We start from the raw sequence: 56,395 nt of genomic DNA, 5'->3' as shown, positions 1-56,395 counted from the left end.
GCCAGCGGCACGGTCATCCGCGTGAAGTACGGAGCGCCGACGCTGAGCCGGTCGCCGGTCACCGCCTCGACGGCGATCGGGAAGGTGGTGCCGAGCAGGATGGTGAACGCCAGGCCCGCCAGGAGGAGGTTGTTCGCCAGGAAGGACGTCTCCCGGGAGACCGTCGCCAGCAGTGGCTCGTCGTCGCCCAGGCGGTCCGAGCGCCACAGGAACAGGAGACCGGCACCCAGGACCACGGCCAGCAGGAACCCGAGCAGCACCGGACCGATCGCCGACCGGGTGAACGCGTGGACGCTCTCGACCACCCCGCTGCGGGTGAGGAACGTGCCGAACAGGACGAGGACGAAGGTGGCGATCGCCAGGGTGAGGTTCCACAGCCGCAAGGTCGGCCGCCGCCGCTGCACCATGACCGAGTGCAGCAGCGCGGTGGCGGTGAACCACGGCAGCACCGAGACGTTCTCCACCGGGTCCCACGCCCAGTAGCCGCCCCACCCGAGCACCTCGTAGGCCCACCACCCGCCCATGACGACGCCGGCGGTGAGGAACGCCCACGCGGTGAGCGTCCAGGCGCGGACCACGGCCACCCACGCCGGGCCGGTGCGCCCGGTGACGAGGGCCGCGATCGCGTAGGCGAACGGAACGGCCATGCCCACGTAGCCGAGGTAGAGCAGCGGCGGGTGGACCCCCATCAGGGGGTGGTCCTGCAGCAGCGGGTTCGGTCCCGGCCCGTCGGTGGGAACCGGGCTCACCCGGTCGAAGGCGTTCCCGGCGAACAGGGCCAGCGCGAAGAAGAAGGCGCCCAGCACGGACAGCACCGAGATCGCCCAGGGGTGCAGGTCCCCGGCTCGGGGATGGACGCGCACCATCGCCAGCGCGGTCAGCCCGGTCAGCACCAGCAGCCACAGCAGCAGCGACCCCTCCAGCGCCGCCCACAGGCTGATCACGGTGTAGTACAGCGGCACCGCCCGTCCGCCGTTCTCGGCGACGTATCGCACGGAGAAGTCGTGCTGGACGAGTGCGTCGACCATCACGACGACGGCGACGACGGCGCCGAGCAGGGCACCGTACGTGCCGATCCGCGCCCACCGGCCCGCCTCGCCGGCCTCCCGCCGCCGGGCCGCCACGGCCCACGCCATGGTGGCGGCCGTGGAGCACACCAGACCCAGCGTCAGCCCGAACGAGCCGAGCAGCTGCCTCATCCGCCGTCCTCCGCGGGGCGGCCGGTCCCGCCCGCCGGGGCACGGTACTCGTTGTCGTGCCTGACCAGGAGCACGTCCGAGCGGAAGACGCCGTCGGCGCCCAGGCTGCCCTCGACCACGGCACCCTGGCCCTCCTGGAAGACCCCGCGGGGCTGGCCGGCGTTGATCACTAGCACGTCCTGCACCCCGTCGGTCAGCTCGAACCGCACCCCCTCCGCCGTGGTCCCGACCGTCCCGGCCACCACGAGTCCGCCGAGGCGGACCCGCTGGCCCTGCAGCTCCGGATCGGCCACCAGCTCGCTGGTGGTCCGGTAGTAGACGAGGCTGCCCTGCAGTCCGGCGACCGCCAGCACGCCGACCGCGACGAGGACCACGCCCGCGACCAGCAGCAGCCGCACGGGCAGCTGCCGGCGGGCGGTCGCGACATCGGCCGCGGTCACCGCGGCTTCCGCCCCGGACGGGTCCAGGACCAGTACGCGGCCCAGGTGCCTCCCGTCAGCAGGTATCCCGCGGCCACCCACCCCCAACCGCTCACCGCTGGGCCCTCGGGACGACGGCGAGCGCCTCGGCCGGAGCATCCGCCGGGGGGCGCGCGGCTCCCGCCACGGGGGCGTCGGCCGAGGCCAGGTCCCGCAGCCGGCGCCGCACCACCAGCACCCCGGCCAGCGTGAACGCCGCGACCGCGGCCCCCAGGGCGGCCGCCATCCACGGGTCCATCGGTGCCGGGTCCGGCGACAGCACCGTGGCCGGCTGGTGCAGGGTGCGCCACCACACCACCGAGAAGTGCACGACGGGCACGTTGACGAACCCCAGGATGCCCACGGCCGCAGCACGGCGGGCCCCCGCCGCACGGTCGTCCCCGAGGCCACGGACCCCCAGGTAGCCCACGTACACGAGCAGCAGGACGGCGGTGGTGACCAGACGAGGGTCCCAGACCCACCACACGCCCCAGACCGGCCGGCCCCAGACGCTGCCGAGCGCGATCGCCAACGCGGTCATCCCGACCCCGAGCTCCGCGGCGGCCTGCGCCCGGCGGTCCCAGCGCAGGTCCCGGGTCAGGAGATGGGCCACGCTGGCGACGAGGACCGCCGCGAAGGCCAGGTAGGCCAGCCACGCGGCCGGCACGTGCACGTACATCAGCCGCTGCGGCTCGCCCTGCACGGCGTCGGTCGGCGCGGCGACGAGCGCGAGGGCCACCGCGACGCTCGCGACCACCGCCGTGGCTGCGCCCAGGAGGCGGTCCGCCGTGCAGGGAGAGGGGGACGTCATCCGATCACTCCTCCAGCAGGACGGGGAACACGGCCCAGGCGGCGGTCAGCACGGCCACGGCGTACAGGGTCATGAGGATGCCCCAGGGGAGCACGGCAACTCCGGGAGTCGCCAGCTGGGTGCCGGCGAGCAGGGCCGGGAGGCCCGCCGGCAGGATCAGGGCCGCCAGCAGCCCGCCTCGCCGGGCGCCGGAGGCCACGAGCACACCGAACGTCGTCGTCGCTGCCGCGAGCGCCAGCGTGCCCACCGCCCCGCCGTACAGCGCCCCGGGCAGGACCGGGACCTCGAACAGCACGGTGACCAGAGCAGCGGACAGCACCCAGGTCAGGGCCAGGGCCGCCCAGGTCGCCAGCAGCTTGCCGGCGAAGAGCGGGCCGGGGGCGACGAGCCCGCGCAGCGCGTCCCAGCTGTCCTCCGCCATCTCGGCGCCGGCCACGGCGCGGGCCAACGGCACCGTGGCGACCAGCACCGCCAGCCACGCCGTCCCACCGGCCGTGGCCGCCAGTTGCTGCGGGCCGGGCCCGAAGGCCAGACCGGCCAGCACCACGAAGGCGGATGCGAACGGCGCCGTGGTGACCAGCGCCTCGCGGCCGGCCAGCTCCACGGCCACCTCCCGGCGGAACACCGCCGCGGTCGCAGCGCCGGTGGTCGGCTCCGTCACCGCAGCACCACTCGTCCGTCGTCGATCTCCAGGTGCGCGTCCGCCGCGGTCAGGAGAGCGCCCGGCTGGTGGGTGGCGACCAGGACCGTCCGCCCGTCGGCGCGCAGCGCATCGAGGACCGCGGCGAGATCCTCCGTGCCTCGGGTGTCGAGTGCGGCCGTGGGCTCGTCCAGGCAGAGCAGCGCCGGACGGCAGGCGACCGCGGCGGCCATCGCGGCACGGACGCGCTCACCGGCCGACAGCGTGCCGACCCGGCGGTGCGCGAGGGCCCGGATGCCGAGCAGGTCCACCGCGGCATCGGCGGCCCCCCGCCGGCCGGCCAGCCCGGCGGTGGCCGCCACGGCGTCCACGACGGTCTGCGCACCGCGCAGGCCTCCCCCGCCGCGGACGTACAGGGCTCGGCCGGCGCACTCCCGGCTGCCGCTGCTCGGACGCAGCAGCCCGGACGCCATGCGCAGCAGCGTGCTCTTGCCCGACCCGTTGGGGCCGGTCACCACCGTCAGGGTCCCCGCGGCCAGGGAGAGATCGAGCGCTGCCCACACCGCGCGGCCGCCGTGGATCCGGCTGACCCCGGTCATCTGCAGCGCCCATGGGACAGCGGCGGGCGGCGATCCGGCCGGGAACCGCCGGTCGCCGTCGGTCGCAGGCTGCCCGAGCACGGCCCCAGCGTAGGGCGAGCGACACCAGCCGAGCCATCACCGGGAACTCGCGACGTCGACGCGGACGGCGATGCACCGCTCGCGCGGCACGTCCCCGCCCCGGCGGCCATCCTGCTCGACGTCCGATCAGCCGCGCAGCAGCACCGCGACGCCCACGCACGCGGCTGCCCACAGGGCGCTGGCCAGCGTGCCGACGATGAAGCGCTCGGCCGCGGCGGGGGCGCGGAGCTCGGAGAACCGGCCCAGCCCCTTGACGGCCAGGATGACCGCCAGCCCCTCGGGCCAGCCGACCAGCAGCGTGCCGGCGACCGCACCGCGCTCCAGGACCCCGATCCAGGCTCCGCCGCGGAGGATGTCGGGGTCCTGCGGTCCGCCGGACACTCCTGCGGCTGCGGGGTCGGCGGCGCGCAGCACTGCCGTCGCCACCGGACCGCCACCGGTCACGGCGGCGAGCGCCGCGAGCAGCGCGCCGACCTGCACCGGCCCCGGCGTGCCTTCGGCCGGCCACGCGAAGCCCGCCGCCACCGCCAGTGCGCCGACCAGCGCGATCGCGCTCGCGCCGGACGGTCCGGGGCGGTCGCCGCGGACGACGAGAGCCAGACCGGTCAGGGTCACCAGGCCGAGCAGGAGGAGGACGGCGACGGTCATCCGGCGGCCCGCCCGAGCAGCCGGACTGCCGTGGGCCGTAGATCCCGTTCCAGGTCCCAGGAGGCCGCGGCCAGCCGCTGGCCCACGGCCTGGCGGGAGATCCCGAGCTCGGCCGCGGCCTCGGCCTGGGTGCGCCCGTCCTCCACCAGGTCGATCGCCTCCCACGCCTGGAGGCTGCGGCGTCCCACCAGCACGGCCAGCGCGCTGAGCACCGCCTGCGCGTCGCCGGCATCGGGCGGCACCGCGCCGCGGACGGCGAGCCTCATGGGGCGCTGCTTCGCTGCGTCGACGGCCCGGCGGGCGCAGAGGAACGCCGGCCCGGTGCCGGCGCGCGTGCTACCCGGCAGCGGCGTCTGGACCGCCCCGGCGCCGATGCCGATGCTCCAGCCGCCCAGCCGGACCAGCCGCATCGCGACGTCGACGACGACCTCGGGCTCGCCGAGCACACCCTGGAACTCGTCACCCGCGGTCCGCTCGAACGCCAGCAGCGCATCCACGACGCCGTTCAGCTGCGTCAGCACGTCGGCCACCCGGTCGGGACCGCGCCGGCTCGCACGCTGGTCGACGGTCAGCACGAAAGGCATTACGCAAGCCTCTCACCTTTCCTCACCTTGGGCAAGGTTCAGAGCTTGTCAACGATGTCGGCCGGAAATCCGCCCGTGGCGATCGGGCCCCATCCGGTCACGGTGATCCGCAACAGCGACTTGCCCTGGCGCGTCATCGCCGTGCGGTACTCCGCCCAGTCGGGGTGCTCCCCGCTGATCGCGCGGTAGTAGTCCACCAGTGGCTCGAGCGCGTCGGGCAGGTCGAGCACCTCCGCTTCGCCGTCGAGCTGAACCCAGGGCCCGTCCCACTCGTCGGACAGGACGCACAGGGACACCGCGGCGTCCCGCCGGGCGTTGACCGCCTTCGCCCGCTGCGGATACGTCGAGACCACCACCCGCCCTTCGGCATCGACCCCGCACGTCACCGGGGACAGCTGGACGCCACCACCGCCGCGGCGGGTGAGCAGCACGGCCCGGTGCCGCGGGCGGAGGAACTCCAGGAGCGCATCCCGGTCGGCCCGGTCGGCGGTGGCGATCTTCGGCATGCCCCGAACGCTACGACGGAGGTGTGACGATCGTTTCTCGGCCGGTCGCCCATGGGCGACTGTGCTGAGATCAGGACATGAGGATCCGCTTGCCCGGTCGCACCGAGCCGCCACCGGACGAGACCGCCCACGATGTCGAACCCGACCAGCCGACGCCGGAGGCCGGCGTCGTGCCCGCGACGCATGCGCCCGCCCCGACCAACGAGCGCGGGCGACGCCTCCGACGGGCGAGCCGGTCGCTGGCCGTCGCCTCTGCCGAGCTGCTGCTGATCGTCGGCGGGCTGATCGTCCTGGGGTACGTCCTGGGCAAGCTCTGGGTCGTCCTGCTGCCCGTCGTCCTCGGGCTGCTCATCACCACCGTGCTGTGGCCGCCCACCCGGTTCCTCAGGAAGCACGGCTGGCCGGGTGCCCTGGCGGCGGCGACCGTGCTGATCGCCTTCCTCGCGACGTTCGGCGGCATCATCGCGCTGATCGCACCGCCGGTCGTGGGGCAGGTGGAGGAGCTCGGGGCAGGCGTCAGCGCGGGTCTGCAGCAGCTGCAGGCATGGCTGACGGGCCCACCGTTCAACCTGGGCGAGCAGCAGATCGGCGACGCCGTCGACGACGCGATCAACTCGATCCAGGGCAACGCGCAGAACATCGCCAGCTACGCCGTCACCGGCGCCGCGGCCATCGGCTCCGGACTGATCAACCTCGTCCTCGCCCTCCTCCTGACCTTCTTCTTCCTCAAGGACGGGCCGCGCTGGGTGCCGTGGCTGGCCGCGCAGACGGGCCCGCCCGCCGCACCGCACGTGGCCGCGCTGTCCTACAAGACGTGGGCGACGCTCTCCGAGTTCATCCGCCAGCAGGCCATCGTCGGGTTCGCCGACGCCTTCTTCATCGGCCTGGGCCTGTGGATCCTCGGTGTGCCGCTGGTCCTGCCACTGGCCGTGCTCACCTTCTTCGGCGCGTTCATCCCGATCATCGGCGCCTTCGTCGCCGGCGGGTTCGCGGTGCTGATCGCACTGGTCGACAGCGGCTTCACGACCGCGCTGATCGTGCTGGGCATCGTGCTCCTCGTGCAGCAGATCGAGGGCAACGTCCTCCAGCCGATCCTCCAGGGCCGCGGGCTGAACCTGCACGCCGCCGTGGTCATCCTGGCCGTCACCGCGGGCGCCAGCCTCGCGGGCATCATCGGCGCCTTCCTCGCCGTCCCGGTGACCGCGCTCATCGCCGTCTCCTACCGATACGCGCGGGACCAGCTCGACGGGAAGTCGCCGGAGGTCTTACCCGACGGGACGCGCGCGCAGATCACCGCTGACGCCACCGGCGCTCATCTGATCCGCGAGAAGGCGTCCGCGCCGACGGGCCCGCCGGAGGGCGACGGCCCGGAGGGGTCGGCGCGCTGAGCGACCCATCCGGGCGACGACGGGCCCGGAGGGAATGCCGCGAACCCAAGCGGGGCTGTACCGGCAGGCGTGGTCGCTCATCGCGTCGAACGAACCCTCAGGAGGTCAGACCGTGCTCCAGCAACCGGAGGACCTGGTCGAACTGCTCCCCGCGGCCGACCGTTTCCTCGCCCGCGAGTCGCCGGTTGCCGACCCGTCGCAGCGCCGCGGGCTGGTGCTGGTGCACGACCTCGCCGGCGATTTCGACGCCGCCTCCGCCGGCACCCTGGCCGGCGCGCACCTGCTCGCCGCGCTGCAGCACGAGGTGATCGCCCGCTTCGACGCCGACAGCCTCGTCGACTACCGGGCCCGCCGGCCGCGCATGACCTTCACCAGCGACCGGTACGAGTCGTTCAGCGCGCCGGAGATCCTGCTGCACGCGGTGGAGGACGACGCCGGCGAGCAGTTCCTGCTGCTGCACGGCGCCGAGCCGGACTACGCCTGGGAGCGGTTCGTCGCCGCCGTGGGCGGGCTCGTCGAGCGGCTCGGCGTGACCTCCGTCGTCGCCCTGCAGGCCATCCCGATGCCGGTGCCGCACACCCGGCCCGTCACCGTGACCGCGCACGCCACACGCCGCCAGCTGATCGAGCCGTATCCGGTGTACTGGGGCGAGATGCGCATCCCCGGCAGCGTCTCGGCGCTGCTCGAGCTGCGCATGGGCCAGGCCGGGGTGGACGCCCTCGGGGTCGCCGCGCACGTACCGCACTACCTCGCCCAGGCCACCTATCCCGCCGCGTCGGTGACGCTGATCGAGCACCTCGAGCGGCTGACCGGCCTGCACCTGCCCACGGAGGCGTTGCGGCAGGCCGCGGAGGCCAACCGCACCGAGATCGACGAGCAGATCGGGCGGTCGGACGAGAACGCGGCCGTCGTCGCGGCGCTGGAGCAGCAGTACGACTCGTTCACCGCCGCCCGTGAGGGCACCGACCTGCTGGGCAGCGCCGGCGAGGTGCCCAGCGCCGAGGAGATCGGCGCGGAGTTCGAGCGCTTCCTGGCCGACCAGGACAAGCGACCTCGAGACTGAACCGGGGCGCCCCGGACCGAGTCTCCCAGCAAGGTGCCCGTTCCGACCGCACCCATGACCGCCCCCATACGCACAGGGGCGGTCACGCGCCCCCGTCGACCGCCGTCGCAGGCATCCGGGCGGGAACGGGCAGCCATGACAGGAGCGGGCCGCGACCGGGAGACCCCGGTCGCGGCCCGTTGCCGTGCTGGTGGTGCGATCGATCAGGCGACGGCGTCATCCATCGCCTTCCGCGCCGCGATCCGCTCCTCGGTCGCCGGCGCTCCCTGCGATGCTCCCGCGGCTGTCAGGCGACGGTGACGTGCTCGTTCGGCACGCAGTGCGTCATGACGAGGCCCGTGACGTCGCGCCGGCCGTTCTTGCCGAGGTTGGCGGCGCGCTGCTGCTCCTCCTCGGACAGGGTCTGGCTCTGCAGCGGCGGCAGGCCGCGGACGTCGTCCGCGGTGATGCCGAGGGCGTCGCCGACGCGCTGGCCCCACTCGTCCTCGCACAGGAAGAAGTGCCAGACCATCCGCTCCTGGATCTCGCGGCGGCACTGCTGCAGCGCCCCGACCAGGTTGCTCACCAGGTCGTCCCTCTCCCACTGCTCCGACAGCAGGTAGCGCTCGCCGGCCTGCTTGTAATCGTTGGTGCGCGGGATCCGCTTGCGGGTGAGCCGGCCGGTGATGACCGGACCCTGCTCGTCCTGCGTCGGGTAGGTGGCCTCGCGCAGGCCGCCGGTGATCGACGGCTCGTAGTTGACGTGCGGATTGTCACCCACGACGTCGCGGCCGTAGGACATCGGGCCGCCCTGCTGGTTGGTGTTCACCTGCACCTTGGGGCGGTTGACCGGCAGCTGCAGGTAGTTCGGGCCCACCCGGTAGCGCTGGGTGTCGGAGTAGGAGAAGGTCCGGCCGACCAGCATCTTGTCGTCGGAGAAGTCCAATCCGTCGACCAGCACGCCGGTACCGAAGGCGATCTGCTCGTTCTCGGAGAAGAAGTCCTCCGGCATCCGGTTCAGCGTCATGGTGCCGATCTTGCGGAGCGGGAAGACCTCCTCCGGCCACACCTTGGTGTCGTCGAGCGGATCGAAGTCCAGCTCCGGGTGCTCGTCGTCGCTCATCAGCTGGACGTGCAGCTCCCAGGACGGGAAGTCACCGGCGGCGATCGAGTCGTAGAGGTCCTTGGTGTGGGACCCGGTGCTCTGCGCCTGGATCGCCGCGCCGTCGGCGGCGGTCAGGGACTTGACACCCTGCCGGGGCAGCCAGTGGTACTTGACCAGGACGGCCTCGCCCTGGGCGTTCACCCACTTGTAGGTGTTCACGCCGAAGCCCTGCATGTGCCGGTAGGTCGCCGGCAGGCCGCGGGGGCTGAAGACGAGCGAGACCATGTGCAGGGCCTCGGGGGCCTGGCTGAAGAAGTCGAACGCGCGCTCGGCGACGTTGGCCTCGAAGGTGACCGGGTCGGGCTTCTGCGAGTGGATGAAGTCGGGGAACTTGATGGCGTCCCGGATGAAGAAGACACCCAGGTTGTTGCCGACGAGGTCCCAGTTGCCGTCCTCGGTGTAGAACTTCACCGCGAAGCCACGCGGGTCGCGGGCCATCTCGGAGGAGTCGCGGCCACCGGCCACGGTGGAGAACCGCAGCGCGACGTCGGTGCGCTTGCCCTTCTCCTGGAACAGCTTGGCGCGGGTGTAGTTGCTGATCGGCTCGTCACCGACGGTGCCGTCGGCCTCGAAGTAGCCGTAGGCGGTGACCCCGCGGGCGTGCACGACGCGCTCCGGGATGCGCTCCCGGTCGAAGTGGCTGATCTTCTCGAGGAACTGGTAGTTCTCCAGCGTGGCTGGGCCCCGGGCGCCCACGGTGCGCTGGTTCTGGTTGTCGTAGACCGGGTGGCCCTGACGGTTGGTCAGGACCGGCTTGCCGGCCTGGCTGGGCGCGGTGCCCTGCGATGCGACGTCGGTCATGCTCCTGCTCCTCCTCGGATGTCGTGCTCGTGGATCTGCGCTGACTGAGCTGAGGTGTCTGCCCGGCAGATCCGGCAGAGACCCCAGAAGACGACCTCGGCCTCGTCGACGACGAAGCCGGCCGCGTCGGACGGGGTCAGACAGGGGGCTGCACCCAGGGTGCAGTCCACGTCGGCGACCGCGCCACACGAGCGGCAGACCAGGTGGTGGTGGTTGTCGTCCACCCGCAGCTCGAACAACGCCGGCGCGCCGGCCGGCTCGATGCGGCGGGCGAGCCCCGCGGCGACGAACGCCTTGAGCACCCCGTAGACGGCCTGGGGCGACAGCGACGGGTGCAGCTGCCGAGCTCCCGTCACGATCGTCTCGGCGTCCGCGTGCGGGTGGCCGGCCAGCACGCTGAGCACGGACAGGCGAGGCCGCGTCACCCGCAGCCCGGCATCCCGCAACTGCTGCGGCCAGGTCGTCTCCATCGGGGACCACTCAACCCCGTTGTTTTGATCTGGTCAATTCAAAGATTCGCGCCGGTGGCCTCCGTCACCGCCGCCCATCCCGCCATCGTCGCGGCCCTTCAGGCGAAGACGATCGTGCGGTCGCCTTCGACGATCACCCGGTCCTCCACGTGCCAGGTGACCGCCTGGGCGAGCACCTGCCGCTCCACGTACCGGCCCACCCGGCGCATGTCCTCCACCGTGGCGCGGTGGTCCACGCGCGCCACCTCCTGCTCGATGATCGGCCCGGCGTCGAGTTCCGCGGTCACGTAGTGCGCGGTGGCCCCGATCAGCTTCACCCCGCGGTCGTGCGCCGCCCGGTAGGGGTTCGCGCCCACGAACGCCGGCAGGAAGCTGTGGTGGATGTTGATCAGCCGCTCGGGGAACCGCGCGCAGAACTCCGGGGACACGATCTGCATGTACCGCGCGAGCACGACCAGGTCGGCATCGCCGACGATCTCCAGCGCGCGAGTCTCGGCCGCGGCCTTCGTGTCCGGCGCCACCGGCACCTGGTGGAACGGGATGCCCGCCGCCGCCGCGACCGGCTCGAGGTCGGGGTGGTTGGAGATGACGGCAACGATGTCGGCACGGAGGTCGCCGGCGCGCACCCGGTAGACGAGTTCCTGCAGGACGTGGTCGGTGCGGCTCACGAACACGGCGATCGTCGGCCGGTGACTGGCGTCGACCAGACGCCAGGTCAGCCGCCACTCCCCCGCCAGCCCGGCCAGCCGCCGCTCCAGCTCGGCCCGCCGCTCGGCCAGCCCCGCGAGCACGAACTCCAGCCGCAGGGTGAACGTCCCCCCGCTGGGGTCCGAGGAGTGCTGCTGGGAGTCGGTGATGTTCGCGCCGACGTCGGCCATCAGACCGCTGAGGACGGCGACGATCCCGGGCCGGTCCGGACATCGGACGACCAGCCGCCCGACGTCGGTGAAGCGGTCGTCCTGCGCAAGAGCCATACCGGAGATGATCTCACCGGCGCCGGGGCGGTCCTCAGACCTGTGGCAGCCGGGCCCTGCGCCGGTCGGCGATGTCGAACAGGTCGCCCCACTCCTCCACCCGGTCCAGCACCTCCGCGGTGCGGAAGCGCAGCGCGCCCGGGTCCGCGCCGTCGCGGACCGCGTCGACCTCGTCCCAGCCGATCGGGGTGGAGACGGTGGCATCGGGCCGGGCACGCAGCGAGTAGGGCGCCACCGTGGTCTTGGCCGTGTTGTTCTGGCTCCAGTCGACCAGGACCTTGCCTGGTCGCAGCGCCTTCTCCATCCGCCAGACGACCAGGTCCGGAGTCTCCGCGGTGAGCTTCTGGGCCAGCTTCTTGGCGTACCGGCTGGGGTGGTCGCGGTCGCTCACGCGGATGGGGGCGTACACCTGCATCCCCTTGGACCCCGACGTCTTGACCACCGGGTCCAGCCCGTCGTCGACCAGCCGGACGCGCAACCGCTCGGCGAGGTGGCAGCACTCGGTGATGCCGGTGCCCGGGCCCGGATCGAGGTCCAGCACCAGCAGGTCCGGCAGGGCCGGCTGCAGCTTGCTGCCCACCTGCCACTGCGGCACGTGCAGCTCCAGCGCCGCGAGGTTCGCCGCCCAGGCCAGGTCCGCCACCGTCTCGAGGATGACCATCTCCAGAGTCTCCCGGCCCTTGGAGCTGCCGGGGCTGGGCACCGTGACCTTGCGGACCCAGTCGGGCGCGTGCCGGGCGCTGTTCTTCTCGAAGAACGCCTGCCCCTCCACCCCGTCGGGCCACCGGGTGAAGGTCACCGGCCGGCCCGAGAGGTGCGGCAGGAGGGCCGGCGCGATCCGCACGTAGTAGTCGATCACCTGGGCCTTGGTGAACGACACCTCCGGGAACAGCACCTTGTCGAGGTTCGAGACCTCCAGCTGCCGCCCGTCGACCCGTACCCGTTGTCTCACGGCTCCACCACCACGTCGGCGACGTCGACGTCCTCGCGCAGGCCGCGCCACGACGGGTGGCGCAGCCGGCCTTCCGCCGTCCAGCCGGTGAACGCCACCTCCCCGACGAGCTCCGGCTCCACCCAGCGCGCGTCCCGGGTGACCTCCCGCGGCAGCGCACCGGCGAACGGGCTGGTGCGCCGGGGGGCGAGGCTGCCCTGCAGATCGCGCAGCGCCCGGTCGGTGAAGCCGGTGCCCACGTGCCCGGCGTAGACCAGGCGGCCGGCGTCGTCGTGCACCCCGAACAGCAGGGAGCCGATCGTGCCCGCCCGCCGGCCGGCACCGGGGCGCCATCCGCCGACGACGACCGACTGCGCGCGGACGTTCTTGACCTTCCGCCAGTCGGGGCTGCGCGCGCCCGGCCGGTAGGGCGAGTCCAGCCGCTTGGCGACGACGCCCTCGAGTTCGTTCGCCCGGCTGGCGGCGTGCACCCGCTCGCCCCCGCCGCGGAACCACGGAGTGGTCACCCAGCGGTGCCCGCCGGGCGTCAGCTCGTCCAGGAGGGACCGGCGCTCGGCGTAGGGCAGGCCGGTGAGGTCCTGGCCGTCGTGCGCGAGAAGGTCGAAGACGAGGTAGGTGACCGGGCGGGCGACCGCGAGCCGGACGACCTCCGGCCCCGTCCGGTGCATGCGGTTCTGCAGCGCGCCGAAGTCGGGCCGGCCCGCCTCGTCCATCGCGACGATCTCGCCGTCGACCACGGCGCTGGGGCCGTCGACTCCCGCGGGCAGCGCGGCGAGCTCGGGATAGCGGACGGTGATGTTCCCGCCCTTGCGGGACCGCAGCTCCAGCCGGCCGTCGCGCACGGCGGCGACGGCGCGGACGCCGTCCCACTTGAACTCGTAACCCCAGGCGGCGTCGTCGGCCGACGGCAGCTCCCCCGCGACCGCGAGCATCGGCAGCGGGAGCTCGCCCGGATCGGGGGCGGTCACGTCAGGCGCTGCGGCGGGTCCGCTTGGCCGGCGGCTTGCCACCGGCGGCCTTCTCCGCCGGAGCCGCGGTCTTCTTCGCCGCCGGAGCCTTCTTCGCTGTGCTGCGCTTCGTCGCCGGGGCCTCGTCGTCCGCGGCCGGTGCCGCCTTCTTCGCCGCCGCCTTCCTGGCGGGCGCGGCCTTCTTCACCGGAGCCGCCTTCTTCACCGGCGCGGCGGGCTCCTCCTCGCCGCCGCGGGCGCGCTCCACGCTGCGGCGCAGCGCGCTCATCAGGTCCACGACGGCGGCGCCGCTGTCGGCGACCTCGGGCACCGGCTGGACATCGCCGCCGGTCGCCTTCGCCTCGAGCAGGGCGGCCATCGCCTCGCGGTAGTCGTCGGTGAACTCACCGGGGTCGAAGTCGCCGGACATCGAGGAGATCAGCGCCTCGGCCATCTGCAGCTCCTGCGGCCGGACGGCGACGTCCTCGTCCAGGAAGGCGAAGTCCGGACGCCGGATCTCGTCGGGCCACCGCATCGTGTGCAGGACCAGCACGCCCTCCCGGACGCGCAGCGCGGCCAGGGATTCCCGCTGACGGATGGCGATCTTGGTGATGGCCACCTGGCCGGCGTTCTCCAGCGCGTCGCGCAGCAGCACGTAGGGGCGGGTGGCCGGGCCGTCGGGCTCCAGGTAGTACGTCTTCTCGAAGTGGATCGGGTCGATCTGGTCCTGGTCGACGAACTCCAGCACCTCGATCTCCCGCCGGGAGGAGAGCGGCAACTCCTCGAAGTCCGCGTCGGTGAGGATGACCAGCTGGCCGTCGGGCAGCTCGTACCCCTTGGCGATGTCGCCGTACTCGACTTCTTCGCCGTCGATCGAGCAGACCCGCTTGTACTTCACCCGGCCGCCGTCGGCGGCGTGCACCTGGTGGAACCGGATGTCGTGGTCCTCGGTGGCCGAGTACAGCTTCACCCCGATGCTGACCAGGCCGAACGACACGGCGCCGCGCCAGATCGAACGCATGCCGCTCCTCCCACGCACCCGGTGCCCCGGGCGCTCCCGGGTCAAGATCGCAGGATAGGTCCGGACCGGCGCCTGCGGCACTCCGAACGGCGCGCCCGATCCCTCCTCCGGAGGACGGGGGGCGCGCCGGCCGGAGGATCAGGACTGCTCGTCCCCCTGGCCCTGCGCGGGGGCCAGCGCGCCGTTCTGGATCGAGTCGTAGACGAACTGCAGGACGTCGGAGCCGGCGACGGTGGTCATGGTGAGGGCTGCGAGGCGGGTCGCCCGCGGGGCGGAGACGTAACCGAAGACGAACGCCGTCCCCACCCACTGTGCCAGGCAGAACGGGCAGGTGAGCAGCTCACCGACGGCATGTTTCACCCCGCCGTGCTCCCGCACCTCCTCCTCGATCTCCGCGGGACCCGAAGCGCCCTGGAAGGCGGTGAACGGCGCCCGGATCGGCGCGGTCACCGGGTCCTTGGCCAGCCGGCGGGCGAGCCGGAAGGTCGCGATGGTGAGCAGTGCGGCGTCGCCCAGCGGGATCCGCTCGGGCAGCTGACGGCCGGACGCGCGCACCGCCACCGCACCGGCCGCCACCAGGCTCGAGTACACCCCCATCGCGCCCAGGGAGCCGCCCAGCGGGCGCGCCTCCCCGTTGGTGTACTCGCGCTTCTGGACCCGCGCCCACCGGAAGAGCGGAGCCCCGACCCGCTGGACCTCGTCTGCGATCGCCATGCCCTCCCGGCTACCCCGCCGCGGGCCGGCCATGCGGCGCCCGTCGGGGAGTGGGCCGATGCACACCGGCGCATGGCGGCGCACGGCCCGGGTAGGGCGGTGGTCCGACGCCGGTCCCGGAACCGGCTCCGGCGCCCGGCGACGGACGCCACGAGAACGACGCGCGCACGCCGCGCAGAGACGGAGGCACCGCATGACCCAGCCCGAGGGCCAGACCGCGCGCGACATCTTCCCGGCGGACGACGGCATCCCCGAGGTGGCCCAGGACGACTCCCCCACGCAGGCGTGGAAGGAGGACCCCCAGTTCGCGCCGCTGCCCGGCGAACGGGCCGGCGCCAGCGCCGACTTCGGCACCACGGCGTTCGAGCAGTCCGAGGGCGAGTCCCTCTCCGGCCGGCTCGACCGGGAGATCTCCGACGACTCGCCGGACGTCCGGCCCGCCGAGGACCCGAACCGGGCCGAAGCCCAGCTGGAGCAGGACACCTCCACCAGCCCGGACACCGACTCGGGGACCAACCGCACGGCCGACGACGTCGAGGCCACCGCCGACGTCCCGGTGGGTGGAGAGGGGCCCGAGGAGGGGGCCGTCCACATCACCGGGGGCTGATCCCACACCGCCGCATCTCCGCCGACCCACCCTCCGGAGACACCCCCACGGGTGTCTCCCGGGGGGTGGGTTGGCGCGCGCGCGGTCGGTTGTCTACGTTGGGTCAGCGGTTCAGCAGCAAGCCGCCCGTGCCGGACCGGTGGTCCGGCACACACCGTGTTCGACACCGGTGGGACGGGGACGTCGAGTCCCCGGACCGCCCAGCGGTAGATTGTCCGGGCGGTCCGCCGTCCGGGTGCCGCCGAGAGGAGCAACAGTCCGTGACCACTTCCGACCTGCCCGCCGAGGGGCAGCCCGACGTGTCGACCGAAGGCACCGAGGCCCCCTTCGACGACGTGATCACGCTCTCGACCTCCACCGACGAGGACGGCACGGTCACGGTCACGGTCGTCGGGGAGGTGGACACCTTCACTGCCCCCGTGCTCCGTTCCACGCTGGACAGCCAGCTCGAGGCGCAGCCGCGTGAGCTCGTGATCGACCTCTCCGGCGTCCAGTTCCTGGGCTCCGCCGGCCTCGCCGTGCTCGTCGAGACCCAGAAGTCGGCCCGTAGCCGTGAGGTCGCCCTGCAGCTGATCGCCACCACGCGTGCCGTCACCCGGCCGCTCGAGGTCACCGGCCTCATCGACCTGTTCACGATCGCCGACAGCCCGGCACGCTGATCGACGCCGGGTCCGTCCCGGCACCCGAGGAAGGCCCCCACCGGATCACCGGCGGGGGCCTTCCTCGCGTTCAGGCCGACAGCAGCTGGCAGACCGCCTGCTCCAGGACCTTCTGGGTGTCCCGGTCGGCCTCCACCTGGTCGGCCACCTGGAGCGCCTGGGCCACCGTCTCACCGTGCTCGAAGCGGTCGACCACCCGCGGGTCGACGTAGCTGGCCTTGCAGACCGCCGGCGTGTTCCCCAGCTGCTCGCTGACCCGCTTGTAGGCGGCGCTGATCACCCGCTTGCGGGCAGTTTTCGAGGGCGGCGGCGGCGCCTCCGCCAGCGCGGCCGCCATCAGCACGGTCGCCGTCCAGGTCCGGAAGTCCTTCGCGGTGATCTCGGCTCCGCTGATCTCCTTGAGATAGGAGTTGACCTCCGCGCTGGTCACGTCCTGCCACTCGCCGTCCTCGGTCTGGTAGGCGAGCAGGTCCTCCCCGGCGTCGGCCGGGCGCTCCAGCAGCTGGCGGACCACGGTGGCCGTGGGCCGGTCGGTGATCTCGACCTCGCGTTCGATGCCACCCTTGGCGGTGTAGGAGTAGAAGGTCCGCTCGCCACGGACCGACACGTGCGCCCGCTTCAGGGTGGCCAGTCCGTAGGTCCCGTTCTCTTCCTCGTACTGCTCGCTGCCCACCCGGAAGGCACCGAGGTCGAGCATCCGGATGGCGGTGGCGAGCACCCGGTCGCGGTTCAGGCCGCGGGTCCGCAACCCGGCCTGGACCGCATCCCGGACATCGGGGAGCTCACGGGCGATCTCCAGGACCCGCTCGTGCTTCTCCGCGTCGCGCCGGGTCCGCCACTCGTCGTGGTAGCGGTACTGACGGCGGCCGGCGGCGTCGACGCCGGTCGCCTGGATGTGGCCGCCCGGCCAGGGGCAGATCCAGACGTCCTTCCAGGCCGGCGGGATGGCCAGCTGCCGGATCCGGTCCAGGCGGTCGTCCCTGATGAGGGCGCCGTCGGTGTCGTAGTAGGCGAAACCGCGCCCGGCCCGCCGGCGTCGGTACCCGGGGCCGTGCACGTCGCTACGCCGCAGTCTCACGGGCGGTGGGTGTGCACCGGAGCCGTTCCGCAAACGCTCCCGGACACAGCGTCACACCTCAGCGGAGGTCGACCAGACCGTCCAGCCCGCTGATCTCCAGGACGTGGCGGGTGACGCCGCCCTCGGGCGCGTGCACCACCAGCCGCCAGGACTCGTCCCGCGCGATGCGCGCCATCGCCAGGACCACCCGCACGGCGGCACTGCTGAACAGGCTCACCCCGGCGAGATCGAGCTCCGTCGGGCCGGCGCCGCCGTGGCTGGCCTCCAGCATGCGGATCCGTAGTTGCTCGGCGGCCGCGGCGTCGACCGCGCCCCTGGCCCGCACGACCGGCCGCTCGCCGCTCCGGTCGACCACGACGTCGGCGTTGTCGGGCAGGCGGTGCTCGTCGAGGTCCTCCTCCGGCGTGCGGCGTAGCCGGAAGCTCAACGTGACCGTGGTACCGCCGTCCTCCGCCAGCGTCACGCCGTCGACCAGCTGGCGCATGATCAGCAGGCCACGCCCGCGGTCGCCGGGGTCGCGGTCCGGCGGTCGCCAGGCCCCCTCGTCGCGCACGGTCACGGTCAGGACGCCGTCGACATCGACCTGCGCGGTCACCGACATCGGCCCGGGCTCGCTGCCGCGGTAGGCGTGCTCGGCGGAGTTCGCGCAGGCTTCCCCGACCGCCACCATCACGGCGACCCGGTCCTGTTCCCCCATGCCGAGCTCGCTCAGCCAGGCGCTGAGCCGGCGGCGCACCCCGGGCAACGCCGAGGGCACCGCGACCAGGTCCATCCGGAGCGACTGCTGCGCGGTGGCCCGGCGGTGGGCCACCAGGACGGCGACGTCGTCGAGCCAGCCGTGCGGCCGGCGCACCCCTTCGGCGACCGCTGCGGCGAGCCCGGCCGCGGCCTCGACGTCGAGGGCACCCGGCGCGTCCAGCACTTCCCGGGCGACCTCTCCCAGCCGGTCCAGCGCCTCCGCGGGGGCGATCCCGGTGCCGGCGAGGGCGCCGTTGGAGAACAGGACGAGGGTGGCGCCCTGGGGCAGGACCTCCTCGTGCACGGGGGCCTGGGTGCCGGGCATGCTTCCCAGCGGTGGCCGCGGGGTCATCGCGAGGAAGGACGTGCTCCCGTCCGGCAGCACCACCAGGGGCGCGGGATGGCCGGCCGCGCTGTACACGAGCCGCCCCGAGGCGGCGTCCAGGACGCCGTAGAACACCGACGTGCCCTCGACGTCGTCCATCTGGGCGGCGAAGGCATCGAGCGCCGCGACCACGCCCGCCGGCTCCGCGTCGCGCAGCAGCGTGGAGCGCATCGCCCCGCGCAAGCGGCTCATCGCGCCGGCTGCGGGCACCCCGTGCCCCACTGCGTCGCCGACCACGAGCGCGACCCGTCCGTTGCCGAGGGGGACGGCGTCGTACCAGTCACCGCCGGCGACGGAGAGGTCGGTGGCCTGGTGGTAGCTGCCGGACAGGCTGACGTCGGGCAGCATCGGCAACGACGGTGGCAGCAGCGACAGCTGCGCCCGGTGGACGTCGTCGGTCGCCAGCGCCTCGAGCAGGACCAGCGCCCCGGCGCGTCCGCCCACCGTCATGGGCCGGGCGGTCGCCGTCGTCATCGGGCCGTCGTTCCCCAGGCTCCCGTGCACGGTCTGGGCCTGGCCGGTGCGCAGCGCGGTGTCCACCAGGTCGGCCACCGGGCGCCCGGAGATCTCGGGCAGCCCGTTGCGGCGCGCCTCCAGCTGCCGCGCGCGGGCGTTCACCCAGAGCGGTTCCGCGGCATCGGCGACCAGGCAGAACATGGCGTCCGGCGCGTTCTCGAGGGCGGCGAGCAGCACAGCGGAGCCCTCGTCCGGAGGGACGTCGGGGCCGGGTGGCAGACTGTCGGAACTGGCGCTCATCTCCGGCCAGGAAACAGCAGGGGCCCGGCCGCGGCAACCGCGCTCGGGCAGTGCGAACCCCGTGTGGACGGCCACGTTTCTGCGGCTGTCCCGCCGGGGTACGCAGCCTCCTTGTGCAGCAGCCGGGATGCCGGTCCGCGCCCCACCTGTGGCCGGGTCGCCCGGCGCGAGGAACCGCCGCGACTCGAGGGCCGAGCGCGCCGGCAACGAAGGAGCGGACGACGGATGGTCGACTCGAGGGGCACCCTCGCGCAGGACGGACGACGCCCGGAGCGGCTGGAGCTGCGGGTGCCCACCACACCGACCCAGCTGCCCGCGGTGCGGGCGATGGCCGGTGACCTGGCGATACGCATGGACTACGACCTCGACGCGGTGGAGGATCTCCGCCTCGCCGTCGACGAGGCCTGCGCGACGCTGACGTCGATCGTCCTGGGCGACGCCCCGCTGACCGTGGTCTTCGAGATCACCCGGGTCGGGTTGCGCATCGACGCCTGGGTGCCCACCGCGACCGGCACGGAGGTGCCGACCGACGGCTTCGGCTGGGCGATCCTCGCCGCGCTCGTGGATGCGGTCGAGGGCCGCCGCGCCACCCAGCGGGAGGTTCCCGCCGGGAACGAATCCGACGCGCCGGTCGCCGTCATCTCCCTCGAGAAGCACCTCCCCGGTCACCACACGACCGGGGTGGGCAGCGACTCGGGGCAGAATCTCTCGGTGGCCCGGTGAGCCGGTCGGCTGCCACCGACTCCGTCGAGGAGGAGCCACTGGACGCCACCCACGAGGGGCTGGCCGGCCCCTCGGACGAGCCGGCCGTCGACACGCCCGACGCCACCGCCGCGGAGGCGGAAGAGGCGCCGACGGCCGTACCGGCCGCACCGGTGGTCGAGCCCGACGCGCCCCCGCTGTCGGAGAACCGGAAGCGGGCCGAGCGCACGGCACCGCTGTTCGCCGAGCTCGCGTCGCTGGAGAAGGACGACCCGCGCCGCGAGCGGCTGCGGGAGATCCTCGTCGAGGAGCACCTGCCCCTCGTCCGGCACTTCGCCCGCCGGTTCAGCAACCGCGGCGAGCCCTTCGACGACCTGCTGCAGGTCGGCACCCTCGGCCTGATCGCCGCGATCGACCGTTTCGACCCGACCCGCGGGGTCGAGTTCCTCTCCTTCGCGGTGCCGACGATCACCGGTGAGATCAAGCGGCACTTCCGCGATCAGGGCTGGTCGGTCCGCGTGCCGCGCCGGCTGCAGGAGCTGCACCTCTCGCTGAACGCCGCCGTCGGCGAGCTGGCGCAGAAGAACGGCCGGGCCCCCACGCCCAGCGAGCTGGCCGAGCACCTGGGCATCCCCCGCGCGGAGGTGCTGGAGGGCCTCGCCGTGGCCAACGCCTACCGCAGCAGCTCGCTGGACGAGCGGCTCTCGGGCGACGACGACTCCCCCACCCTGGCGGCCACGCTGGGCGAGGAGGACGCCGCCCTGGAAGGCGTGGAGTACCGCGAGTCGCTGCAGCCGCTGCTGGCGACGATCCCGGCCCGCGAGCGCCGCATCCTGATCCTGCGGTTCTTCGGCAACATGACGCAGTCGCAGATCGCAGCCGACATCGGCATCTCGCAGATGCACGTCTCCCGGCTGCTGAGCCAGACGCTGGCCAAGCTGCGCGAGGGCCTGCTCAAGGACTGACCTCGGCATAGGAGGCTGTGCATACGGCTTCGGCCGCCGATCCGTATGCACAGCCTCCTACGCCTGGCGAGGCGCGGGCTCCGGGGCTACTGCTGGCCGTCGCCGTTCGCGTTGAACTGCTCCCGCACCACCGGGTCGGCCGCGGGCCCGCTGTCCCGCACGTCCTCGGTGACCTGGGACAGCGGCGGCGGGGTGGGGATCGCCGGCGCGGAGTCGGTGATGCTGGACAGCTCGATCTTCGCCTCGGGCTGGTCGGCCGCCCGGGGCAGCTGCGACTCGAACCAGCTGCTGGTGTCCAGACCGCCGCCGTCCGGTGAGCCGGCACCGGAGGCGCCCCGGGACGGGTCGACGTCCATCCAGGACTTCCCCTCCTGGGCGCCCCCGAGGCTGGCCAGCCCCTCGAGCGCCTTGCTGAACTCGCTCGGGACGATCCACATCTTGTTCGCGTCACCCTGCGCGATCTGCGGCAGCGTCTGCAGGTACTGGTAGGCCAGCAGCCCCTGGTCGGGCTTGCCGTCGTGGATGGCCTGGAAGACCGTCTCGATCGACTTCGCCTGGCCCTGGGCCTGCAGGTACAGCGCCGCCCGCTCACCTTCGGCACGCAGGATCCGGCTCTGCCGCTCGGCCTCCGCCTCCAGGATCGCCGCCTGCTTCTTGCCCTCCGCGGACAGGATCGCGGCGGCCTTCTCACCCTCGGCCGACGTGATCGACGCCTGCCGCTGACCCTCGGCGGTGAGGATGATCGCGCGCTTGTCGCGGTCGGCGCGCATCTGCTTCTCCATGGAGTCCTGGATGGACAGCGGCGGGTCGATCGCCTTGATCTCCACCCGCGCCACCCGCAGGCCCCAGGGGCCGGTGGTGCCGTCGAGGACCGAGCGCAGCTGGCTGTTGATGCCGTCGCGACCGGTGAGCGCGCCCTCGAGGTTCAGCCCGCCGACGACGTTGCGCAGCGTCGTCGTCGTCAGCTGCTCCATGCCGGTGATGTAGTTCGCGATGCCGTAGACCGCCAGCCGCGGGTCGGTGACCTGGAAGTAGACGACGGTGTCGATGCCGACCTGCAGGTTGTCGGCGGTGATGACCGGCTGCGGCGGGAAGGAGACGACCTGCTCGCGCAGGTCGATCGTCGCCCGCACCCGGTCGATGAACGGCACCAGGATCGACAGGCCGGGCGAGAGCGTCCGGCTGTACCGGCCCAGCCGCTCGACGACCTTCGCCTGGGCTTGCGGAACGATGGTCACGCTCTTGGCGATCACGACGATCACCAGCAGGGCGACGACGATCAGTGCGATGAGTGCCGCGTCCACGGCGGGCTCCCTTCCTCGGGGGTCAGCGCTGATCCTGCCCCGTCGGGTCCGCTGCGGTCATCACCCCTGTGGATCGATCACTCCAGCGCGTCGCCGACGATGGCGGTGGCGCCGTCCACCTGGAGGATGCGCACCGTCTCCCCCACGGCGAAGGACTCGCCGCCGTGCTGGCTGCGGGCGGTCCACTCGTCGGCACCCAACCGGATGCGGCCGCCCGACGAGTCGACGTCCGCGGTCACCTTCGCCGTCTTCCCGATGAGCGTGTCGACGCCGTCGAGCTGGAGGGGCGTCCGGTTGGTCAGGTGCTTGGTGGCGATGGGCCGGACGAGGGCGAGCAGCACGCCGGAGACGACGATGAACGTGACGATCTGCAGGATGGCCGCCCCGCCCAGCAGGGCGACGGTCATGCCACCGAGCGCGCCGCCGGCCAGCATGAGCAGCATCAGATCGAGGGTCATCACCTCACCGACGGCGAGCAGTCCCGCGCCGATCAGCCACAGCAACCAGGCAGCCATGTCCGGAGTCTGGCAGAGGGAGCGCCTCGGAGGGGTGCCGCGGCCCCGACGTAGCCTCGATCGGTGCACGACTTCCCGGCCGGCCGGCTCGCCGTGTGGGCCACCGCCTGGCTCACCGGACGCACCTCCTTCGACGAGGCCCTCCACGCCGTCACCGGGGACGCCGCCCACCGGGTGAGCGGGCTGCCGGGCACCGACGGCGCGGTTCCCCTCGGCGAGGCGCTCAGCTCCCTGCGCGGGCTGGGCGAGACCCGGTTGCGCCTGGTGCTCCCCGCCCCCGGCGACGTCCGCGGCCTCCCTGCGGTGCCGGGCCTGGCGCCGCAGGCCCTGGAGGCCGGTCAGGCCGCCGTCGGCGATCGGGTGGTCCTCGTGCCCGAACCGATCGGACCGGAGGTTCTGCAGTGGACGGCGTTCGAGCTCCACTCCGTCGCCCCGCCTCCGGTCGAGGGGACGCTGCGTGCCGCGTCGGGCGGCCTGGACCTGGCGATCACCGACTCCGCCCGCACCCTGGCCGAGCTGGATCTGGCCCGCTGGCACCCCGAGGTACCGGAGCTGCTGGCCGGCCTCGCCCGCCCGAAGCCGGCCCCGGGGCTGCCGGACGACCACGACCCGCTCGCGCTGTCGATGCTCGGCCGGGCGCTGCGGGTGGCCGCCGTCCTGGACCTGGCGATGGCCGATGCCCCCGGCGCGGCGGTCAACCACGCCCAGGCCGCACGACGGGACGCCGCCCTGCGCCCGCTCGCCGCCGCCGTCCGCGAGGCGGTGACCGCCGCGTACAACGCGGTGCCGCGCTGAAGAACCGGACCCGCTTCTGCATGGTCATGCATCGTCATGAATACTTGTGCTCGTGTCCAAGGTGCTCACCTCCCTCCCGGCCGGCGAACGCGTCGGCATCGCGTTCTCCGGCGGTCTCGACACGTCGGTGGCGGTCGCGTGGATGCGCGACAAGGGGGCGGTTCCCTGCACGTACACGGCGGACATCGGGCAGTACGACGAGCCCGACATCGCCTCGGTCCCCGGCCGGGCCACCGCCTACGGCGCTGAGCTCGCCCGCCTGGTGGACTGCCGGGCGGCGCTCGTCGAGGAGGGGCTCGCGGCGCTGACCTGCGGCGCCTTCCACATCCGCTCGGGTGGGCGCAGCTACTTCAACACGACGCCGCTCGGCCGCGCGGTCACCGGCACGCTGCTGGTGCGGGCCATGCTCCAGGACGACGTCCAGATCTGGGGCGACGGCTCCACCTACAAGGGCAACGACATCGAGCGGTTCTACCGGTACGGCCTGCTGGCCAACCCGGGGCTGCGGATCTACAAGCCCTGGCTGGACGCCGACTTCGTCACCGAGCTCGGCGGCCGCAAGGAGATGTCGGAGTGGCTGGTCGCGCACGGCCTCCCCTACCGCGACAGCGCCGAGAAGGCGTACTCCACCGACGCCAACATCTGGGGCGCCACCCACGAGGCCAAGACCCTCGAGCACCTGGACACCGGCATCGAGACCGTGGAGCCCATCATGGGCGTGCGCTTCTGGGACCCGGAGGTATCGATCGCGCCGGAGACCGTGACGATCGGCTTCGAGCAGGGCCGGCCGGTGACCATCGACGGCCGCGAGTTCGACTCCGCCGTCGACCTGGTGATCGAAGCCAACGCCATCGGCGGCCGGCACGGCCTGGGCATGTCCGACCAGATCGAGAACCGGATCATCGAGGCCAAGAGCCGGGGCATCTACGAGGCGCCGGGCATGGCCCTGCTGCACATGGCCTACGAGCGGCTGGTGAACGCGATCCACAACGAGGACACGCTGGCCACCTACCACAGCGAGGGCCGGCGCCTGGGCCGGCTCATGTACGAGGGCCGCTGGCTGGACCCTCAGGCGCTCATGCTCAGGGAGTCCCTGCAGCGCTGGGTGGGGATGGCGGTGACCGGCGAGGTGACGCTTCGGCTGCGGCGGGGCGAGGACTACTCGATCCTCGACACCGCCGGCCCGGCGTTCAGCTACCACCCGGACAAGCTGTCGATGGAGCGCACCCAGGACTCGGCGTTCGGGCCGGTGGACCGGATCGGCCAGCTGACCATGCGCAACCTCGACATCGCCGACTCCCGCGCGCGGCTCGAGCAGTACGCGCGGATCGGCATGGTGGGCGGAGCCACCCACGCGTCGATCGGCGCCGCGCAGGCGGCGTCCACCGGGCTGATCGACGCGTCAGAGCAGGGCGGCGCCGAGGCCATCGCCTCCCGTGGCACGGTCTCCGAGCACGACGAGCTGCTCGACCGCGCGGCGATGGAGTCGGGCACCGACTGACGCCATCCGGCCGCCTTGTGGGTGTTGTTCGCGCTCTGCGGGTCCTGCAGGACCGGCAAGGCGCGAGGAACACCCACAAAGGCGCCGACCGGGCGGGACTCAGGCGGTCGGGCGGGCGGGACGCGCGACGAAACAGCAGGCGGCCGGGCAGTTCGTGCCCAGGCGAGGCAGGCCACCGGCGCGGCGCTCCTCCAGCAGGCCGCGCAACGACTCCACGAACGCCGGGTGGGTGCCCGCCGTGGCCGCGCGGGCGAAGACCAGGCCGACCTCCTCGGCGGTCTCCTTCGCCTCGTTGTCGAGGTCCCAGATCACCTCGAGGTGATCACTGACGAACCCGACCGGGAACAGGACGACGGCGGACTCGCCGGCCTGGGCGAGCGCGCGCAGGTGGTCGTTGACGTCTGGCTCGAGCCACGGCATCGACGGCGGACCGCTGCGGCTCTGCCACACCAGGTCGAACGGCCGGTCCGGCGCGACCTGGGCCACCACCCGCTCGGCGGCGGCCATCAGCTCCGCCTCGTAGGCGTGCCCGTCGGGCCCGGCGACGGCAGCCATGGTGTCCGGGATGCTGTGCGCCGTCGCGACCAGACGAGCGCCGTCGCGGAGCTCGGCGGGCAAGGTGGCCAGGGCCGCGGCCAGCGCGTCGGCGTTCGCCTGCACGAACCCCGGGGTGTCGTAGTAGTGCGGCAGCTTCTCCGCCGTCGGGCCGCCTGGGCGGGTCGGGGAGGTCGTAGCCACGCGGGCCCGGGCGATGTCCTCGTGGTACTGCCGGCAGCCGGAGAAAGAGGCGTAGGCCGACGTGGCCAGGACGTAGACGTGCTCGATGCCGTCGTCGGCCATCTGCGCCCAGACGTCCTCGACGTAGGGCGCCCAGTTCCTGTTCCCCCAGTACACCGGCAGGTCGATGCCGGCCGCGGTCAGCTCCTCCTCGAGCGCCGCGAGCAGTGCCTTGTTCTGGTCGTTGATCGGGCTCACGCCGCCGAAGTGGTGGTAGTGCTCGGCCACCTCCTCCAGGCGTTCCCGGGGGATGCCGCGGCCGCGGGTGACGTTCTCCAGGAACGGCAGAACGTCGTCGTGGCCCTCGGCACCCCCGAAGGACAGCAGCAGCAGCGCCTCGCGGCGCCCGGCCGGGGCCGGCTCCGTCGACGGCGGCGTACCGCCGTTGTTGCGGACGGCGAGCGAAGGGTCCTCGTCGGGTCGCTGTCCCTCGGGCGTGATGTCGACGGTTGCGCGTGGCACGCTGTTCTTCTCTCCCGGGATGCGCGACGGATGCATTCACACGCCGACGGCGTGGCTCTATGACCTCACACGCCTACGGCGTGGAATCCCCCGTCGACGTGCACGATCTCTCCGGTGGTTGCGGGGAACCAGTCCGAGAGCAGGGCGACGACGGCCTTGCCCGCGGGCTCGGTGTCGGTGACCGACCAGCCGAGCGGGGCGCGGCCCTCCCAGGCCTCCTCGAACTGCTTGCTGCCCGGGATGGACTTCATGGCCATGCTGCGCAGCGGGCCGGCCGCGACGATGTTGGACCGCACGCCGTCGGGGCCGAGCTCGCGGGCCACGTAGCGGGAGGTGGACTCCAGCGCCGCCTTCGCCGCGCCCATCCAGCCGTAGACCGGCCAGGCCACGGAGGCGTCGAAGGTCAGCCCGACGACCGAGGACGGGTTCGCCAGTAGCGGACGGCAGGCCTGGGTGAGCGAGGCGTAGGACCAGGCCGACACCTGGAAGGCCGTCGCGGCGTGCTCCCAGGCAACCTCGGGAAACCCCTCCCCCATCGCCTCCTGCGGCGCGAAGCCGATCGAGTGGACGACGCCGTCGAGGCGGTCGACGCCCTGCTCGCGCAGCCGGTCGGCCAGCGTGGCCAGGTGCTCGGTATCGGTGACGTCGAGCTCCACGACCGCGGCCTCCTGCGGCAGCCGCTTGGCGATCCGCTGGCAGAGCGACAGGGCGCGGCCGAAGTTGGACAGGACCACCGTGGCGCCCTGCTCCTGCGCGAGCCGCGCGGTGGCGAAGGCGATCGACGCCTCCGTCAGCACCCCGGTGATCAGGACCTTCTTGCCTTCGAGAATCCCCATCAGTGCCCCATCCCCAGTCCGCCGTCGACCGGGACGACCGCCCCGGTGATGTAGCCGGCCGCGTCACTGGCCAGGAAGCGCACGACGCCGGCGATCTCCTCCGCCGAGGCGTACCGGCCCAGCGGCACCTGCCCCAGGATCTCCTTCTGCCGGGCCTCCGGCAGCTCCGCGGTCATGTCCGTCGTCACGAAGCCGGGCGCCACCACGTTCGCCGTGATGTTCCGGCTGCCCAGCTCGCGGGCGATCGACCGCGCCAGGCCCACGAGCCCGGCCTTGCTCGCCGCGTAGTTGGTCTGGCCGGCCGAGCCCAGCAGGCCGACGACGGAGGACACGAAGATCATCCGGCCCGAGCGAGCGCGCACCATCTTCGCGGCAGCGCGCTTCGACACCCGGTACGCGGCGGTGAGGTTGGCATCGACGACGTCGGTGAAGTCCTCGTCCTTCATCCGCATCAACAGCCCGTCGCGCGTGATCCCGGCGTTGCTGACCAGGACCTCGACCGGGCCGTGGTGCTCCTCGATCGCGCCGAACGCGCGGTCGACGTCATCGCTGCTGGTGACGTCGCACTGCACACCGAACAGCCCGTCGGGGGCACCGCTGCCGCGGTGCGTGACCGCCACGGAGTCGCCCTGTTCCTGGAAGGCCCGGGCGATGGCCAGCCCGATCCCCCGGTTACCGCCGGTCACCAGCACCGACCTACCCACGCGCCACTCCCCTGCCGACGACCACTGTTCTGCGTCGAACCTAACCCGTGGTCGCAGGTCACACCCCCTACCGGCCGGTAGGGCCGCAGCCCGTGACCTGCGTCCGGGCCGGACCCCGGCCGCACCGGGACCGCCCGCACCCGACCGGGTGCTACCCGGGGACGAGCACCGACCAGGCGGCGGGGTCCACCCGCCACGTGCGCGCGACCTCGATCTCGTCCAGCTCTCCGTCGGCGTCGACGGCGACCGCGGCGCCCGAGACCCGGACCTCGCGGCCCCGCACGACCAGGACGTCGGGCCGGTCGCCGTGCCGACCGGCCGCCAGCGCCGCCCCGTACGCCACCCGGGCCACCGGCCCGATCGCGGTGCTGATGACGACGTCGAGAAGCCCGTCGTCGGGCTCCGCGTCGGGAGCCAGCGGGGTGCCGCCGCCGATGGTGGCGCCGTTGCAGACCCCGAGCATCAGGACGGCGCAGCTGCCGTCGGCCGCCCACTCCGCCGAGGTCGCGATGCGCCCGTCGATCTCCACGCGGAGGTTCCAGCCCGCACCCGACAACCCGGCGATCGCGGCACCGAGGGGATACGCCGCCGCACCCAGCCGCCCCTTCAGGCGGACCGCCTCGGCGGCGGCCTCGGCCCCGACACCGACGTGGACGGCGTTGACGACGACGCCGCCGGTGTCGTCGCGGAGCAGGTCGACGCTGCGTGCGGTTCCGGCGAGGACCGCCGCGGCTCCGTCCACCGGATCCAGCGGAAGCCCGAGAGAGCGGGCCAGGTCGTTGCCGGTCCCGCGGGCGACGATGCCGATCGGCTCCTCCGGGGTCAGCAGCCCCACGCGGTCCAGCGCCGCCACCACGGCGTGCACCGAGCCGTCGCCGCCCAGGACGACGACCCGGCGGCCGTCGTTGCGCTCCAGGACCTCGTCGAGCTCGGCGGCGTCACCCGTCGCGGCCACCGCCACGTCGGCGCCCGTGCGCAGCTCGGCCAACGCCGCCTCGACCGCGTCGTCCTGCGCCGTGCCCGCGGCGCGGTTCACGACCAGCAGCAGACGTGGGGTGTCGCGCACCGCGCCTCCTGCCTTCGTCGGGGACCGTCGTGACGCCACGCGCCGGCCACTGACTGCCCGGCATACCCGGCAGCCAACACCACTGTCACCCGACCGGGCGCCCCGGTCCCGCGCACCGGGGCGTCGGGCCACGTGCGGTGCGGCGTGGCCGTACGACGCCGTCCAGCACGCTGACGTCGTGCGGTCGCCGACCGACGGCGCGCAGGGGACGCTGGGCGCGTCATCGATGGTGGCCGGGTGCGGCCGGGAAGGAGCAGGCGTGGCACGGGTACATCTGCTGGCCACGGGAGGGACCATCGCCAGCCGGCAGGGCCCGGGCGGGCTCGCGGCCGTCACCCCCGCCGCGGAGCTGCTGGCGGCGGCCGGGCCGCTCGGTGGGCTGAGCGTGACGACGAGCGACCTCGGCACCGTCGGCAGTTTCGCGTTCACGACGACGGACCTGCGGGAACTGGTGGCCGAAGCCCGCCGGTGCCTGGCCGAGGGTGTGGACGGCGTCGTCGTCACGCAGGGCACCGACACCATGGAGGAGACGGTGTTCTTCACCGACCTCCTGCACGATGATCCGCGCCCGATCGTCTTCACCGGGGCGCAGCGCCCGTTCGACGCCGCGGCGCCGGACGGCCCGGCCAATCTCGCCGACGCGCTGCGCGTCGCCGCCTCCCCCGCCGCCCGGGACCTCGGCGTCCTGCTCTGCTTCGACGGCGTGGCCTTCGCCGCCCGCGGCGTGCGCAAGATCGACACCCTGCGCAGCGGGGCGTTCGGGGCGCCCGGGCGAGGCCCGGCGCTCCGGCTGGCCGGCGACTCGGCGCTGCCCCTGTGCAGGCCCGTCCGCCCGGTGCCGCTGCCGCTCGACCCGGCGGCCGACCTGCCACGGGTCGACGTCGTCGCCTGCTACCTGGGCGCGGACGCCGCCCTGCTGCACGCCGCGGTGGCTGCCGGGGCCGCCGGCGTGGTGCTCGAGGCGTTCGGCGCCGGCAACGTTCCCCCGGCGGTCGCCGAGGCCGTCGAGCAGCTCGTCGCCGACGGCGTCCCCGTGCTCATCTGCTCCCGGGTGCAGGCGGGTCCGGTCGTCCCCCTCTACGCCGCCGGGGGTGCTCGTCTGGCGCGGGTCGGCGCCGTCTTCGCCGGCGACCTCAGCCCCTGGCAGGGACGGCTGCTCCTGGCCGCGGCCCTCGCCGTCGCGCCGGAAGATCCGCAGCGCGTGCTGGCCCAGCAGCTCGCTCTCTGATGCCTCGCCGGACCCGGCCGGGGGATGCGGCCCACCACTGGAAGGAAGCGGAACGATGAGCAAGGAGATCCTCGTGGCCTTCGGCGTCGACATCGACGCCGTCGGCGGCTGGCTCGGTTCATACGGCGGGGCGGACTCCCCCGACGACATCTCCCGAGGCGTGTTCGCCGGCGAGGTCGGCGTTCCCCGCCTCCTCGAGCTGTTCCAGCGCAACGGCCTGACTCAGACGTTCTTCTGGCCGGGGCACTCGATCGAGACGTTCCCGGTGCAGTTCGACGAGTGCGTCGCGGCCGGCCACGAGATCGGCGTGCACGGCTACAGCCACGAGAACCCGATCGCGATGAGCCGGGAGCAGGAGCAGGCCGTGCTCGACCGCTGCATCGAGATCATCGAGACGAGGACCGGGCGGCGCCCCACCGGATACGTCGCCCCCTGGTGGGAGTTCAGCGGCGTCACCAACGAACTGCTGCTCGATCGCGGTATCAAGTACGACCACTCGCTCATGCACCGGGACTTCGAGCCGTACTACGTCCGGGTGGGCGACTCGTGGACGAAGATCGACTACGCCGAGCCGGCGGACAGCTGGATGAAGCCGCTCGTCCGCGGTGACGAGACCGACCTGGTCGAGATCCCGGCCAACTGGTACCTCGACGACCTGCCGCCGATGATGTTCATCAAGTCCAGCCCGAACAGCCACGGCTTCGTCAACCCACGGGACATCGAGCAGATGTGGCGGGACCAGTTCGACTGGGTGCACCGCGAGCTCGACTACGCGGCCTTCACGATGACCATCCACCCCGACGTCTCGGGACGCCCGCAGGTGCTGCTGATGCTCGAGCGGCTCATCGAGCACATCAACGGGCACGACGGCGTCCGCTGGGCCACGTTCGACGAGATCGCCGACGACTTCCTGCGCCGCTCCCCCCGCCCCGGGAGGCGGTGAGCAGCCGTAGGGATCAGAGGGACCGGTACGGCCCTGCCGGGCGCATCCCGTCGACCGGCCGGGGTGCCGTCGTCACGGTCGGTCGGCGGCGGGCCGGGCGGCGCGGTAGGCACCGCCACCGTCGAGGGGTGTTCCGGCGGGGCGGTGCGCCCGCGTTTGCTCCTGCTTCTCCAGGCGGCGCGCGAAGATCACCGTGCCGACCAGGAACAGTCCGGAGATGATCAGCACGACGGCGCTGACCGCGTTGACGAACGGCAGCTCCACCCCGATCAGGGCGAGGACGCCCAGCGCGACGAGCACGAGCGCGGCGACGACGGCACCGGCTGCCCGCCAGGGGCTCCTGCCGACCTCCTCGATGCCCTGCTCCGCCTTGTCCTTCGCGTAGTCGAGCGGCCTCCTGGCCCAGGAGAAGCGGGTGGCCAGCACGGCCAGTCCTGCCGCCACGAGCACGAAGCCGGGTCCGGGGAGGACGAGGAGGCCGATCCCGGCAAGGGTCAACAGGCCGCCCAGGACGGCGACGACAGCGGTCTTCACCGTTCGGTTGTGCCCCGCACAACTGGATTCCATGCAGCGGAGTCCGAGCGTCGCGCAGGTGCGCGTCGCGGCACGACCGCAGCGGTCACCGGGACGCCGGAGACCTCGGCCCCGCGCCGCGCCGGACCCGGCTGGCCTCGGCCAGCTCGGCCAGCATCTGCTCGGTCGTCGGAAGGTCGACGCAGGCGTCGGTGACGCTCTTGCCGTACTCCAGCGCGCCGGGATCCCGGCGGTCCAGGTCCTGCCGTCCCGCCACCAGGTTGCTCTCCACCATCACGCCGCGGATCGCCCGCTCGCCGGCGGCCACCTGCCCGGCCAGGTCGTGCACGACGTCGATCTGGCGCAGGTGGTTCTTCTGGCTGTTGCCGTGGGAGGCGTCGACCACGACCACCTCCGGCAGACCGCGCTCCGACAGCTGCCGCTTGGTGTCGGCGATGTGAGCAGCGGAGTAGTTGGGGCCGTCCTTGCTGCCACGCAGGATCACATGGCCGGTGTCGTTGCCGGTCGTCGACAGCTGGGCGCTGACCCCGTGGTGGTCGACGCCCAGGAACTCGTGCGGCGCCCGGGCCGTCCGGACCGCCTGGATCGCCGTCTCGATGCTGCCCTCGGGCGAGTTCTTGAAGCCGACGACGGAGGAGAAACCGGACACCCGTTCCCGGGCGGTCTGGTCGGTGACGTTGCGCGCGCCGACGCCGTTGTAGGTGACCAGCCCGTTGACGTACTGCGGCGTCAGCGCGTTCAACGGCTCGGCCGCCACCGGTACGCCCAGGCCGGTGATCCGGCACATGAGCATCCGCGTCGCCACGAGGCCGACGCTGATGCGGCTGGAACCGTCCAGGTACGGGTCGTAGGCGAAGCCCTTCCAGTCGACCTCCGTCCGCGGCTTCTCGGTGTAGGTGCGCATCAGGATCTCCAGGTCGTCGCCGTGCCGCTCCCGCATGCGGGCGAGGAACCCGGCGTACTCCAGCGCGGCGGCCGGGTCGTGGATGGAGCAGGGGCCGGCGATGACGGCCAGCCGGTCGTCGGCCCCCTCGACGACGGCGGTCACCGCCCGGCGTCCGGCCCGGGTCGTGGCCGCGGACGCCGCCGGCAGCGGGACGACCGTCGCGACCGCGGCCGGCGTCACGACGACGCTCAGGCCGGTGATCCGGGCGTTCACCAGGTCGGAGAGGTCGACGTCGTTCGCCGGCTCCACGCCCAGTCGCTGCTGGACCTCGGGCAGCAGCCGGGCCAGCGTGGCATCGATCTGCCCGTTGACCTGCGTCTGGACGGCCAGCAGCTGATCGGCGATCCGCGTCGCGACATCCAGGATCTGGTCAGCCGGAATGGGGTGCCTCCTCCGTCGTTCCACCTGCCCCCGAGCCAACCACAGCTCCCGTGCGACGTGGACGCCGACGAGCGGACCGCTGCCGGTCCCGCCGCGAGCAGGGGTCGCGGTGCGTGCCCTGTGCCACGCTGGCAGCGTGTTCTTCCTCTTCGGTTTCGGGACCAAGCGGCGCGATCTCGGTCCCGGGGAGGTCCGCACCTGCCCGCGCTGCGGCAACACCTCGCGGTTCACGCGGATCCGGCAGTTCCGCCAGTTCTCGGTGTTCTTCGTGCCGGTGCTGCGGTGGAAGCGACGGCAGCTGGAGGTCTGCGGGATCTGCGGCACCGCGGTCCCCGTCGGCGGCTGAGCCGCTCGAGCGGTCGTGCGCGCCACGGCCGGCGTCCGGTGCGCCGGACCGCCTCGCCGGGGCGTCCGACGGCGATGCTCCGGCCCACCCGCGTCGAGGGTCCCGGGACCCGTCGCCGCTGGGGCCGGTCAGGGCCGGACCGGCGTCAGGGTGAACGCGCGACCCGGCCGATAGGGCTCGCGGTCGAGCACCGCCGACCGGATGCCCGGGTCGACGGCGCGCATGGCGGCCAGCACCGCGGCGACGACGTCCGGGGTGACGCGTGGCCGTTCTGCGTTCCCGACCTCGATCCGTACGACGTCCTCCCGGACGCGGCAGCGCACGACGGCCGCACCGGTCCGCGCGGTGAGGACCGCCTCACCGACCTCGACGGCGTGCAGCCGGGCGGCGGTCACCACCGTGCCGGTGTACAGGCGGCTCGCCAGGCACGGGGAGGCCGGTAGGTCGGCATGCTCGAGCCCCAGGTCCCGCGCCATCGCCCGGACGTCGGCCTTGGCCGCGCCGATCTCGACGTAGGGGTGCCGCACCCCGTGCTCGGCCGCGGCGCGCAGGCCGGGCCGGTACTCGCCGAGGTCGTCGACGTTCGCCCCGCTGAGCAGCGTGTGCGTTCCGCCCACCGCCTCGACGGCGTCGGTCATGGCGTCGTAGAGATGGGACTTGCAGACGAAGCACCGGTCGAGCGGGTTGCTCAGGTAGCGGTCGTCCTCGAACTCGCGGGACCGCACGATGCGGAGGTCCCACGGCTCCGCTGCGGCCGCCTCCAGCACCCGTGCGGTCGCGGCCGCGGGTACCGCGGGCGTGATGCTGTGCACGACGAGCGTCGTGCCCGGGGCAGCGCGGTGGGCGGCCGTGGCGAGGGTCAGGCTGTCGATCCCGCCGCTGCAGGCGATCGCCCGCTGCGGCACTGCGGCCAGCCACGCCAGGAGCTGCGGCGTCATGCGGGCACCTCCCTCCGGCGGCCGAACGGATTCGGCATCCTCATCGCAACGCTCGGTCGCAGCCCGGCCGAGCGGTTGCCGCTAGTTTCCGCCCCCGCGCTCCGGTCGTCGGCCTGCCGAGCCGTGCGCGTCCACGACCATCGACAGCGCCGCGGCCGGGACGCCACGGCCGTCGGGCCGCGGCCAGTGCACGCTGACCTCGTCGATCCCGGCCTCGGTCAGCCGGCCCAGTGCGTCCGCGTACCGCTCCCGGCTCTCGAACGGCCAGTGCATCTCCAGGCCGAACTGGGCGCTGCGCCGGACGGCGTCCGCCGCCCGCCCCTCTGCCGCCAGCGCGCCGGTCAGCCGCCGCGACTGGTCGGCCACGGCGGCGAACCACTCCTCCGGCTCCACCGACGGACCGTAGGGCCCGTAGGTCACCCAGCCCTGTCCGTACCGGGCGGCCAGCTGCAGGGCGCGCGGCCCGGTGGCGGCGACGGTGAACGGCAGCCGTGGTTGCTGCACGCAGCCGGGCAGCTGATGGGCATCGACCGCGGTGTAGCGCGGTCCGTGCACCGTCGTCACCGGTTCGCGCAGCAGCTGGTCGAGGAGGCCCAGCCACTCGGCGAAGCGCTCGGCCCGCTCGGCACGGGACAGCGGCGGATCCCCCAGCACGAGCGCATCCGGGCCCTCCGTCCCGGCGCCGACCCCGACCTCCAGCCGCCCGCCGGTGAGCTGGTCGAGGGTCATCAGCTCCTTGGCGAACGGCACGGGGTGCCGGAAGTTCGGGGAGGCGACCTGCGTGCCCAGCCGCACCGTCTCCGTGCACATCGCCGCGGCGGCCAGCAGCGGGACGGCGCCGTACCAGGGGCCGTCGGCGAGCAGCGGCCAGGTGAGGTGGTCGTAGGTCCAGACCGCCCGGACGCCGGCCCGCTCGGCCTCCTGGACGTCGGCGAGGAAGCTGGCGACCGGATGCCGGTCGGGCAGCACCAGAGCCGCCAGGGTCGGCGTCATCGCCGTCCTGCGCAGGTGGGGAGTCGGCCGGATCGGCTTCCGCATCTCTCGTGGGAACGCACGCGGACATTCTCGCCCACCACCGTTCCCGCGGATGTGAGAAGTGCGGATCTCCGTTCTGGAAAGGTGGCACCGGCACACCGGCGGCTCGGGGGACGGAGCAACGGAACCACCCATGGAGACCACGGCGCTGGTGATCCTCGACCTCGGCGGCACCTTCGCCTTCGCCCTCAACGGCGCCCTGACCGCGCTGCGCGCGACCCGGCTGGACATCGTCGGTGTGGTGACCCTCGGCATGATCACCGCCCTGGGTGGCGGCACCATCCGGGACGTCTTCCTCGGCAGCCTGCCCCCGGCCACCTTCCTGGACGGGCGCTACCTGACCGTCGCCGCGGCCGGCGGCCTGATCGCCTTCTTCGCCGGCTCCCACCTCGAGCGGATCAACCGGACGATCAACGTCCTGGACGCCGCCGGGCTGAGCCTGTTCGCCGTCACCGGCGCGCTCAAGGCGATCGATCTGGGCTTCGGCCCGGCGCAGGCGGTGATCGTCGGCGTCCTCACCGCGGTGGGCGGCGGCACCCTCCGCGACGTGCTGATCCGGCGCGTCCCGTCGGTGCTCACCAGCGGGCTCTACGCCATCCCGGCGCTCGTCGGGGCCACCGCTGTCGTCGTCGTCGAGCTCCTGGATGCGCGGGGACCGATCGCGACCATCGGCGCCGCCGCACTGTGCTTCGTCATCCGCATGGTGGGAGTCCACTTCGACGTGAACGCGCCCGTCCCGCCGGGGAGCCCTCCGCCCGAGGACCCCTGACGTACCGCTCGGTGCGTCACCCGGACGCCCTCCTGTACGGCCGAGGATGCGGAGCCGGCCGGCCACCCGCTTCGGCAGCCCGCGTCGAACCCGCGAGCGGCTGACATCACTGCCGCAGGCGTCGACGACGCCGACACCCACTCTCGGGGGAAGAGCCAGGCCAGCAGGAGCGACCGGGCCCAGCCGCGCACGTCAGGTCAACTGGGCAGGGCGGCGCAGGGGGCCTCGCCCGGAGCGCCGTCCGAGTCCGCCGACGCAGGGCGCGCGTCGCGTGGGTGCAGCCGCACCGCGATCAGCGCGACGTCGTCGTCCACCTCGGCGGGCAGCATGCGGGCCAGCAACTGATCGCACAGTTCGTCGAGGTCCTGACCCGCGAACTGCGCCAGCGGGCGGTGGTGTCGTGGGCCACGCCGATGAGGCGGGCGGGATTGCCCTCCTCGCCGCCCACGACCCGCCCGCGGGCGGCCACCCAGCGGTGCCGGCCGTCGGCGAGCACGACCCGGTACTCGGTGTCGTAGGCACCGTGGGTGGCGATCGCGCGCTCCACCCGGCGACGACATCGGCCACGTCGTCGGGGAGTCACGAACTCCTCCGATAGCGGGGACACAGGGCGACGTCCCGAGACCGGTCGATCGTACGGGCACGCGCCCGCCCTCCGACCCGCGCAGCTGCCGGCTGCTCGCGGCTGTGAGCACTGCCGGATCGAGGATCGGCTGCCGCCGCCACGACCAGCCGGCCACGATCCGGTCGTCGGCCGGCCGTCCCTGTCGAGGACCACACTGCGCCACCTCGCCGGGCGGGCTCGGCACCCGGCGTGCGACCGTGTCGTCGAACGACTGGTGGACGGCGACCGGCGACGACGTCGCGCGGGTCGCGGTCCGCCTGCACCGCGGGGAGCAGCCCCGGTCGCCGAAGGCCGGTCCACGGACCTCACCCGCCCCTTCGGGGTGGGTCGGCGACCGGCCGGGACCATCCCCGGACCGCGTGGGAACGGACATGGCACAGGTCGAACAGAGGCCGCACACGGACCGCAGGAGCAGATGAGCACGGAGCCCTGGCAGCAGCTTCCGCCGCCGGATGTCAGTGACCGGGTCGACCGGGTGTGGCGCTGGACGATCGACCGCCCGGCTCAGCTCACTGCCGCGCGCGGGAGCCTCCGCGACGACCTGGCCGGCGACGGGCTGCCCGAAGGCGCAGACGTCGACGACGTCGACCGGCTGATGCTGGCCTTCGAGGAGCTCGCCTCCAACGGGCTGCGACACAGCGGTCAGCCGATCGTCGTCACGGTGACCGGGTGCTCCTCCGGCTGGCTCATCGACGTCAGCGACGCCCGTCCCGACCATCCGCCGATACCGGCGATCGACCGCGACCCCGCACTCGGCGGACTGGGCCTGTACCTGATCGCCCGGCTCGCCGCCGCCCACGGGTGGGCGGCCGCCGGGATGCGCAAGCACGTCTGGGCCTGCATCAGTCTTGCCTCCGACTGACCCACCCGGCGCCCGGGCAGGGCTGCGCGCCAGGTCCGGGGAGACGACCGGCCGCCAGCGACGGCGATGTCACGACGTGGCCCAGGCGGTCCGCGACATCCTCCACAATGAGCAGGCCGCCGCCCGACAAGGCGTGTGCGGCCGGGCTGCGGCCGCGGTGGACGTGGGGCGACGGAGAGCATGAGCGAGCACGGTGGCGACACGCCTGCGACACAGGTGCCCGAGCTGCCCGGGGAGCCGGATGCAGCACGCCGAGCCCTGCTGGACCTGGCGGTGACCGCGGCCGGCGTCGGCATGTTCGACTGGGTCCTCGCCGCCGACGACCTGGGCTGGGACGAGCGGCTGATCGAGCTGTTCGGCTACCACCCCGCCTCTTTCGACCGGAGCTTCGAGTCGTTCACCGCCCGGGTGCACCCGGAGGACATCGACCGGGTCACCGCCCTGCTGCAGCACGCGGTCGACACCGTCGGGGAGTACTCCGCGGAGTACCGGGTGGCCCTCCCCGACGGGGGCACCCGGTGGCTGGCCGCCCGCGGCCGCGCGCTGGCCGATGAGGCCGGGACCACCGTGCGGGTGATCGGCGCAGCCTGGGACATCACCGAACGGCGCGCCGAGCAGGAGCACATCGCCCAGATCGTCGACTCGATGGCGGTCGGGTTCGTCGCCATGGACCACGACTGGGTGATCACCCACGTCAACACCGAGGCCGAGCGCATCGCCGGCCGCCCACGCGACCAGCTGCTGGGCAGGACGCTGTGGGAGCAGTTCCCCGCCACCGTCGGCACCGAGTTCGAGGAGCACTACCGCCGCGCCGCGGCCACCGGCCGGACCCAGGCCCTGGATGCCTACTACCCCGAGCCGCTCGACGTCTGGCTCGAGGTGCGAGCCGTACCGGGCCCGGCCGGGATCGCGCTGCACTTCGTCGACATCACCGCCCGCGCCCTGGCCGCCCAGCAGGCCGAGCGGGCCGCCGCCCGCCAGCACCTGCTCAGCCGGATCACCGAGAACCTCGCCGGCACCCTGGACGCCGACGATGCCGCCACCCGGCTGGCGCGGCTGATCACCCCCGCGGTCGCCGACTGGTGCATCGTCACCCTGATCGACGACACCTCCGCCGCAGGCGACCGTCGCGGGTTGCGGGCCGCTGCCTCCTGGCACGCCGATCCCGCTCTGCGCGGCACCGCCGAGGCCTACGCGCAGTCCCGGCTGTCGGCCTTGGACGACGACGCGATCGTCATCCGCGCCCTGCGCACCGGGCATGCCCAGCACCTGCCCACCGGCGCGGCGGCTGCCGCGCAGGACATGCTGGCGACCCGGCCGGCGCGGGATCTGATGGCCGCTCTCTCCCCCGAGGCGCTCGCCGTCCTCCCGCTGCCCGGCCGCACCGGTCCGGTCGGCTTGCTGACCGTGTGCAACGGCGCCGGGCGGGGACCGTTCACCCCCGAGGACCTGGTCACGGTCCGGCACGTCGCCGACCGCGCCGGCCTCGTCCTGGACAACGCCCGCCTCTACCGGCAGCAGCGCGACCTGGCCGAGGGCTTCCAGCGGTCGCTGCTGACCGCCCCTCCCCAACCCGACCACGGGCAGATCGTGGTCCGTTACGTCCCGGCCGCCCAGGCCGCCGAGGTCGGCGGAGACTGGTACGACGCCTTCCTCCAACCCGGCGGGGCCACCGCGCTGGTCATCGGCGACGTCGTCGGGCACGACACCCAAGCGGCCGCGGCGATGGGTCAGATCCGCACCATCGTGCGCACGTTGGGCGCCCGCGACGACGACGGACCCGCCGCCGTCGTCGCCCAGGCCGACCGGGTCATGCAGACCCTCCGATCGGCGATCCTGGCCACGGCCGTCGTCGCCCGTCTCGAACAGACCGAGGGAGAGCGCGAGCAGGGGCTGACCCGGCTGCGCTGGTCGAACGCCGGGCATCCCCCGCCGATGATCCTGACCGCCGACGGACGGGTGGAGGTCCTCACCGCCGAGCGCGCCGACCTGCTGCTCGGCGTGGACCCCTCCGCCACCCGACGGGAGTCGGTGACCACCCTCGATCGTGACGCGGTGGTCCTGCTCTACACCGACGGTCTCGTCGAGCGCCGCGGCGAGGACCTCGACGACGGCTTGGCACGGCTGCAGGCGACCCTGGCCGGGCTGGTCGGCCGCGACCTCGACGAGCTCGTCGACGAGGTGCTGGCCCAGATGCTGCCGGCCATCCCCGACGACGACGTCGCGCTGATCGCCGTCCGGCTGCACCGCCAGGACCGGCCCCGGCCGGCCGAAGCGGGGCCGACCCGGGTGCCACCGAACGTGCCCGCGGACTGACACCGGCACCCATCACCGTCTGTCTCCCCACCGCCCCGCCGGAATCGCGGATCCGTGGTGCAGGCCACCATCCAGCCGGTTGGTGCTCCGGCGCCTGCCGCCTGTCACCTCGCGTCTCGCATCGACCTCGCCTGGCGCACGGTCAACACCTGACGAAGCGGACCGGTTCGTCTCGTCGCTGCTGTCCTCGCGCAGGCTCCCCCGCTCCCCTTACCGTCAGTTCTCACACGGATGCACACCGTCGCCGCCGGCCAGCCGGCCCCGCGTCCCGTGGACCGCCACCGAGAGGAACGACGTGTCCCTGCCCCAGCGCTCCCCCGCTCCCGCTCTTCCCCGTCAGGCCGCCTACGGCCAGCGCCCCTACGCCCGTCCCGCCGTGCCCGGACCTCGTTCGACAGCACGCCCCGCACCGGCGGGTGCCCGCCTGCAGCCCGGCGTCGGTCCGGTGGCTCAGCGCCAGGTGGCCATGCGGCCGGCGACGATGCACCCGATGGCGGCGGGCCCGGTGACCGAGCGGCCCGCTCCGCGCGCTGTGGTCGCATTCATGACCGTGGCCGAGGTCGCGGCGATCATGCGCGTGTCGAAGATGACCGTGTACCGCCTCGTGCACGGCGGGGAACTGGCCGCGGTGCGCGTCGGCCGCTCCTTCCGCGTTCCCGAGCCGGCGGTGCGAGAGTACCTGGCCGACGCCCGCACCGACGTCGCCTGACAGCCGGGCGCACACAGGCGCGCCGACGCCGGACGTCCACGCACTTCGGGCCCCCTGGACGACGGTGACCAGGGCACGACACCGCGGGCGAGGACGGAAGCGGCCGGACACGGATCCACGATGCCGCGCTCGCTGCCGAAACCCGTGGGACGCTCCCGTCCATGACCCCGCCAGAACTCCTGGGGCTACCGGTGCGATCGCTGTTCCAGCCGATCGTCGATCTGTACGACGGTTCCCTGGTAGCCGTGGAAGCGCTGTCCCGAGGAAAACCGGGCCCCCTGGAGTCGCCATCGCAGTTGTTCTCGGCCGCGGCCGCGGCCGGGACGACCGCGGCGCTGGACGAGGCGTGCCTGCGGTCCGCACTGCGCGGGGTGACAGGAGTCGCCGAGGTCACCACGCTGTTCGTGAACGTCGAACCGGCGACGCTCGCCACGCTCTCGCCCTCCGACCTGGCCGTGCTGGGTCAACTCACACCTCCCCTCGTGCAGGTCGTGCTCGAAGTGACCGAGCGCGACCTGCTGGAACGCCCCGCCGACCTCGTCCGCGGGATACGGGATGCGCGGGAGATCGGGTGGCGGGTGGCGGGTGGCGGGTGGCACTCGACGACGTCGGGGCCGAGCCCGCCGGACTCGCGCTCGTGTCGTTCCTCCGACCGGACGTCATCAAGCTGGACCTGGCCCTGGTGCGCGATCGCACGAGCCTGCAGGCCGCGGGCGTGGTCAACGCCGTGCGCGCCGAGGCGGAGCGCTCGGGTGCGGTCGTCCTGGCCGAGGGGATCGAGACCGAGCAGCACCTCGAGCGTGCCCTCGCGATGGGAGCGCGACTCGGTCAGGGATGGATGTTCGGGCGCCCGGATGCGCTGCTCCCGGCCGGTATGCGGCCGCTGCGCCTCCGGCCGGCCGCTCCCACCGTCGAGGCCGCTGCGACGGAGCCGGCGCGCACGCCGTTCGCGGTCCTCGCCGCCGCGTCGGGTGCGCGGCGCACCAGCGTGCCGCTCCTCGCCTCGATGACCCGCCAACTCGAGCGCCAGGCCCTGCTCCTGGACGAGCAGACCGTCGTCCTCGCGAACTGCCAGCACGCGAACCTCATGAACGCGCGCACCCGCCGCCGGTACGAGACGCTCGGCAGTGTCACCGCCCTGACAGCCGTGACCGGGGTGGGGATGCCCGATGAGCCCGCTCCGGGCGTGGTGGGCACCGCGCTCGATTCCGACGACCCGCTGGCCGACCAGTGGGTGGTCACGGTCGTCAGCCCGCACTTCGCTGCCGCGCTGGCCGCGCGCGAGGCCCCGGCGGACGGGCGAAGTGATGAGGTCGGTGTCAGGGGTCGTGCCGACCCCGCTGCGCGTCGGCTCGACTACGTGCTGACCTACGACCGGCAGCGCGTATTCGACGCGGCCGGCCCGTTGCTGGAGAAGGTGCGCCCCATGACCAACGGAACGGTCCCCTCGCCGGCGGCCGCCGACCACCGTGCCGACGGTGCGCTCCTACGCGTCGCCCACGACGACCTGCCCGATCTGATGCTCCGGGCGGTCGCCGTCGCCAGCAACGGCATCGTCATCGCCGACGCGCGCCTGCCCGATCTCCCGCTGGTCTACGTCAACGCGGCGTTCCTGCGCATCACCGGCTACGCCGAGGCAGAGGTCCTCGGTCGCAACTGCCGCTTTCTCCAGGGCTCGGACACCGACACGAGCCAGGTGCACCCGATCCGCCGACGGATCCTCGCCGGCCGCGACGTCCACGCCGTCCTGCTGAACTACCGGCGCGACGGCTCGGCCTTCTGGAACGAGGTGCGCATCAGCGCCGTCCGCAGTGCGGACGGCGAGATCACGCACTACATCGGCAACCAGCTCGACGTCACCGCACGCGTCGACCGGGAACGGCGGACGGCGTACCTCGCACACCACGACGGACTGACCGCACTGCCCAACCGGGCGCACCTCCTCGAGCACCTGGCGCTGGAGCTGCGACGAGCCCGGCGGAACGGCATGAGCGTGGCGGCGGTACTGCTGGACCTCAACGGGTTCAAGGCCGTCAACGACCGCTTCGGCCACGCCGTCGGCGATTCCGCGCTGGTCTGGGCAGCGACCCGGCTCCGTTCGGCCATCCGCGCCGGTGACCTCCTCGGCCGCCTCGGCGGCGACGAGTTCCTCGTCGTCCTCGCCGGCCTCCCGGCGACCGACGGAGCATGGCCGGCCGGCGGGGAATCCTCCACCGCGGACGAGACGGTCCGGCGGGTGCAGGAACACCTGCACTCCGCCCTCGCGGACCCGTTCGAGCAGGACGGCTCGGCGCTCCGGATCAGCGCCAGTTCCGGCGCGGCGCTCTTCCCCCGGGATGCCGACGACCCCGCGGCGCTGATCGCCCGGGCCGACGCAGCCATGTACCGGGCCAAGCTGAGGACCCGGTGACCGACGGGCGTCCGGATGGTCGCGGGCGACGATGCCGACTCCCGGCAACCACGAGCACGCGATCCACCCGGCTCGCTCGCCCAGCGACGGGGTCGGACGACCGGTCCGGGGCCGGCCGTAACGCCCGCATGACCTCACCGGCATCGCGCCTGTCGCGACAGCCCCGTCGGTGGTGACGTTGCGCCACACCGCCGGCGGCTGCGGAGGGATCAGGCCGGACGGGCGACGGCCAGTCCCGACGCGCCTGCAGCCGCGGCCAACTCCGAGCCGTAGGTGAGCATCTCGTCCACCCCGACCCGCAGGGCGACAGCCAGGTGTATTGCGTCGTTCGAGCGCAGCCGGCCGGGCAACGCCCCGGCCGTCAGTAGGTCACCGCGTGTCAGATCGACCAGCGTGACCGTATCCAGCACGACGCCGACCGCAGACAGGTCGATGTCGCCGGGATGACGGTTGGCCGCACGCGCCTGCCCCTGCGCCACCAGGTCCTCGATCGTGGCGCCGGCTGGCGGCACGATCACTGCGGCCGGCTGACCGTCGTTGGTCACCTGCACGGACTCCCCCGCCGCCACCGCCCGCAGGATGTCTCCGCTGTTGTTGCGCATCTCCCGGTGCGTCACCGACCTCATGTAGCGGACCGTAGCGTCGGAATGCGACCCGAGCTGCGTACGCCAGCGGTGCAACGGCTGCGCGAGAACGGAGCGGTGGCCGCACCTCATCCCGGCCACAGCTCCATAGGGTCACCGCCTGTCGCCGGACTTTCGTCGGCACCGGACCGCAGCCGAGCGGTGATTGCCCGAGTTCGGTGCTAAGAGCGCAGCGCGACGAGGCCGACACCTTCGGCTTCCTGCGCCAGTCGGCCGTCGAAGGCGGCGACGCGGGCAGCCGCATCCTGGGCCGCGAGCAGGACGCAGCAGTCCGGCATCCGCAGACCCGTGCCGGCGCGCAGCTGTGCGAGCCGGACAGCGGTGTCGAAGGGAAACGGCCGCTCCTGGACCTCGAGGTCTCGCAGGGCAGCGAGGGTGTCGTCGAGACGACCGATCCGGGCGGGCGCGACCAGCACCTCCGCGAGCGTCAGCGGGTTGACGGCGAACTCATCGTCGATCTCGCGGGCGAGCAGGGATACCGCCGCCTCGTGCTGGGCGTCCTCGGCGTCCAGGAAGGCGATGAGGACGCTGGCATCCAGCACGATCACGCAGGCCACTCTTCGCGCAGCCGCCCCAGATATCCGGAGCCGTAGACGCCGGTCAGATCACCGCTGTGCCTCCGCAGGGCCGAGAGCCGCCGCCGCCGCCGCTCGTCGTGCGCCTGCTGCGCGGCCCGGTGCCCGTCGAGTGCCAGCCTCGTGAGCAGTTGCGAACGACTGAGCCCTGGGCAACGCGCAGCGGCAGCATCCAGAGCAACGGCGAGCTCGTCGGTCTCGGTGACCATGTGACGCGGTCGGGCGGTGGGCACCCCGGAAGTGTAACACCTTTGCCCGACGGTGATGCACCACCGCTGCAGCCCGGGTCGACCGTCGTCCACGACACCGACGGTCTCGTGGAACGACGCGGCTCCTCCATCGACGACGGGACGGAGCTGCTGCGGACGGCGGCGACCACGCTCGCTCGTGCCGGGCTCACGTTGGACCAGCTCTGCGACGCGCTGCTGGCCGAGCTGGGCGCGGCGTTCGACGACGACGTCGCCCTGCTCGCCGCGCGGGCTCACCCGGGGAACCGCCCGCGGCCCCCGGAAGCCGGACCGTCGGTGGAGCCGGCCGACCTGCGGGGTCGCCGACTCATCAGGGCTCCGGCTGAGCGATCAGTTTCGACGTCGGGTGCTGACGCTCAGCTCTTTCCACTCATCGGCCTCGGCGACGGCCGCGCCGAGCACCTGCCGGTAGCTGGTCAGGGCATCGCTACCGCCTCCCCGGCCGCGTGGGCGCCGGTCGCGGGGCTCGGCGAGGATGGTCGTGCCATGGTCACAGCCCCGCAGTCCGCCCGACCCGGACCACACCCCGGACCGACCCGGACGCCGACCGTCCCACCCCTCGAGGAGCGCTCGTGATCGGCCGGTTGCTCCTGCTCGGTGCCACGGGCGACCTGGCCGGGCGGTTCCTGCTGCCCGCGCTCGCCCGGCTGTCGGCCGACGGCCGGATACCCGACGGCCTGCAGGTCGTGGGCAGCGCCCACCAGGACTGGGACGACCGGACCTTCCGGACCCACGTGGCCACCCGGCTGGAGCAGCACGCCGGGGACGTGTCGACCGAGGTGCGCACCGCGCTCGTCGATCGCCTCCGGTACCAGGCCGTCGACCCCGGGCAGCCGGGCACCGTCGCCGCCGCGGTGCGCGCCTTCGAGGACGGCGGCGATGCCCCCGACCGGGCTGCGGTAGCGGTCTACCTGGCCCTGCCCCCGGCACTGTTCCCGGCGATGCTGGGCGCGCTCGGCGGCGCGGAGCTACCGGCCGGCAGCCGCATCGCGGTGGAGAAGCCATTCGGTACCGATCTGGCGAGCGCGGTGGCACTGAACGAGCTGCTCGCCCGCGTGACCGGCGGCATCGAGGAGGCTGCGTTCCGCGTCGACCACTTCCTCGGGATGCCGACGGTGCAGGCGCTGCTCGACCTGCATGCGCCCGGCCACTCGCTGGCCCCCGTCTGGAACAGCGCCTCCATCGCGCAGGTCGACGTGCTGTGGGAGGAGACGCTGGGGCTCGAGGGCCGGGCGAACTTCTACGATCGGAACGGCGCCGTCCGGGACGTGATGCAGAACCACATGCTCCAAGCTCTGACTCTCCTCGCGATGGAGCTGCCGGCCCGGCAGACCGAGAGCGAGCTGCATGCAGCCAAGCTCGACCTGCTCCGGTCGGTCCGAGTGCTCTCCGCCGCGGAGGTCTCCCACCGGACCCGCCGGGCCCGCTACACCGCCGGGAGGCTGACGGGGGCGGGCGCGACCGGCGGTCGGGCCGTGCCCGGGTACACCGACGAGGACGGCGTCGACCCCGCTCGCGGCACCGAGACCTACGCCGAGCTGCTCCTGGAGGTGGCCACCCCTCGGTGGACCGGCACCCGGTTCGTCCTCCGCACCGGAAAGGCGATGGGCACGCTCCGCAAGGGGGTGGGCCTCCACTTCCGGACCGCCGCGCCGGCGTGCGACCCGCATGACGCCGAGCGGGTGGCGGCCGACCGGCTGTGGATCGAGCTCGATGCGCCGGAGGAGAACCGGCAGCCCGGTGTGCAGGTGACCGCCCCGGGCGAGCGCACCGCGTACGGCCGGGTGCTGACCGATCTGCTGTCCGGCGGCAGCCGACTCTCGGTGAGCGGCGAGGAGGCCGAGCAGGCCTGGCGGATCGTCGACCCGGTGCTGCAGGCGTGGGCGCAGGGCGCCGTGCCGCTGCTGGAATACCCCGCCGGCGCGGCCGGCCCTCCCCCGCTCGAGGCGACCCCCGACTCGACGCGGTGACGGGTTCCGATGCGGACCAGCATCAGCTGGTCCGCCGGGGCTGCTCGCACTGGACTGCCTCCTGCGCCGTCGGTTGTCAGCCCTGCAGCCCTTGCGTGCTACGACGTCTCGACGGCGGGGGTCGACGACGCCGACACCCACCGCCCGCTGTCCCCGATCCGGGTCAGATCAGCTCGTAGGCCTCGGTCAGGGTGGCGCGCAGGATCTGCTCCATCTCGTCGAACTCCGCCTGCCCGGTGATCAGCGGCGGGGCGACCTGGATCACGACGTCACCACGGTCGTCGGGTCGGCAGTACAGGCCGTTGCCGAACAAGGCGCTCGGCAGGAAGCCACGCACCAGGAGTTCCCGCTCGGCGGTATTGAAGGTCTCGCGGGTGGCCTTGTCCTTGACCAGTTCGACGGCCCAGAAGTAGCCGTCGCCGCGGACGTCGCCGACGATCGGCAGATCGAGCAGTTTCCGCAGCGTCGCCCCGAACGCCTCCTCGTTGTCCAGGACCCGCTGGTTGAGCCCCTCGCGCTCCATGATGTCGAGGTTGGCCAGCGACAGCGCCGCCGCGACCGGGTGGCCGCCGAAGGTGTACCCGTGCGGGAAGGCCACGCCGGGGCGCAGGAACGGCTCGATGACACGTTCCGAAGCGATCATCGCGCCGATGGGCCCGTAGCCGGAACTCATGCCTTTGGCGCAGGTGATCATGTCGGGCGTGTAACCGAACTTCTCGCAGGCGAACGTGGCCCCGTGCCGGCCGAAGGCGCAGATGACCTCATCGGAGACCAGCAGGACGTCGTACCGGTCGCAGATCTCCCGCACCCGGTCGAAGTAGCCGGGTGGGGGCGTGAGGCACCCACCGGAGTTCTGCACCGGCTCGAGGAAGACCGCCGCGACCGTGTCGGCACCCTCGAAGAGGATGGCCTCCTCGATCCGGTCGGCCGCCCACAGGCCGAAGGCCTTGGGGTCGTCCGCGAACTCGGGATGCCGGTAGAGGTTCGTGTTCGGCACCCGGAAACCGCCGGGGGCCAGCGGCTCGAAGTCCTTCTTCATCGCCGGGAGCCCGGTGATCGCCAGCGCCCCGTGGGGCGTGCCGTGATAAGCGATCGAGCGGCTGATGACCTTGTGCTTCTGCGGCTTTCCCGTCAGCTTGAAGTACTGCTTGGCCGCCTTCCACGCCGACTCGACGGCCTCTCCCCCACCGGAGGTGAAGAAGACCCTGTTGAGGTCGCCCGGCGCCATGCCGGCAAGACGCTCCGCGAGCTCGGCCTGGACGGGGGTCGTGTACCCCCACACCGGGAAGTACGCGAGCTCGCAGATCTGTTTGGCGGCCACCTCCGCCAGTTCCCGGCGGCCGTGCCCGATCTGGACGACGAACAGCCCGGACAGGCCGTCGAGGATGCGGCGTCCCTGGTTGTCCCACAGGTAGGCGCCCTCCCCTCGGGTGATCACCGGCACCGGGGTCTCCGGGTGCCGCCCCTGGCGCGCGAAGTGCATCCACAAGTGATCCGCAGCGCGCGCCGCCGTGCGATCGACAGGGCCGGACGGTGTCTCGATGGGGGTGGTCATGCGGGCTCCTGTGGGTGTCGCGGATTGGTCGAGACCAAGCCAGCGCCGCGGAGATCGGCACGGTGGATGTGCCGAGCGCCGCAACGACCGGTTCGCTGACCAGCTGACCGTCCCAGGTCGACAGCCCTTCGGCCAGTCCCTCGTCCTCCCGCAGCGCCCGCTGGCGGCGGGAAGCCCGCAGCTGCCGAGCCCTGGCCTCAACCCCGTGCGCGCTGTGCAGATAACCCGCTTCGGCGGTCCTGAGGTCCTTGACGTCGTCGACCTGCCCGACCCGACCCCGGGCGAGGGTCAGCAGCTCTACGAGGTGAGTGCCGCAGGCGTCAACTTCGCCGACACCCACCAGATCGAGAACTCCTACCTCGCCGAGCAGCGGCTGCCACTGGTCCCGGGCGCGGAGTTCGTCGGCACGCCGGTCGGCGGCGGGCAGCGGGTGGTCGGCCTGCTCGACGGCGGCGGCTACGCCGAGAAGGCCGTCGCCTCCCCGCGGCTGACCTGGCCGGTCCCGGACGGCGTCAGCGACGAGCAGGCGCTGTCCCTCGTGCTGCAGGGCACCACCGCCTGGCACCTGCTGCGCACCAGCGCGCACCTCGCCGAGGGCGAGTCGGTCGTCGTCATCGCCGGCGCCGGCGGCGTGGGCTCGCTGGCGGTGCAGCTGGCCCGCCGCTGGGGCGCCGGCCGGGTGATCGCCACCGCCTCCAGCCCGGAGAAGCGGAGGCTGACCGAGGACCTCGGCGCGCACGTCACCGTCGACCCCGCGCTGGCCGACGAGGACCCGAAGGCGTTCACCGCCGCGCTCCGCGAGGCCAACGGCGGCAAGCCCGTCGACATCGTGCTGGAGATGACCGGCGGCAACGTCTTCGCCGGCGCCCTGTCTGCGCTGGCGCCCTTCGGCCGGCTGGTCGCCTACGGCATGGCCTCCCGTGCCGAGACCAGGTCCGTACCGCCGGGTGCGCTGATGCAGCGCAGCCGCGCCGTCATCGGCTTCTGGCTGGCCCACTGCATGGCCCGCCCGGAGATGCTCGACGCCGCGATGACCGACCTGCTGCAGCAGGTCGCCGACGGCCGGCTGCACCCGGTCATCGGCGGCCGCTACCCGCTGTCGGACGTCCGCCAGGCGCACGAGGACCTGCTCGCCCGCCGCACCACCGGCAAGCTCGTCCTCGACCCCGCCAGGTAACGGGCTGGAACGGTCCCGCTGCAGGGGCCCGCCACGAGCGCAGCGAGTGGTGGGGGACAGCGGGGTCCTTCGTCAGACGAGGCGGTTGGTCCAGAGCAGGCTGAGCACGGCGCCGATGAGCACCACGACGACGCCACCGCGTACGAACCACGAGCTGATGTCCTTCGGCTCGGTCGTGTAGCCGATCTGGCTGCCCAGGTCGGCGTACACCTGCTCCAGCTCCTCGGCGCTCGCCGCCTCGCTGTAGCTGCCGCCGGTCTCCTGGGCCAGCTCCTCGAGGCTCGCCCGGTCGACCGGGACCGGCACCTGCTCGCCGTCGATGTCGAGGGTGCCGTAGTCGGTGCCGAACGCGATCGTGGACACCGGGACGCCGGCGGCCCGCGCCGCATCGATCGCCTGGGTCTCGTCGCGGCCCACGGTGTTGAAGCCGTCCGAGAGCAGCACGATGCGCGCCGGGGGCGCCTCCTCGCCGCTGCTCTCCAGCTGCGACTGGAAGTTCTCGATCGCCGACAGCGAGGTGAACACCGCCTCCCCGATGGCGGTCGCCTCGGCCAGGTCGAGGTTCTCGATGGCAACGGCCACCTGGGCCCGGTCGGTGGTCGGCGGCACCACGGTGGTCGCGGTACCGGCGAACGAGACCAGGCCGAGGTTGATCCGCTCGGGCAGCACGTCCACGAAGTCGACGGCCGCCCGCTGCATCGCCTGGAACCGGCTGGGCTCGACGTCCCTGGCCTCCATGGACAGCGACACGTCGACCGCCATCACCACGGTCGCCTTCTCCCGCGGCACCCGCACCTCCGTGCTGGGCACCGCCAGCGACACGACCAGCGTCGCCAGCCCCAGCGCGACGACGCCGAAGGCCAGGTGCCGTTTCCACCCGGGCCGCTTGGGCACCAGCGAGCCCAGCAGCGCCACGTTGGTGAACCGGGCGGCGTACGCCTTGCGCCGCAGCTGCAGCACCACGTACACCGCCACGAGCGCGGCGACCACCAGCAGGGCCAGCAGCCACCACGGGGACTGGAACGTCATCGGGAGGCACCTCCGTTGCCGGCGCGCCGGCGTTCGGCGACGAAGCGGACGACGTCCATGAGCCAGTCACGGTCGGTCCGCAGTTGCAGGTGGCCCGCACCGGCCCGGCGCAGCGCGGCGGCGACGGCGGCCCGCTGCGCGGCCGCGCCCTCGGCATAGCGGGCCCGGAACTCGGCGTTGCCGGTCGGCACCTCGAGGGTCTGCCCGGTCTCCGGGTCGACCACGGTGAGCAGGCCGACGTCGGGCAGCTCGAGCTCGCGCGGGTCGACCACCTCGATCGCCAGCAGCTCGTGCAGCGTCCCCAGCGCCCGCAGCGGGCGCTCCCAGTCGGCATCACCGAGGAAGTCGGAGATCACCACGACCAGGCCGCGTCGGCGCGGCGGCCGGCGCAGCGTCTCCAGCGCCGCGGCCAGGTCACCCCGGCGGCCGCTGGCCGCGCGCGGCGTGGCCACCACCGACCGGAGCAACCGCTCCGCCGCCAGCCGCCCGGGCATCGCCGGGAAGCGGTCGACCCGCTCGCCGGTGGTGACGACGGCGCCGAGCCGGTTGCCGCCGTGCACGGTGAGGTGACCGACGGCGGCCAGCCCGGCGATCGCGAGGTCGCGCTTCTGGCAGTTCGCGGTGCCGAAATCGAGGCTGGCCGACAGGTCGACGACGGCCCAGGTCTCCAGCTCGCGGTCGGCGATCGTCTCCCGGACGTGCGGCACCTGGGTTCGCGCGGTGACCGGCCAGTCCATCCGCCGGACGTCGTCCCCGGGGTGGTAGGTCCGCGAGTCGCCGGCCTCGCTGCCCGAGCCGGGCACCAGCCCGAGGTGGTCACCCTGCAGCAACCCGTCGAGCCGGCGCCGGACGGTGAGTTCCAGCCGCCGGAGCAGGACGTCGGCCGGGCCGTCGGTGAACCGCGGCGGCGTGCCGTCGTCGCCGCCCGGGCCGGCCGCCGATCCCGGCGTCGCCGGGTGCAGCAGCAGACCGGGGTGCTCGGGAGCCGGCGGGACCTCCTCCCGGCGACGGCGACCGATCACGCCTGCTGCGGTCCGGACGCGGTGCCGTTGTGCCGGCCCTCCCCGTCCGCCATGTGTGCGCCGCCGTTGGCGTGCGGTGCGTTGGCGTGGGGCGCGTGGCCCTGGGGACCGGGGCCGTACTGCGGACCACCCGGACCCTGCGGCCCGCCCTGACCCCAGGGCGCCCCGTGGGGCATGCCCTGCGGGGGGCCGTAGAAGGGCCCGGTCGGCACCGACGGTCCGCCAGGCTGCCCCGGGCCGCCGGAGGCGCCCTGACGGGGAGCGACCTGCGGAAGCGGCACCGTCTGGACGATCCGCTTCACGATGTGGTCGGCGGGCACGCCGTCGGCGAGCGCGTCGTAGGACAGCACCAGCCGGTGCCGGAGCACGTCGGCGGTGACGTCGAGGACGTCCTGCGGCAGCACGTAGTCCCGGCCGCGGACCAGCGCGAGCGCGCGGCTCGCGGCGATCAGCCCGAGCGAGGCACGCGGGCTGGCGCCGTAGGATACCCAGTTGGCGACGTCCTCCATGCCGTGCTCGCGCGGCGAGCGGGTGGCCACCACCAGGCGGACGACGTAGTCGACCAGAGCGTGGTGCACGAAGACCCGCGAGGCGGTCCGCTGCAGCCGGCGCAGCTCGTCGGGCCCCAGCACCGTCTCGGCCACCGGCCGCTCGGAGCCCATCCGGTAGATGATCTCCCGCTCCTCCTCGGCGGTCGGGTAGTCGACGAGCACCTTCATGAGGAAGCGGTCGCGCTGGGCCTCGGGCAGCGGGTAGACGCCCTCGGACTCGATCGGGTTCTGCGTCGCCAGCACGAGGAACGGGTCGGGCAGCGGGTGCGTGACGCCGCCGATGGAGACCTGCCGTTCGGCCATGACCTCGAGCAGGGCGGACTGCACCTTGGCCGGCGCGCGGTTGATCTCGTCGGTGAGGACGAAATTGGCGAAGACTGGCCCGAGCTCGGTGTCGAAGGCGTCCTGGCCGGCCTTGTAGATGCGGGTGCCGATGATGTCGGCCGGCACCAGATCGGGGGTGAACTGCAGGCGGGAGAACGAGCCTCCCACGACCGTCGCCAGCGTCTCGACCGCCAGGGTCTTGGCCACCCCGGGCACACCTTCGAGGAGCACGTGCCCGCGGGCCAGCAGCGCCACGAGCATCCGCTCGACCAGCCGGTCCTGGCCGACGATGACCCGCTTGATCTCGAAGAGGACCCGTTCCAGCCGGGCGGCGTCGACCGAGGGCGGGACCGGCGCCTGTGACGGGGCGGGCACGCTCTCGGTCGGGGTGCTGGCAGCGCTGGACACGTGACTCCCTGGTCGTGCCGGGCCGCGACCGCCCGGCACGGGCAGGTCTCGACGGGGCGGTGTCGTCCCGGCCCCTCGTCCAGTGTCCTACATCATCCGGTCGGGCCGCCGTCACCGACGGTGATCCGGCTCGCCGACTTGTGTCCACGACCCGGTGCGCGGACCCCTGCCGGGCGCGGGCGCGGACTGCTAGCCTCGGGCCTGCGTCGGGCAGCTCCCCCCGTGGCTGCCCGACGCCTTCCTCCTGCCCGTCGGTGGCCCCGATCAGGCGCTGCCCATGGCGCGACTCCGCGCCCCGGTCCGCTCCTCGCTCGTGCCTCGCTGCGATGCTCCCGGAGCTGTCGTCACGCGGAAGGTCGCACTGCGCCGACGTAGCCCTGCCACCACATGGGCGACACCTTCACGACGTCACCGCTCTGCGGCGCCTGCACCACCTGGTCGCCCCCCAGGTACAGGGCCACGTGGGTGATCGAGTTCGGGTTGTTGGTGTCCGTGCCCCAGAACACCAGGTCACCGGGGCGGAGATCGTCGCTGGACGCCTTGGGCAGCGCCGCGTACTGCGCCCGGCTGTTGCGCGGGATGGGGATGCCGGCGCGGGCGTAGGCGTACTGGGTCAGGCCGCTGCAGTCGAAGCCGACGATGCCCTCGTCGGGGTCCTGACCCTCGCCGGGTCCGCGGGTGCCGCCACCACCCCAGGCGTAGGGGGTGCCGAGGTAGGCCATGGCGGCGTCGATGGCCGTCTGGGCGGCGGAGGCACTGCCGGGACCGGCGGGTGCCGGCGCCGGGGTGGGCGCCGGTCGACCGCCACCCCCGGACGACGGGGGATCCGGGACCGGGGCCGGGGCCGGGCGCGGAGCCGGGGCGGGAGCGGCGATCACGGCCGCGGCCCGCTCGGCGGCGTCGCGGGCGCCGACGAGGGTCTCCAGTTCCTGCTGGGCCGCGCCCAGCTCCTGCTGCAGCTGCGCCTGCTGGGTGACGAGCGCGGCTGCCTGGGCCCGCGCGGAGATCTCGGCCGTCCGCGCGACCTCCAGCGTCGCGGCGGCCTCGGCCTGGAGGGCGTCGGCTTCGACCAGCGCGGTCTGCGCGACCACATCGGCGCGATCGGCCACCACCTTCAGCTCGGCGACCCGCTGCAGGACGTCGCTCCGGTGGCTGCCGGCCGCCTCGAGCAGCGCGGCCCGCTCGACCAGCTGACCGGGGTCGCCGGCGCTGATCAGCGCCGCGGCGCCGGCATACGTGCTGCCGTCCATGTAGCTGCGCCGGGCGAAGGAGGCGACGTCGCCCCGTGCCCCACCCAGCTCGGCGGCAGCCTGTGCGGAGGCGGCTGCGGCGCCGTCGGCATGGGCCCGGGCGGCCTCCGAGGCCTCCTGGGTGGCCTGGTACTGATCCAGCGCGATCGCCGACTCGGCGCGCGCATCGTCCACCGACCGCTGCGCGGCGGTCAGCCGCCCGCTGAGCCCGCGGATGCGGTCTTCGACGGCGCGGGCCTGCTCCTGCGCGGCCTGGATCTGGCTGTCACCGGGCCGCCGCGGCGCGGCTCCGGCAGCCGAGGGAGTGAGGCCGACGGCGACCGCGACCACGACGACCGTCCCGGCGATCCGCCGTGCGATCCGTCCTCCGGCCCGCTCGACCGCCCCGGCCGGGGAACCGGAACCGGTCCCCACCGTGCTGCTCCGCGTTCCGCTGCCCACGACCTGCCTCTTCCCGGCGACCACGGGACGCCCGGACGGGCGACCCGTGGTGGCATCGGTGGCTGGCCGGTGGCCGTTGAGCGCGCCTCACCCCTCGGGGGGAGACGGAGCCGCGGATCCTTCGCTCAGTTCACCTGGCGCTCGGATCCGGCCCAGAAGTCCTGACGGAGCTTGAACTTCTGGATCTTGCCGGTGGCGGTGCGCGCGAGCTCGTCGCGGAACTCGACCCGCTTGGGCGCCTTGTACCCGGCCAGGCGGGCCTTGCAGTGGGCGATGATGTCGGCCTCGCTCGCCTGCTCCCCCTCCGCGAGCACGACGATCGCGGTGACCATCTCCCCCCACTTCTCGTCGGGGATGCCTATGACGGCGACCTCGGCCACCGCCGGGTGGCTGAACACCACGTCCTCGACCTCGATCGAGGAGACGTTCTCGCCGCCGGTGATGATCACGTCCTTCTTGCGGTCGGAGATCGTGACGTAGCCCTCGTCGTCGATGCTGCCGCCGTCACCGGTGTGGAACCACCCGCCCTCCAGCGCCTCGGCCGAGGCGTCGGGATTCTCCCAGTAGCCGGCCAGCACGGTGTTGCTGCGGGCCAGCACCTCCCCGGAGTCGCTCACGGCCATCCGGGTGCCCAGCGACGGCACACCGGCGCGGGAGAGCCGCTTCGCGCGCTCGTCGGCGTCGAGCTGGTCGTACTCCGCGCGGGAGCGGTTGACGGTCAGCAGCGGCGCGGTCTCGGTGAGGCCGTAGATCTGGTTGAACTCCCAGCCGAGCTCGGCCTCGACCCGGGCGATGGTGCGGGAGGGCGGCGGTGCGCCGGCGACGATGATCCGCACCCGGTCCCGGCCGGGGATCACGCCGTCCCAGTCCGCGGCCGCCTCCAGCACGGCGTTCCAGACCGCCGGTGCCCCGGCCATGACGGTGACCCCGTGCTGCTCGACCCGGCGCAGGATCTCCGCGCCGTCGATCTTGCGGATCACCACCTGGCGGGCGCCGACGCCGGCCATGGCGTAGGGCAGCCCCCAGCCGTTGCAGTGGAACATCGGCAGCGTGTGCATGTAGACGTCGCGGTCGCTGATCTGCATGTGCATCCCGAACGTGACCGCGTTGACCCAGGTGTTGCGGTGGGTCATTCGCACGCCCTTGGGCCGGGCGGTCGTGCCGCTGGTGTAGTTGACCGTCGCCGTCGCGTCCTCGTCCGGCTCCGACCACGGGCGCGGCTCGGCGTCGAAGCGGAGCAGCTGCTCGTACTCCTCCCCCGTGCCGAACCGGTGCTCGGCGCGCACGCCCTTGAGCGAGGTCTCCAGCTCCGGGTCGACCAGCAGCACCCGCGCACCGGAGTGCCCGACGATGTACTCGACCTCCTCCGGCTGCAGCCGGAAGTTGATCGGCACCGCGACCCGGCCCGACGACGGCACCGAGAGCAGCAGCTCCAGCAGCCGGGCGGAGTTGTGGCTGACGATCGCCACCCGCTCCCCCTCGCCGATGCCGAGCGCATCCAGGCCCGCCTGCAGCGCCCGGCCGCGCCGGGCGACCTCGCGGTAGGAGACCTCGCCCAGCGAGGGGGCGGGCTGCGCCGGCTCGTCTACGACGCCGATGCGGTCGCCGTAGACCAGCTCGGCGCGGTCGAGGAAGTCGCGACTGGTGAGGGGCACGCGCATGCCGGCTCCCGAGGTGCAGGGCCGGAGCGGGCCGGCCGGTCGACGTGGTCCCCGTCACGCTATCGGGCACCGGGGACGACGACGAGCCGGTCAGGCCGGATCCCGGAACCAGCTGGAGGGGTCGACGCCACTCCCGGCGCCCGGCCGCGCGTGCTGGGTCCCGCGGATGTTGCCGCGGTGCTCCCGGTCTGACGGTCGGGTCAGAAGGGTGGCGGGTCGTCCGCCGGGTCCGGTTGTGGTGGCGGTGGTTCCGGTGGTCCGGTGAGCACGCGGAAGCCGGGCGGCCGGCTGATCCGGGTCACGCCGGAGGGTGTGATGACGGTGAGCACGCCGTCGTCGCTCATGGTGTGCTGCCAGCCCGGGGCGAAGGTCTTGAGCCGGTGGCGAGTCGCCGGGGGGAATTTCACCCCCCGGCGCTCTTAGAACCGTGCGTGACAGTCTCCCGTCACACGGCTCCCGTCGTTGAACCACTCGGGAGTGCTCCGTGCCGCCAGTGAACGAACAGGCCCGGGTTTGTGCTGGCGATCTGGGCGAGTCGCCTGCGGGCCTTGGCTTGGGCACGGTGCAATCGCTTGTATTTCCGGCACGCCCATTTGACCAGGTGCGGATTCAGCCGCTCCTGCAGGAATGCGATCAACTTGGATTTGT

57 protein-coding genes and 1 pseudogene (1 of these 58 cut by a window edge) are annotated in these 56,395 nt (G+C 73.3%); 20 read left to right on the top strand and 38 right to left on the bottom strand.

Annotated features, from left to right (window positions below; genetic code table 11):
* The 8 genes from QOZ86_RS13785 to QOZ86_RS13750 all read right to left on the bottom strand — a co-directional run.
* Positions 1-1,199: the 5' portion of a heme lyase CcmF/NrfE family subunit gene (locus tag QOZ86_RS13785; protein WP_284492547.1), read on the bottom strand. Its footprint begins 814 nt before the window's first position; 1,199 of the gene's 2,013 nt are visible here — the first part of the coding sequence; it begins with the start codon at positions 1,197-1,199; its stop codon lies beyond the left edge, outside the window.
* Complete coding sequence (locus QOZ86_RS13780) at positions 1,196-1,639, bottom strand: cytochrome c maturation protein CcmE (RefSeq protein WP_284492546.1); 444 nt, start codon at positions 1,637-1,639, stop codon at positions 1,196-1,198. The genes QOZ86_RS13785 and QOZ86_RS13780 overlap by 4 nt, the downstream gene beginning before the upstream one ends.
* A 91-nt stretch (positions 1,640-1,730) precedes the next feature.
* A complete protein-coding gene (gene ccsA, locus QOZ86_RS13775; protein ID WP_284492545.1) occupies positions 1,731-2,468 on the bottom strand; it encodes a cytochrome c biogenesis protein CcsA in 738 nt (245 codons plus the stop codon).
* A gap of 4 nt (positions 2,469-2,472) precedes the next feature.
* Positions 2,473-3,129 carry a heme exporter protein CcmB gene (locus tag QOZ86_RS13770; RefSeq protein WP_284492544.1) on the bottom strand — a complete coding sequence of 219 codons (657 nt, stop codon included), beginning with the start codon at positions 3,127-3,129 and terminating at the stop codon, positions 2,473-2,475.
* On the bottom strand, positions 3,126-3,788 hold the full coding sequence (locus QOZ86_RS13765) for an ABC transporter ATP-binding protein (protein WP_284492543.1): 663 nt from the start codon (positions 3,786-3,788) through the stop codon (positions 3,126-3,128). The genes QOZ86_RS13770 and QOZ86_RS13765 overlap by 4 nt, the downstream gene beginning before the upstream one ends.
* A gap of 126 nt (positions 3,789-3,914) precedes the next feature.
* Entirely contained in the window at positions 3,915-4,436 is a 522-nt protein-coding gene (locus tag QOZ86_RS13760) for a hypothetical protein (RefSeq protein WP_284492542.1), read from the bottom strand.
* Positions 4,433-5,020, bottom strand: coding sequence for a hypothetical protein (locus QOZ86_RS13755; protein WP_284492541.1), 588 nt, complete (start codon positions 5,018-5,020; stop codon positions 4,433-4,435). The genes QOZ86_RS13760 and QOZ86_RS13755 overlap by 4 nt, the downstream gene beginning before the upstream one ends.
* A gap of 38 nt (positions 5,021-5,058) precedes the next feature.
* Positions 5,059-5,526, bottom strand: coding sequence for a PPOX class F420-dependent oxidoreductase (locus tag QOZ86_RS13750; protein ID WP_284492540.1), 468 nt, complete (start codon positions 5,524-5,526; stop codon positions 5,059-5,061).
* Between the two features lie 77 nt (positions 5,527-5,603).
* Between QOZ86_RS13750 and QOZ86_RS13745 the strand changes: the two genes are divergently transcribed.
* Together QOZ86_RS13745 and QOZ86_RS13740 are read left to right on the top strand one after the other, a co-directional pair.
* Positions 5,604-6,914, top strand: a complete 1,311-nt coding sequence (locus QOZ86_RS13745; RefSeq protein WP_284492539.1) for an AI-2E family transporter — start codon at positions 5,604-5,606, stop codon at positions 6,912-6,914.
* Positions 6,915-7,026: 112 nt separating this feature from the next.
* On the top strand, positions 7,027-7,977 hold the full coding sequence (locus tag QOZ86_RS13740; RefSeq protein ID WP_284492538.1) for a proteasome assembly chaperone family protein: 951 nt from the start codon (positions 7,027-7,029) through the stop codon (positions 7,975-7,977).
* A 286-nt stretch (positions 7,978-8,263) separates the two neighbouring features.
* Here QOZ86_RS13740 and QOZ86_RS13735 read toward each other — a convergent pair whose 3' ends face one another.
* The 7 genes from QOZ86_RS13735 to QOZ86_RS13705 form a co-directional block, all read right to left on the bottom strand.
* Complete coding sequence (locus tag QOZ86_RS13735) at positions 8,264-9,922, bottom strand: catalase (protein ID WP_284492537.1); 1,659 nt, start codon at positions 9,920-9,922, stop codon at positions 8,264-8,266.
* Complete coding sequence (locus QOZ86_RS13730) at positions 9,919-10,392, bottom strand: Fur family transcriptional regulator (protein WP_284492536.1); 474 nt, start codon at positions 10,390-10,392, stop codon at positions 9,919-9,921. Before QOZ86_RS13730 ends, QOZ86_RS13735 begins: the two co-directional genes overlap by 4 nt.
* Before the next feature lie 98 nt (positions 10,393-10,490).
* Positions 10,491-11,366, bottom strand: coding sequence for a formyltetrahydrofolate deformylase (purU, locus tag QOZ86_RS13725; RefSeq protein ID WP_284492535.1), 876 nt, complete (start codon positions 11,364-11,366; stop codon positions 10,491-10,493).
* Positions 11,367-11,400: 34 nt separating this feature from the next.
* The gene (ligD, locus tag QOZ86_RS13720; RefSeq protein WP_284492534.1) at positions 11,401-12,318 is read right to left on the bottom strand and encodes a non-homologous end-joining DNA ligase; all 918 of its coding nucleotides are present in this window, start codon (positions 12,316-12,318) and stop codon (positions 11,401-11,403) included.
* Positions 12,315-13,286, bottom strand: coding sequence for a non-homologous end-joining DNA ligase (gene ligD, locus QOZ86_RS13715; protein ID WP_284492533.1), 972 nt, complete (start codon positions 13,284-13,286; stop codon positions 12,315-12,317). Before ligD (QOZ86_RS13715) ends, ligD (QOZ86_RS13720) begins: the two co-directional genes overlap by 4 nt.
* Before the next feature lies 1 nt (position 13,287).
* A complete protein-coding gene (ku, locus tag QOZ86_RS13710) occupies positions 13,288-14,286 on the bottom strand; it encodes a non-homologous end joining protein Ku (RefSeq protein WP_284492532.1) in 999 nt (332 codons plus the stop codon).
* 138 nt (positions 14,287-14,424) lie between these two features.
* Positions 14,425-15,000 carry a DUF1360 domain-containing protein gene (locus QOZ86_RS13705; protein ID WP_284492531.1) on the bottom strand — a complete coding sequence of 192 codons (576 nt, stop codon included), beginning with the start codon at positions 14,998-15,000 and terminating at the stop codon, positions 14,425-14,427.
* 193 nt (positions 15,001-15,193) lie between these two features.
* On the opposite strand from QOZ86_RS13705, the gene QOZ86_RS13700 reads away from it, so the two are divergent.
* Both QOZ86_RS13700 and QOZ86_RS13695 read left to right on the top strand, forming a co-directional pair.
* Positions 15,194-15,607: a hypothetical protein gene (locus QOZ86_RS13700; protein WP_284492530.1), complete on the top strand. Its 414-nt coding sequence runs from the start codon at positions 15,194-15,196 to the stop codon at positions 15,605-15,607.
* A 260-nt stretch (positions 15,608-15,867) separates the two neighbouring features.
* Positions 15,868-16,266, top strand: coding sequence for an STAS domain-containing protein (locus QOZ86_RS13695; RefSeq protein ID WP_284492529.1), 399 nt, complete (start codon positions 15,868-15,870; stop codon positions 16,264-16,266).
* Positions 16,267-16,336: 70 nt separating this feature from the next.
* Here the strand turns inward: QOZ86_RS13695 and QOZ86_RS13690 are convergent, their stop codons facing one another.
* Together QOZ86_RS13690 and QOZ86_RS13685 are read right to left on the bottom strand one after the other, a co-directional pair.
* The gene (locus tag QOZ86_RS13690; RefSeq protein ID WP_284492528.1) at positions 16,337-17,344 is read right to left on the bottom strand and encodes a DNA topoisomerase IB; all 1,008 of its coding nucleotides are present in this window, start codon (positions 17,342-17,344) and stop codon (positions 16,337-16,339) included.
* Between the two features lie 58 nt (positions 17,345-17,402).
* Positions 17,403-19,223 carry a SpoIIE family protein phosphatase gene (locus tag QOZ86_RS13685; protein WP_284492527.1) on the bottom strand — a complete coding sequence of 607 codons (1,821 nt, stop codon included), beginning with the start codon at positions 19,221-19,223 and terminating at the stop codon, positions 17,403-17,405.
* Between the two features lie 225 nt (positions 19,224-19,448).
* On the opposite strand from QOZ86_RS13685, the gene QOZ86_RS13680 reads away from it, so the two are divergent.
* Positions 19,449-19,946: an ATP-binding protein gene (locus QOZ86_RS13680; protein ID WP_284492526.1), complete on the top strand. Its 498-nt coding sequence runs from the start codon at positions 19,449-19,451 to the stop codon at positions 19,944-19,946.
* Positions 19,943-20,890, top strand: a complete 948-nt coding sequence (locus QOZ86_RS13675) for an RNA polymerase sigma factor SigF (protein WP_284492525.1) — start codon at positions 19,943-19,945, stop codon at positions 20,888-20,890. Before QOZ86_RS13680 ends, QOZ86_RS13675 begins: the two co-directional genes overlap by 4 nt.
* A gap of 86 nt (positions 20,891-20,976) precedes the next feature.
* Here QOZ86_RS13675 and QOZ86_RS13670 read toward each other — a convergent pair whose 3' ends face one another.
* On the bottom strand, positions 20,977-22,194 hold the full coding sequence (locus QOZ86_RS13670; RefSeq protein WP_284492524.1) for an SPFH domain-containing protein: 1,218 nt from the start codon (positions 22,192-22,194) through the stop codon (positions 20,977-20,979).
* Between the two features lie 77 nt (positions 22,195-22,271).
* Complete coding sequence (locus QOZ86_RS13665) at positions 22,272-22,709, bottom strand: NfeD family protein (RefSeq protein WP_284492523.1); 438 nt, start codon at positions 22,707-22,709, stop codon at positions 22,272-22,274.
* 63 nt (positions 22,710-22,772) lie between these two features.
* On the opposite strand from QOZ86_RS13665, the gene QOZ86_RS13660 reads away from it, so the two are divergent.
* Both QOZ86_RS13660 and argG read left to right on the top strand, forming a co-directional pair.
* Complete coding sequence (locus tag QOZ86_RS13660) at positions 22,773-23,504, top strand: hypothetical protein (RefSeq protein WP_284492522.1); 732 nt, start codon at positions 22,773-22,775, stop codon at positions 23,502-23,504.
* Between the two features lie 52 nt (positions 23,505-23,556).
* On the top strand, positions 23,557-25,005 hold the full coding sequence (argG, locus tag QOZ86_RS13655) for an argininosuccinate synthase (RefSeq protein ID WP_284492521.1): 1,449 nt from the start codon (positions 23,557-23,559) through the stop codon (positions 25,003-25,005).
* Positions 25,006-25,104: 99 nt separating this feature from the next.
* Here argG and QOZ86_RS13650 read toward each other — a convergent pair whose 3' ends face one another.
* The 4 genes from QOZ86_RS13650 to QOZ86_RS13635 form a co-directional block, all read right to left on the bottom strand.
* Positions 25,105-26,244, bottom strand: a complete 1,140-nt coding sequence (locus QOZ86_RS13650; RefSeq protein ID WP_284492520.1) for a ferrochelatase — start codon at positions 26,242-26,244, stop codon at positions 25,105-25,107.
* Between the two features lie 65 nt (positions 26,245-26,309).
* Positions 26,310-27,080, bottom strand: a complete 771-nt coding sequence (gene fabI / locus QOZ86_RS13645) for an enoyl-ACP reductase FabI (protein ID WP_284492519.1) — start codon at positions 27,078-27,080, stop codon at positions 26,310-26,312.
* The gene (fabG, locus tag QOZ86_RS13640) at positions 27,080-27,784 is read right to left on the bottom strand and encodes a beta-ketoacyl-ACP reductase (protein ID WP_284492518.1); all 705 of its coding nucleotides are present in this window, start codon (positions 27,782-27,784) and stop codon (positions 27,080-27,082) included. Before fabG ends, fabI begins: the two co-directional genes overlap by 1 nt.
* A gap of 151 nt (positions 27,785-27,935) precedes the next feature.
* Entirely contained in the window at positions 27,936-28,850 is a 915-nt protein-coding gene (locus tag QOZ86_RS13635) for a diacylglycerol/lipid kinase family protein (RefSeq protein ID WP_284492517.1), read from the bottom strand.
* 259 nt (positions 28,851-29,109) lie between these two features.
* On the opposite strand from QOZ86_RS13635, the gene QOZ86_RS13630 reads away from it, so the two are divergent.
* Positions 29,110-30,078: an asparaginase gene (locus QOZ86_RS13630; protein WP_284492516.1), complete on the top strand. Its 969-nt coding sequence runs from the start codon at positions 29,110-29,112 to the stop codon at positions 30,076-30,078.
* A 55-nt stretch (positions 30,079-30,133) separates the two neighbouring features.
* Positions 30,134-31,021, top strand: a complete 888-nt coding sequence (locus QOZ86_RS13625; protein WP_284492515.1) for a polysaccharide deacetylase family protein — start codon at positions 30,134-30,136, stop codon at positions 31,019-31,021.
* A 72-nt stretch (positions 31,022-31,093) separates the two neighbouring features.
* Here the strand turns inward: QOZ86_RS13625 and QOZ86_RS13620 are convergent, their stop codons facing one another.
* Both QOZ86_RS13620 and QOZ86_RS13615 read right to left on the bottom strand, forming a co-directional pair.
* Positions 31,094-31,555 (bottom strand): PGPGW domain-containing protein, encoded by a 462-nt coding sequence (locus QOZ86_RS13620; RefSeq protein WP_284492514.1) that lies wholly within the window; start codon positions 31,553-31,555, stop codon positions 31,094-31,096.
* A gap of 85 nt (positions 31,556-31,640) precedes the next feature.
* A complete protein-coding gene (locus QOZ86_RS13615) occupies positions 31,641-32,921 on the bottom strand; it encodes a 3-deoxy-7-phosphoheptulonate synthase (RefSeq protein WP_284492513.1) in 1,281 nt (426 codons plus the stop codon).
* 97 nt (positions 32,922-33,018) lie between these two features.
* Between QOZ86_RS13615 and QOZ86_RS13610 the strand changes: the two genes are divergently transcribed.
* A complete protein-coding gene (locus tag QOZ86_RS13610) occupies positions 33,019-33,228 on the top strand; it encodes a zinc-ribbon domain-containing protein (RefSeq protein ID WP_284492512.1) in 210 nt (69 codons plus the stop codon).
* A gap of 128 nt (positions 33,229-33,356) precedes the next feature.
* Here the strand turns inward: QOZ86_RS13610 and larE are convergent, their stop codons facing one another.
* Together larE and QOZ86_RS13600 are read right to left on the bottom strand one after the other, a co-directional pair.
* Positions 33,357-34,166, bottom strand: a complete 810-nt coding sequence (gene larE, locus QOZ86_RS13605) for an ATP-dependent sacrificial sulfur transferase LarE (protein WP_284492511.1) — start codon at positions 34,164-34,166, stop codon at positions 33,357-33,359.
* An 81-nt stretch (positions 34,167-34,247) separates the two neighbouring features.
* Positions 34,248-35,159: an LLM class flavin-dependent oxidoreductase gene (locus QOZ86_RS13600; protein WP_284492510.1), complete on the bottom strand. Its 912-nt coding sequence runs from the start codon at positions 35,157-35,159 to the stop codon at positions 34,248-34,250.
* Between the two features lie 175 nt (positions 35,160-35,334).
* On the opposite strand from QOZ86_RS13600, the gene QOZ86_RS13595 reads away from it, so the two are divergent.
* Positions 35,335-35,970, top strand: a complete 636-nt coding sequence (locus QOZ86_RS13595; RefSeq protein WP_284492509.1) for a trimeric intracellular cation channel family protein — start codon at positions 35,335-35,337, stop codon at positions 35,968-35,970.
* A gap of 292 nt (positions 35,971-36,262) precedes the next feature.
* On the opposite strand, the gene QOZ86_RS13590 is transcribed toward QOZ86_RS13595, so the two are convergent.
* Entirely contained in the window at positions 36,263-36,943 is a 681-nt protein-coding gene (locus QOZ86_RS13590) for a PAS domain-containing protein (RefSeq protein ID WP_284492508.1), read from the bottom strand.
* 67 nt (positions 36,944-37,010) lie between these two features.
* Here QOZ86_RS13590 and QOZ86_RS13585 point away from each other — a divergent pair, with 67 nt between their 5' ends.
* The 5 genes and pseudogenes from QOZ86_RS13585 (at position 37,011) to QOZ86_RS13570 (ending at position 42,892) form a co-directional block, all read left to right on the top strand.
* On the top strand, positions 37,011-37,457 hold the full coding sequence (locus QOZ86_RS13585) for an ATP-binding protein (RefSeq protein WP_284492507.1): 447 nt from the start codon (positions 37,011-37,013) through the stop codon (positions 37,455-37,457).
* Positions 37,458-37,637: 180 nt separating this feature from the next.
* Positions 37,638-39,773, top strand: a complete 2,136-nt coding sequence (locus QOZ86_RS13580; RefSeq protein ID WP_284492506.1) for a SpoIIE family protein phosphatase — start codon at positions 37,638-37,640, stop codon at positions 39,771-39,773.
* A 295-nt stretch (positions 39,774-40,068) separates the two neighbouring features.
* Positions 40,069-40,482, top strand: a complete 414-nt coding sequence (locus tag QOZ86_RS21230) for a helix-turn-helix domain-containing protein (protein WP_431521222.1) — start codon at positions 40,069-40,071, stop codon at positions 40,480-40,482.
* A 161-nt stretch (positions 40,483-40,643) separates the two neighbouring features.
* Positions 40,644-41,054 (top strand): annotated as a pseudogene (locus tag QOZ86_RS21225) (EAL domain-containing protein); the annotation flags it as partial.
* A gap of 20 nt (positions 41,055-41,074) precedes the next feature.
* A complete protein-coding gene (locus QOZ86_RS13570) occupies positions 41,075-42,892 on the top strand; it encodes a diguanylate cyclase domain-containing protein (RefSeq protein ID WP_431521221.1) in 1,818 nt (605 codons plus the stop codon).
* Between the two features lie 209 nt (positions 42,893-43,101).
* Here the strand turns inward: QOZ86_RS13570 and QOZ86_RS13565 are convergent, their stop codons facing one another.
* On the bottom strand, positions 43,102-43,518 hold the full coding sequence (locus QOZ86_RS13565) for a type II toxin-antitoxin system prevent-host-death family antitoxin (RefSeq protein WP_284492504.1): 417 nt from the start codon (positions 43,516-43,518) through the stop codon (positions 43,102-43,104).
* A gap of 179 nt (positions 43,519-43,697) precedes the next feature.
* A complete protein-coding gene (locus QOZ86_RS13560; RefSeq protein ID WP_284492503.1) occupies positions 43,698-44,084 on the bottom strand; it encodes a type II toxin-antitoxin system VapC family toxin in 387 nt (128 codons plus the stop codon).
* 65 nt (positions 44,085-44,149) lie between these two features.
* On the opposite strand from QOZ86_RS13560, the gene QOZ86_RS21220 reads away from it, so the two are divergent.
* Positions 44,150-44,935, top strand: coding sequence for a SpoIIE family protein phosphatase (locus QOZ86_RS21220; protein WP_431521220.1), 786 nt, complete (start codon positions 44,150-44,152; stop codon positions 44,933-44,935).
* On the top strand, positions 44,932-46,329 hold the full coding sequence (locus QOZ86_RS13550) for a glucose-6-phosphate dehydrogenase (protein WP_284492501.1): 1,398 nt from the start codon (positions 44,932-44,934) through the stop codon (positions 46,327-46,329). Before QOZ86_RS21220 ends, QOZ86_RS13550 begins: the two co-directional genes overlap by 4 nt.
* Positions 46,330-46,492: 163 nt before the next feature.
* Here QOZ86_RS13550 and QOZ86_RS13545 read toward each other — a convergent pair whose 3' ends face one another.
* Entirely contained in the window at positions 46,493-47,884 is a 1,392-nt protein-coding gene (locus tag QOZ86_RS13545) for an aspartate aminotransferase family protein (RefSeq protein ID WP_284492500.1), read from the bottom strand.
* A 205-nt stretch (positions 47,885-48,089) separates the two neighbouring features.
* Here QOZ86_RS13545 and QOZ86_RS13540 point away from each other — a divergent pair, with 205 nt between their 5' ends.
* Complete coding sequence (locus QOZ86_RS13540; RefSeq protein ID WP_284492499.1) at positions 48,090-49,061, top strand: quinone oxidoreductase family protein; 972 nt, start codon at positions 48,090-48,092, stop codon at positions 49,059-49,061.
* Between the two features lie 72 nt (positions 49,062-49,133).
* On the opposite strand, the gene QOZ86_RS13535 is transcribed toward QOZ86_RS13540, so the two are convergent.
* The 7 genes from QOZ86_RS13535 to QOZ86_RS13505 form a co-directional block, all read right to left on the bottom strand.
* Positions 49,134-50,090, bottom strand: coding sequence for a VWA domain-containing protein (locus tag QOZ86_RS13535; protein ID WP_284492498.1), 957 nt, complete (start codon positions 50,088-50,090; stop codon positions 49,134-49,136).
* Positions 50,087-51,112 carry a DUF58 domain-containing protein gene (locus tag QOZ86_RS13530; RefSeq protein ID WP_284492497.1) on the bottom strand — a complete coding sequence of 342 codons (1,026 nt, stop codon included), beginning with the start codon at positions 51,110-51,112 and terminating at the stop codon, positions 50,087-50,089. The genes QOZ86_RS13535 and QOZ86_RS13530 overlap by 4 nt, the downstream gene beginning before the upstream one ends.
* Entirely contained in the window at positions 51,109-52,395 is a 1,287-nt protein-coding gene (locus QOZ86_RS13525) for an AAA family ATPase (RefSeq protein ID WP_284492496.1), read from the bottom strand. Before QOZ86_RS13525 ends, QOZ86_RS13530 begins: the two co-directional genes overlap by 4 nt.
* A gap of 344 nt (positions 52,396-52,739) precedes the next feature.
* A complete protein-coding gene (locus tag QOZ86_RS13520; protein WP_284492495.1) occupies positions 52,740-54,059 on the bottom strand; it encodes a C40 family peptidase in 1,320 nt (439 codons plus the stop codon).
* 152 nt (positions 54,060-54,211) lie between these two features.
* Positions 54,212-55,747, bottom strand: a complete 1,536-nt coding sequence (locus tag QOZ86_RS13515; RefSeq protein ID WP_284492494.1) for an AMP-binding protein — start codon at positions 55,745-55,747, stop codon at positions 54,212-54,214.
* Between the two features lie 200 nt (positions 55,748-55,947).
* On the bottom strand, positions 55,948-56,154 hold the full coding sequence (locus QOZ86_RS13510) for a hypothetical protein (protein ID WP_284492493.1): 207 nt from the start codon (positions 56,152-56,154) through the stop codon (positions 55,948-55,950).
* Positions 56,155-56,192: 38 nt separating this feature from the next.
* Positions 56,193-56,395 (bottom strand): hypothetical protein (locus tag QOZ86_RS13505; RefSeq protein ID WP_284492492.1); only part of this gene is annotated, 203 nt, incomplete at its 5' end.

Origin of the sequence: Blastococcus capsensis (assembly GCF_030165005.1) — a bacterium.
In the GTDB taxonomy this organism is placed as follows: Bacteria; Actinomycetota; Actinomycetes; order Mycobacteriales; family Geodermatophilaceae; genus Blastococcus; species Blastococcus capsensis.
The sequence above is the reverse complement of the archived record's forward strand: the minus strand, read 5'-3'. Positions and strand labels throughout refer to the sequence as shown.

What these genes read in the sequence shown, in the direction of transcription:
- ccsA (WP_284492545.1), bottom strand. Translation starts at nt 2,468, where the DNA reads ATGACGTCCCCCTCTCCCTGCACGGCGGACCGCCTCCTGGGCGCAGCC.
- QOZ86_RS13760 (WP_284492542.1), bottom strand. Translation starts at nt 4,436, where the DNA reads ATGACCGTCGCCGTCCTCCTCCTGCTCGGCCTGGTGACCCTGACCGGT.
- QOZ86_RS13755 (WP_284492541.1), bottom strand. Translation starts at nt 5,020, where the DNA reads ATGCCTTTCGTGCTGACCGTCGACCAGCGTGCGAGCCGGCGCGGTCCC.
- QOZ86_RS13750 (WP_284492540.1), bottom strand. Translation starts at nt 5,526, where the DNA reads ATGCCGAAGATCGCCACCGCCGACCGGGCCGACCGGGATGCGCTCCTG.
- QOZ86_RS13745 (WP_284492539.1), top strand. Translation starts at nt 5,604, where the DNA reads ATGAGGATCCGCTTGCCCGGTCGCACCGAGCCGCCACCGGACGAGACC.
- QOZ86_RS13735 (WP_284492537.1), bottom strand. Translation starts at nt 9,922, where the DNA reads ATGACCGACGTCGCATCGCAGGGCACCGCGCCCAGCCAGGCCGGCAAG.
- QOZ86_RS13730 (WP_284492536.1), bottom strand. Translation starts at nt 10,392, where the DNA reads ATGGAGACGACCTGGCCGCAGCAGTTGCGGGATGCCGGGCTGCGGGTG.
- purU (WP_284492535.1), bottom strand. Translation starts at nt 11,366, where the DNA reads ATGGCTCTTGCGCAGGACGACCGCTTCACCGACGTCGGGCGGCTGGTC.
- ku (WP_284492532.1), bottom strand. Translation starts at nt 14,286, where the DNA reads ATGCGTTCGATCTGGCGCGGCGCCGTGTCGTTCGGCCTGGTCAGCATC.
- QOZ86_RS13705 (WP_284492531.1), bottom strand. Translation starts at nt 15,000, where the DNA reads ATGGCGATCGCAGACGAGGTCCAGCGGGTCGGGGCTCCGCTCTTCCGG.
- QOZ86_RS13700 (WP_284492530.1), top strand. Translation starts at nt 15,194, where the DNA reads ATGACCCAGCCCGAGGGCCAGACCGCGCGCGACATCTTCCCGGCGGAC.
- QOZ86_RS13685 (WP_284492527.1), bottom strand. Translation starts at nt 19,223, where the DNA reads ATGAGCGCCAGTTCCGACAGTCTGCCACCCGGCCCCGACGTCCCTCCG.
- QOZ86_RS13680 (WP_284492526.1), top strand. Translation starts at nt 19,449, where the DNA reads ATGGTCGACTCGAGGGGCACCCTCGCGCAGGACGGACGACGCCCGGAG.
- QOZ86_RS13665 (WP_284492523.1), bottom strand. Translation starts at nt 22,709, where the DNA reads ATGGCTGCCTGGTTGCTGTGGCTGATCGGCGCGGGACTGCTCGCCGTC.
- fabI (WP_284492519.1), bottom strand. Translation starts at nt 27,080, where the DNA reads ATGGGGATTCTCGAAGGCAAGAAGGTCCTGATCACCGGGGTGCTGACG.
- QOZ86_RS13625 (WP_284492515.1), top strand. Translation starts at nt 30,134, where the DNA reads ATGAGCAAGGAGATCCTCGTGGCCTTCGGCGTCGACATCGACGCCGTC.
- larE (WP_284492511.1), bottom strand. Translation starts at nt 34,166, where the DNA reads ATGACGCCGCAGCTCCTGGCGTGGCTGGCCGCAGTGCCGCAGCGGGCG.
- QOZ86_RS13600 (WP_284492510.1), bottom strand. Translation starts at nt 35,159, where the DNA reads ATGACGCCGACCCTGGCGGCTCTGGTGCTGCCCGACCGGCATCCGGTC.
- QOZ86_RS13595 (WP_284492509.1), top strand. Translation starts at nt 35,335, where the DNA reads ATGGAGACCACGGCGCTGGTGATCCTCGACCTCGGCGGCACCTTCGCC.
- QOZ86_RS13590 (WP_284492508.1), bottom strand. Translation starts at nt 36,943, where the DNA reads ATGGTCCCGGCCGGTCGCCGACCCACCCCGAAGGGGCGGGTGAGGTCC.
- QOZ86_RS13585 (WP_284492507.1), top strand. Translation starts at nt 37,011, where the DNA reads ATGAGCACGGAGCCCTGGCAGCAGCTTCCGCCGCCGGATGTCAGTGAC.
- QOZ86_RS13580 (WP_284492506.1), top strand. Translation starts at nt 37,638, where the DNA reads ATGAGCGAGCACGGTGGCGACACGCCTGCGACACAGGTGCCCGAGCTG.
- QOZ86_RS13565 (WP_284492504.1), bottom strand. Translation starts at nt 43,518, where the DNA reads ATGAGGTCGGTGACGCACCGGGAGATGCGCAACAACAGCGGAGACATC.
- QOZ86_RS13545 (WP_284492500.1), bottom strand. Translation starts at nt 47,884, where the DNA reads ATGACCACCCCCATCGAGACACCGTCCGGCCCTGTCGATCGCACGGCG.
- QOZ86_RS13535 (WP_284492498.1), bottom strand. Translation starts at nt 50,090, where the DNA reads ATGACGTTCCAGTCCCCGTGGTGGCTGCTGGCCCTGCTGGTGGTCGCC.
- QOZ86_RS13515 (WP_284492494.1), bottom strand. Translation starts at nt 55,747, where the DNA reads ATGCGCGTGCCCCTCACCAGTCGCGACTTCCTCGACCGCGCCGAGCTG.